Annotated in this window: 34 protein-coding genes and 1 pseudogene; 24 read left to right on the top strand and 11 right to left on the bottom strand. The window is 36.9% G+C overall.

The annotated features are described in order from the left end of the window. Positions 1 to 506: 506 nt before the first annotated feature. Complete coding sequence (locus J3U57_RS12870) at positions 507 to 677, top strand: DUF4184 family protein (protein ID WP_416379686.1); 171 nt, start codon at positions 507 to 509, stop codon at positions 675 to 677. Between the two features lie 101 nt (positions 678 to 778). Continuing rightward, a pseudogene (locus tag J3U57_RS12865) lies at positions 779 to 955 on the top strand (DUF4184 family protein); the annotation flags it as partial. 294 nt (positions 956 to 1,249) lie between these two features. Here J3U57_RS12865 and gmhB read toward each other — a convergent pair. Beyond that, complete coding sequence (gene gmhB, locus J3U57_RS12030; protein WP_267344876.1) at positions 1,250 to 1,786, bottom strand: D-glycero-beta-D-manno-heptose 1,7-bisphosphate 7-phosphatase; 537 nt, start codon at positions 1,784 to 1,786, stop codon at positions 1,250 to 1,252. A 115-nt stretch (positions 1,787 to 1,901) separates the two neighbouring features. On the opposite strand from gmhB, the gene metN reads away from it, so the two are divergent. From metN to tsaA, 4 genes are all read left to right on the top strand, one after another. After that, positions 1,902 to 2,933 (top strand): methionine ABC transporter ATP-binding protein MetN, encoded by a 1,032-nt coding sequence (metN, locus tag J3U57_RS12025; protein WP_065798371.1) that lies wholly within the window; start codon positions 1,902 to 1,904, stop codon positions 2,931 to 2,933. A 112-nt stretch (positions 2,934 to 3,045) separates the two neighbouring features. Beyond that, positions 3,046 to 3,687, top strand: coding sequence for a methionine ABC transporter permease (locus J3U57_RS12020; protein ID WP_065633293.1), 642 nt, complete (start codon positions 3,046 to 3,048; stop codon positions 3,685 to 3,687). 14 nt (positions 3,688 to 3,701) lie between these two features. Then, positions 3,702 to 4,601, top strand: a complete 900-nt coding sequence (locus tag J3U57_RS12015) for a MetQ/NlpA family lipoprotein (RefSeq protein ID WP_065798370.1) — start codon at positions 3,702 to 3,704, stop codon at positions 4,599 to 4,601. Positions 4,602 to 4,724: 123 nt separating this feature from the next. Then, positions 4,725 to 5,444 (top strand): tRNA (N6-threonylcarbamoyladenosine(37)-N6)-methyltransferase TrmO, encoded by a 720-nt coding sequence (gene tsaA / locus J3U57_RS12010; RefSeq protein WP_065633287.1) that lies wholly within the window; start codon positions 4,725 to 4,727, stop codon positions 5,442 to 5,444. A gap of 294 nt (positions 5,445 to 5,738) precedes the next feature. Here the strand turns inward: tsaA and hslO are convergent, their stop codons facing one another. The 3 genes from hslO to J3U57_RS11995 all read right to left on the bottom strand — a co-directional run bounded on the left by hslO (position 5,739) and on the right by J3U57_RS11995 (position 8,697). Continuing rightward, complete coding sequence (hslO, locus tag J3U57_RS12005) at positions 5,739 to 6,611, bottom strand: Hsp33 family molecular chaperone HslO (protein WP_267344877.1); 873 nt, start codon at positions 6,609 to 6,611, stop codon at positions 5,739 to 5,741. Next, positions 6,604 to 7,002: a ribosome-associated heat shock protein Hsp15 gene (gene hslR, locus J3U57_RS12000; RefSeq protein WP_267344875.1), complete on the bottom strand. Its 399-nt coding sequence runs from the start codon at positions 7,000 to 7,002 to the stop codon at positions 6,604 to 6,606. The genes hslO and hslR overlap by 8 nt, the downstream gene beginning before the upstream one ends. Before the next feature lie 105 nt (positions 7,003 to 7,107). Continuing rightward, on the bottom strand, positions 7,108 to 8,697 hold the full coding sequence (locus tag J3U57_RS11995; RefSeq protein WP_267344874.1) for a hypothetical protein: 1,590 nt from the start codon (positions 8,695 to 8,697) through the stop codon (positions 7,108 to 7,110). Between the two features lie 248 nt (positions 8,698 to 8,945). Between J3U57_RS11995 and greA the strand changes: the two genes are divergently transcribed. Next, positions 8,946 to 9,422 carry a transcription elongation factor GreA gene (gene greA / locus J3U57_RS11990; protein WP_065559646.1) on the top strand — a complete coding sequence of 159 codons (477 nt, stop codon included), beginning with the start codon at positions 8,946 to 8,948 and terminating at the stop codon, positions 9,420 to 9,422. A 57-nt stretch (positions 9,423 to 9,479) separates the two neighbouring features. Here the strand turns inward: greA and yhbY are convergent, their stop codons facing one another. After that, positions 9,480 to 9,773 (bottom strand): ribosome assembly RNA-binding protein YhbY, encoded by a 294-nt coding sequence (yhbY, locus tag J3U57_RS11985; protein WP_065633283.1) that lies wholly within the window; start codon positions 9,771 to 9,773, stop codon positions 9,480 to 9,482. Between the two features lie 98 nt (positions 9,774 to 9,871). On the opposite strand from yhbY, the gene rlmE reads away from it, so the two are divergent. The 3 genes from rlmE to folP all read left to right on the top strand — a co-directional run bounded on the left by rlmE (position 9,872) and on the right by folP (position 13,475). Further along, positions 9,872 to 10,498, top strand: a complete 627-nt coding sequence (rlmE, locus tag J3U57_RS11980; RefSeq protein ID WP_065633282.1) for a 23S rRNA (uridine(2552)-2'-O)-methyltransferase RlmE — start codon at positions 9,872 to 9,874, stop codon at positions 10,496 to 10,498. A gap of 77 nt (positions 10,499 to 10,575) precedes the next feature. Further along, entirely contained in the window at positions 10,576 to 12,456 is a 1,881-nt protein-coding gene (ftsH, locus tag J3U57_RS11975; protein WP_416379619.1) for an ATP-dependent zinc metalloprotease FtsH, read from the top strand. A 182-nt stretch (positions 12,457 to 12,638) separates the two neighbouring features. After that, positions 12,639 to 13,475, top strand: coding sequence for a dihydropteroate synthase (folP, locus tag J3U57_RS11970; protein ID WP_267344872.1), 837 nt, complete (start codon positions 12,639 to 12,641; stop codon positions 13,473 to 13,475). A 202-nt stretch (positions 13,476 to 13,677) separates the two neighbouring features. Here folP and ubiA read toward each other — a convergent pair whose 3' ends face one another. The 5 genes from ubiA to J3U57_RS11945 form a co-directional block, all read right to left on the bottom strand. Then, positions 13,678 to 14,517, bottom strand: coding sequence for a 4-hydroxybenzoate octaprenyltransferase (gene ubiA / locus J3U57_RS11965; protein WP_267334543.1), 840 nt, complete (start codon positions 14,515 to 14,517; stop codon positions 13,678 to 13,680). 121 nt (positions 14,518 to 14,638) lie between these two features. Continuing rightward, on the bottom strand, positions 14,639 to 15,205 hold the full coding sequence (locus J3U57_RS11960; RefSeq protein ID WP_267334541.1) for a molecular chaperone TorD family protein: 567 nt from the start codon (positions 15,203 to 15,205) through the stop codon (positions 14,639 to 14,641). A gap of 68 nt (positions 15,206 to 15,273) precedes the next feature. Next, positions 15,274 to 16,113, bottom strand: a complete 840-nt coding sequence (locus J3U57_RS11955; protein ID WP_267344871.1) for a dimethyl sulfoxide reductase anchor subunit family protein — start codon at positions 16,111 to 16,113, stop codon at positions 15,274 to 15,276. Between the two features lies 1 nt (position 16,114). After that, positions 16,115 to 16,729 (bottom strand): DMSO/selenate family reductase complex B subunit, encoded by a 615-nt coding sequence (locus tag J3U57_RS11950; RefSeq protein WP_416379621.1) that lies wholly within the window; start codon positions 16,727 to 16,729, stop codon positions 16,115 to 16,117. Positions 16,730 to 16,749: 20 nt separating this feature from the next. Further along, positions 16,750 to 19,200, bottom strand: coding sequence for a DMSO/selenate family reductase complex A subunit (locus tag J3U57_RS11945; RefSeq protein WP_267344870.1), 2,451 nt, complete (start codon positions 19,198 to 19,200; stop codon positions 16,750 to 16,752). A 234-nt stretch (positions 19,201 to 19,434) separates the two neighbouring features. Here J3U57_RS11945 and parE point away from each other — a divergent pair, with 234 nt between their 5' ends. The 10 genes from parE to J3U57_RS12720 all read left to right on the top strand — a co-directional run bounded on the left by parE (position 19,435) and on the right by J3U57_RS12720 (position 35,889). Further along, on the top strand, positions 19,435 to 21,324 hold the full coding sequence (gene parE, locus J3U57_RS11940; RefSeq protein ID WP_267344869.1) for a DNA topoisomerase IV subunit B: 1,890 nt from the start codon (positions 19,435 to 19,437) through the stop codon (positions 21,322 to 21,324). Between the two features lie 27 nt (positions 21,325 to 21,351). Beyond that, positions 21,352 to 23,580, top strand: coding sequence for a DNA topoisomerase IV subunit A (gene parC, locus J3U57_RS11935; RefSeq protein WP_267344868.1), 2,229 nt, complete (start codon positions 21,352 to 21,354; stop codon positions 23,578 to 23,580). Position 23,581: 1 nt separating this feature from the next. After that, on the top strand, positions 23,582 to 24,436 hold the full coding sequence (gene djlA, locus J3U57_RS11930; protein ID WP_267334530.1) for a co-chaperone DjlA: 855 nt from the start codon (positions 23,582 to 23,584) through the stop codon (positions 24,434 to 24,436). A gap of 14 nt (positions 24,437 to 24,450) precedes the next feature. Continuing rightward, the gene (locus J3U57_RS11925; RefSeq protein WP_267334564.1) at positions 24,451 to 25,896 is read left to right on the top strand and encodes a TrkH family potassium uptake protein; all 1,446 of its coding nucleotides are present in this window, start codon (positions 24,451 to 24,453) and stop codon (positions 25,894 to 25,896) included. A gap of 787 nt (positions 25,897 to 26,683) precedes the next feature. Further along, on the top strand, positions 26,684 to 28,246 hold the full coding sequence (locus J3U57_RS11920; RefSeq protein ID WP_416379618.1) for a TerC family protein: 1,563 nt from the start codon (positions 26,684 to 26,686) through the stop codon (positions 28,244 to 28,246). A 537-nt stretch (positions 28,247 to 28,783) separates the two neighbouring features. Next, a complete protein-coding gene (gene ybaL / locus J3U57_RS11915) occupies positions 28,784 to 30,583 on the top strand; it encodes a YbaL family putative K(+) efflux transporter (protein ID WP_416379617.1) in 1,800 nt (599 codons plus the stop codon). A gap of 178 nt (positions 30,584 to 30,761) precedes the next feature. Continuing rightward, positions 30,762 to 32,072, top strand: coding sequence for an NCS2 family permease (locus J3U57_RS11910; RefSeq protein WP_065633271.1), 1,311 nt, complete (start codon positions 30,762 to 30,764; stop codon positions 32,070 to 32,072). Between the two features lie 317 nt (positions 32,073 to 32,389). Beyond that, positions 32,390 to 33,709 (top strand): xylose isomerase, encoded by a 1,320-nt coding sequence (gene xylA / locus J3U57_RS11905; protein ID WP_267344867.1) that lies wholly within the window; start codon positions 32,390 to 32,392, stop codon positions 33,707 to 33,709. Positions 33,710 to 33,779: 70 nt separating this feature from the next. Then, positions 33,780 to 35,237 (top strand): xylulokinase, encoded by a 1,458-nt coding sequence (xylB, locus tag J3U57_RS11900; protein ID WP_267344866.1) that lies wholly within the window; start codon positions 33,780 to 33,782, stop codon positions 35,235 to 35,237. Between the two features lie 277 nt (positions 35,238 to 35,514). Further along, entirely contained in the window at positions 35,515 to 35,889 is a 375-nt protein-coding gene (locus J3U57_RS12720) for an MFS transporter (RefSeq protein ID WP_323849475.1), read from the top strand. An 87-nt stretch (positions 35,890 to 35,976) separates the two neighbouring features. On the opposite strand, the gene J3U57_RS11890 is transcribed toward J3U57_RS12720, so the two are convergent. Further along, a complete protein-coding gene (locus tag J3U57_RS11890; protein WP_267344864.1) occupies positions 35,977 to 37,161 on the bottom strand; it encodes a XylR family transcriptional regulator in 1,185 nt (394 codons plus the stop codon). A gap of 432 nt (positions 37,162 to 37,593) precedes the next feature. On the opposite strand from J3U57_RS11890, the gene rpsL reads away from it, so the two are divergent. The 4 genes from rpsL to J3U57_RS11870 form a co-directional block, all read left to right on the top strand. Next, a complete protein-coding gene (gene rpsL / locus J3U57_RS11885) occupies positions 37,594 to 37,968 on the top strand; it encodes a 30S ribosomal protein S12 (RefSeq protein ID WP_034883792.1) in 375 nt (124 codons plus the stop codon). A gap of 99 nt (positions 37,969 to 38,067) precedes the next feature. After that, a complete protein-coding gene (gene rpsG, locus J3U57_RS11880; protein WP_065633265.1) occupies positions 38,068 to 38,538 on the top strand; it encodes a 30S ribosomal protein S7 in 471 nt (156 codons plus the stop codon). A 108-nt stretch (positions 38,539 to 38,646) separates the two neighbouring features. Then, positions 38,647 to 40,749 (top strand): elongation factor G, encoded by a 2,103-nt coding sequence (gene fusA, locus J3U57_RS11875; protein ID WP_065633264.1) that lies wholly within the window; start codon positions 38,647 to 38,649, stop codon positions 40,747 to 40,749. A gap of 68 nt (positions 40,750 to 40,817) precedes the next feature. Next, a partial coding sequence (locus J3U57_RS11870; RefSeq protein ID WP_010312103.1) for a GTP-binding protein occupies positions 40,818 to 40,902 on the top strand: 85 nt, incomplete at its 3' end.

Here is a 40,902-nt window from a genome sequence, read left to right as displayed (position 1 = left end):
CTCAATAACTGTCTCTGACATATTCAAATGAATCTTCAGTGTCACTTATCAAGACTTAATTTTTTCAGTCCGTAGACTTTTAATTTTTCGTCTCGCAAGTGCCCACACAGATTGTCTGTTTCTTCTTTTTAAAGAGCTGACAGCGTTAAATTTAACTAAACATTTTGTTGTTTCAGTTTGCTGTCTCAAGGGCTGCGTATACTACGCTACACCTTTTTATTCGTCAAGATCTTTTTTCAATATTTTTGATCTTGCTCTCTAACACGTTCTTCGTTTGTTTTTCACTAACGCCGTGTCAGTGGATGCGCATTATAGGCACTTAAAAAATTCCTGCAAGTGTTTATTGCTATTTTTTTTCTGTTTGTGTTTTTTTTACTCATGGCGCTGTGAAAATAAACTAATTCTATACAAATTTTACAAACTTTCTTTATTTACTATTGATTATATAATTATAATTTTTCTATTTCAGTCTAACTTTTCAAGCATATTTTATATGCCTTTTACTTTTGCACATCCTGCAATTGTTTTATCTTTTTACAAAAAACCTCAATTTTTCTATGACAGCCATAATTATAGGTAGTATGTCACCTGATTTTGAATATTTTCTTAGAATGAAAATAAAAAGTGATATGAGCCTTACTTTAATTATGGTATTTTTTATTTTGATCTACCAATAACAATAATTGTTGCTTTTATCTTTCACTTCATTATTCGTAATGAATTAATCAAAAATTTGCCGCATTTTCTATATAAATGATTTACTCATTATCTAAATTTTAATTGGCGTGAATATTGCTACCATCATTGGTTTATTGTCTTAACTTCTGTATTAATAGGTGCACTATCTCATGTAGGTTGGGATAGTTTTACTCACTTGACTGGCTTTTTTGTGAAACACTTTCCTTTTTTACAACAGATAATTTCACTAAAAAATACAGATATTCCAATCTATTAATTATTGCAACATAAAAGTGCTCTGATCGGATTAAGCTTAATATGCCTCTTTATTCTTAGGTTATCTGTCTTGATTGATAAGAAAAATAAAATTAGCTTCCTATATTTAGGTTCAGTATTTTTGATTTTTTTAAGTTGTTTTTCTCTTTTTTCCATCAATACTATTCATTGCTTTGCTCAAAGTGCGGTGAATTTTATCAATGCGCTATTTTTGGGATTAATTTTATCACCGCTTATCGTGAAAATTATACGGCATTAATTTTAAACACCGTATTAGGATAGTATTTTTAGATAATTATGATTCTGCTTTTATTTTATTGGGTAAATCAGCCAAGCTGTTAATTACCCAATCAGCTTGTGCTAATGCTTCTTCAGTAATGGCATCACCGGTCTTGACTAAAACTGTTTTTTTAACACCTGCCTTTTTACCCGACAATAAATCCGATACTCTGTCACCAACCATATATGAACTTGCAATATCGATATTTAATTCCTTAGCTGCAGTTTGAATCATACCAGGACTCGGCTTACGACATTCGCATTTATCAGTCAATGGATCGTGAGGACAATAATAGATTCCATCCAAATCTACACCGCGATCTTGTAATGACCAATCCATCCATTCTGTTAATGTATTAAACTGTTCTTCAGTAAAGATATTTCTAGCTATACCTGACTGATTGGTCGTAATCACCAACAAAAAACCCATTTTTTTGAGTTCTTGCATAGCTTCTATAACCCCATCAATAAAATCAAATTTATCAATGGTATGAACATAATTATAATCGACATTAATGGTACCATCTCGATCCAAAAAAATAGCAGGTTTCATGTTTACTTTTTTCCTTTTACTTAGGCATTACACCAATTCGTATAGCATATTATTGATTGACTTAGATGTCTAGACGTCTTAATATTCAGCTATCTACCCTTTGTCTATATATATTATGATACAATTACAGCATATTTCGAAAATATTTGAGCATAATAAGACCCCAATTCATGCTTTAAACGATATTTCCCTTCATGTTCCAAAAGGGAAAATCTATGGCGTTATTGGCAAATCAGGAGCGGGAAAAAGTACACTTATTCGATGCGTAAACCTACTTGAAAAACCAACCAGTGGCAAAATACTTTTTGATAACCAAGATATTACCCATTTATCTAATCGAAAATTAATTGAAGTACGCCGAAAGATTAGCATGATTTTTCAGCATTTTAATTTGTTATCATCTAGAACTGTATTCGATAACATTGCTTTTCCACTCGAACTAAATAAAACGCCTAAAAAGGTAATCAAGCAAAAAGTAAATGAGCTTATTGAACTTGTAGGTTTAAGTGAAAAGGCTGATGTCTATCCAGCTAATTTATCTGGTGGGCAAAAACAACGCGTCGCTATTGCTAGAGCGTTAGCCAGTGAACCTAAAGTATTATTATGTGATGAAGCAACTAGCGCATTAGATCCAGAAACAACACGCTCTATTTTAGCTTTATTAAAAGATATCAACCAAAAACTCGGTTTAACCATTTTATTAATCACTCATGAAATGGATGTGGTAAAACAAATTTGTGATCAAGTTGCCGTTATCAGTAATGGTAAATTAGTAGAACAATCATCGGTTGGCGAAATGTTTTCACACGCCAAAACTGATATTGCAAGGCAATTTATACAATCGACTTTACACTTAACTATCCCTGAGGATTATTTAGCAAGGCTATCACCTGAATATAAAGAAGGTTTAAATCCATTAGTAAGATTGGAATTTACGGGTGTTTCAGTTGATTTACCACTGTTATCACAAATTGCTAAAGAGTTTGATATTGATAGTAACATTATCAGTGCTCAAATGGATTATGCTGGCGGTGTTAAGTTTGGATTAATGTTGACAGAAATGAAAGGCAAACCAAAAAGCACAGCATCAGCAATACAATTTTTAGAGAACAATAACACCAAAGTAGAGGTGCTAGGTTATGTTTAATTTTCTTCCTTCGTTTAAACCTTTTGAGTCATTATTTCGATTTTTAGCTGAACACGATTTTTGGGCAAACTTTGTGACTTTTTGCTCTTCTTTTAATGGCTTTAATGAAGCCATGTTATTCAAAATGGCACAAGCGACCGATGAAACCCTATACATGGTTATTTTGTCAGGTTTTTGGGGAACAGTTATTGGCTTACCGATAGGCATACTACTTTATACCACACGCAAAGGACAAATTTTAGATTGTTACTTAGCAAATAACGCTATTTCATTTATTACTAATGTATTTCGTTCCATACCATTTATTATTTTGATTGTCTGGATTATTCCTTTCACGACATTTCTTATGGGAACTTTTATTGGTAAACAAGCAGCAGTGGTACCACTGAGTATTGGTGTGTCACCTCTAATTGCACGAATGATCGAAAATGCCTTATTAGATGTACCAAAAGGATTAATCGAAGCAGCACGTTCAATGGGAGCAACACCACTACAAATAATTTATAAAGTTTTATTACCCGAATCATTACCTGTCATTGTTAACAGTATGACAATTACATTAATTACCCTAACTGGCTATATTGCTATGGCTGGTGCTGTTGGTGCAGGGGGACTTGGTCAATTAGCAATACAATATGGTTACAATGGTTATAAGCCTGCTATAATGAATACGGTTTTGATAATATTAATTATTATCGTATTTATTATTCAATTTATTGGCAATGCTATTGTAAAACGTGTTACTCATCATTAATTTTGGAGAAAATTATGTCTATTAAAAAGCTAGCACTTATCACTACTTTGGTGAGTGCATTTTTTTTAACGGGTTGTGATAATAAACAATCAAAAACAGAAGAAAATAAACCGGTAGAGCCTGTAAAAACTAACACGATTAAAGTTGGTGTGATTTCAGGCCCAGAACAAGAAGTTGCAGAAGTTGCTAAACAACAAGCTAAAGATCTTTATAACTTGGATGTAGAACTGGTTATTTTTAATGACTATGTCACGCCAAACCAAGCACTAAATGATGGCTTAATTGATGTTAACGCATTCCAACATAAACCTTATTTAGATGAACAAATGAAAGAACGTGGTTATAAATTAGCAGTAGTCGGCAACTCATTTGTTTATCCAATTGCTAGCTATTCACATAAATTAAAACCAATTGATAAATCAGCTGAAACTGGTGCCGGCGTGAAAGTAACCTCACCACGTGACGAAACCTTCTTTATTCCAGCTAGCTCAACGATAGCCATTCCTAACGATCCAACTAATTTAGGCCGTTCATTACTTTTATTACAACATGAAGGCATGATTACGGTGGATAAATCAAAAGGATTACTACCGACAGTACTTGATATAACCAGCAACCCGTATAATTATAAAATTGTTGAACTTGAAGCACCAATGTTACCGCGTTCATTAAAGGACGCACAAGTTGACCTTGCCATTATTAATAACGCTTTTGCAGGACAAGCTAATTTAACACCAAGCAAGGATGGTATTTTTGTTGAAGATAAAGAATCACCTTATGTAAACATTATCGTATCACGTGAAGTAGATAAAGATAATGACAATGTCAAAAACTTTGTTAAAGCTTACCAGACAGATGCCGTAGCCCAAAAAGCAAATCAAGTGTTTAATGGCGGCGCAATTCGTGGTTGGTAAAATCATAGCTAAAATATTATGATGTTTTCCACCGACTTAACGTCGGTGGATGTTTTTAATATGTCGTAATAACTATTATAAAATGTATTTTACTCATGAGTTGTACCTGTTAACTCAATTAATATGAAACAAATAATCAACCCAATAGGCATTATCCATTCACCTTATAGTGAAAAATTTGCTGTGCCTCGACAACCTAATTTAGTGACTGAAGGTCAAGGTGAACTGCATTTGTTACCACCTTACAATAACCCTGATGCAATTAAAGGATTAGAACAGTTTTCTCATCTTTGGCTTCTATTTCAATTTCATCAAATTGAATTAGACAAATGGCGTTTAACAGTGCGCCCACCTCGTTTAGGCGGAAATAAAACGTTAGGGGTATTTGCAACCCGTTCTCCATTTAGACCCAACCATATTGGTTTATCAGCAGTAGCGTTGAAAGATATCGTTATAAAAAACAAACAAGTCATTTTAAAATTAGGTAGTGTTGATTTAGTAGATGGAACACCGGTTATCGATATCAAACCCTACTTACCCTATTGTGATAGTTATCCCGAGGCAATTGCCGGTTATGCTCAAGCGATGCCAGATAAAACCTTAACCGTTGAATTTTCAAAACAAGCACAGCAATCACTAAAATTATATCAACTGACATACCCTAATTTAGCGACATTAATTACTCAAGTTATTGCTCAAGATCCAAGGCCTGCATATAAACAAAAAAGTTTGAAAGAGCAGGATTATGGATTTAGACTTTATCACTTTAATATTAAGTGTAGAATTTCTGATAAACATGCCATAGTTGAAGATATTGATATAGAAAAAAACAACAAAACATAAATCGCATTACTGCCGTTATTATCATAAATTCTATACTAGAAACACGTTTAGTTTATTAAGTAAAAAGTAAACTACCTAACTTATTGATATTAAAAACAATTAATAAGATATTTTTAGGTGTTATTGTCATAAAGAGTTTTGTAAAGATTCTTTACAAAAATATCTATCAAAACCGATAAAAGAAACTGACATAATTATACGAGTCTGGTAAATTAGAACTGGGTTTAATTTCCCTATATTTCACCTTACCACTAAAATTTTAACAAATTTTAGTGGTCCTTTTAGAAAGAAAAATCAATGATAATTGGTATGCTGTTTAGCTCTGATTTGAGCAATATCAATCGTATCAAATATGTAATGTTTCCCACAATAATCACAATGAATATCAATTTTGCCACCATCTTCTTTTAACATCTGATCTATTTCATTGGCAGGCAAAGTCATTAAGCTATCTTCACAACGTTCACGAGAACAACCACATTTAAATGTCACGTTATGAGTCTCAAATAATCGAACTTGCTCTTGATTATATAAACGATATAAAATTTCTTCAGTGGACAGTTCAAATAACTCATCACTAGTAATCGTTTGAGTTAAGGTACATAGATGCTCGAAAGAATCAGATGTATTTTCATTTCCTGGCAATATCTGCAATAAAATACCAGCAGCAACAGGTTTATTATTATAAACGCCTGTTTTGACAAATAAACGTGTTGGTAACTGCTCAGACTGCATGAAATAGTTTTCAATACAACCAATAAGCGTATCGCTTTCTAATCCTACAATACCTTGATAACGTTCACCATTTTTGGGTGTAATTGTAATAACAATATAACCATTACCAACCATTTCTTTAAGTGTTGCATTATTGGCAATATCCGACTTTACACGCGCAACTCCTCGAAGTTGTTGCTGATCATTACCATTTACAACCGCTAAAGATAAAGGACCATCACCTTGTAATTGTACAGCGATATCACCCTCAAATTTTAGTGTAGCTGTTAACAAACTGGTTATCACCAGTAATTCACCTAAGACTTTTTGTACAGCAACGGGATAAGTGTGATTATCTAAAATTGCCTGGTATGTCTGTTCAAGATTGGTGATTTCACCTCGAATAGCGTGATTATCAAATAAAAATCGATTAAGAGTATCCATATTAGTTATTTTCGCCTAGTTGTCTATCATATTTAAATTTAATCAAGTTACGTCGCTCTTTTTTATCCGGTTTCCGATCCGGATGTGGCATAGTTAATGCGTTAAGTTTACGTGCTTGTGCTATGGTTTCGCGTTTAGTAATACTTTCTTGCGTTTCTTGATAAAGTAATTGTGCCTCTGTAGCAGATCTACGCTGTTCAGTAATGGCTAATACTTGGATGGTCTTTTGATCAGAACCTTGTCGAAGAGTTAAAATTGCACCCACTTCAATAATTTTACTTGGTTTAGTGCGCTGTCCATTATAATGAACTTTACCACCCTCAACCATTTCTCGAGCTAATGAACGAGTTTTATAAAACCTTGCAGCCCACAACCATTTATCTAATCTAACTGGATTCATTACATCCTCATATACATTTTTCATCAAGTCAATCTGATACTAAACACTAGTCAGATATCAAATATCTTTACAGGGTATATAAGGATGTTTTTACTTAAATCAATATTATGGATTAATAATAAACTCGTTTTCATTAGACAATAAAGTGCCAGATAATTTAAATGGTGAAATACTACCGTGTAAATCTGCACTATAATTAATGGATTTAGGTGGTTCTTCTATTAATTTCCACTCTTTTAATAGTGAACTGGAGATATTATAGGCAGTTAAATGTAACGAGACAAATTCAGTTTGCGTTGGATCTATTGTCGCTATTGCTTCAACCATACCGCCACTCACTAACGAACTAAAACTGACTAAAGTTTGATTTTGAGCATCAAATTTAACAACAAGATCGGGATATTTAATATCAATTTCATTAATAGAGCCCAGTTCAGCTTTACAAAATAAGGTTCCAGCATAAATACCTAATTTTCTATCTTGAACTAAGACTACATTAGAGCCTGACATTTCAAAATTGATAAAAACAAATGGAAAATCTGAATTTTTATCAATGAACATACCAGGTAAAATGGTTAATTGATCCACTTCTACTCGGCTAAATAGATCGGGTAATAAAAATCCGTCTGATTTTGGTGGTACTTGGTAATTGACACCAGCTAATAATAATTTTTCTAAATGTAAAGCGTTATTACTCCAACTACCAGTAAAATCAAGATTACCTTCATTCCAATTTGCCATCGCTTTTTGAATTTCAACTTGATTATTTTTAAACTGTAATTGTAACAATGCCGATGAAAATACCTCATCATGCCAAACTACACTCTCTGCACTCAAAGTAACATCACTATCATCTACTATCCATTGTTGATCATAGCGTAGGTTAGTTGCATCAATATTCCCTTTATCAATAGTTAACCCTGGAAGTTGAATACTACTATCGAACATAGTAAATTGGCGAATAACTAACTTAGGCAGTATTGCAGAATAGCGGTCATCGATCGATTGAAAATGAATCTTATTAATCTTCAACTGTTCAATATCCCAGCTATTATCCGCCATTATTTTCAATTTACTAACAAAAAAACCGTTATCAACATTACCACCTAAATTGGTAACAGTAATAATGTTATTTCGATGAAAACCTTGAATAAGTACCTTATCCATTGTCTGTTGATTTAACATAACTTGCTGTGCCGTCAAATCAAACTGATAGTCTCCCTCACCTTGCGAATTAAATGATTTAATGCCACCATTTAACTGGTTTAATGATAATTTATCTTGGTTATTATTAAGGGGAATATTGATTTTGGTATCCACTAATTTTAGCGTGTTTGCTGTAAAATTATAATCTTTAGCTGTTTGTGAATAATCAATCACACCTTCAAAAACAGTAATATAATTGAAATGATTTAACTGCCATAGGTTATCTTTATCAAATCCAACAACTAATTTTGGAACATTGACCAATTGCTGCTTTTCATTACTAATCACAACATCATCAAAAGACAGCTCATAAAAATTTGAAAATGAATGACTTACCTTGCCAATAGAAATAGTATAAGGACTTAATTTAGATAATTGTTGCCCAATTAAATTCGCACCAAAAGAAGTCTGCATTAAGAAATAAGGTAATAACAACACAAACCAAATAATAGACAAGACAATAATTATAGATAATCTTAATCGTCGCATAACATAAATAAACTAAATGGTTAAATTAAAATATTAATAATTACATTACGATAACCGATTTTAGCCAAAATAGCACCTGATTTCGATATAAATGATTTGTGGTCAGATCGGTTTTACAGTTAATATATAGCGATAGACATTGGTGTCTTTTAAAATAACATATACAACTACAATCACCACCTGCCACGCTTTTGATTAAGCGTTGGGCTTGTTATTTTTTTTATTATCAGTAAAACGGGAGAGCAAAGATGAAACAAATCCCAATGACGGTAAAGGGAGCCGAATTATTACGCGCGGAATTGGAAGAGCTGAAAAATGTTAAACGACCACAAATTACAGCAGCTATAGCCGAAGCAAGAGCGCACGGGGATTTAAAAGAAAACGCCGAATACCATGCAGCCAGAGAACAACAAGGCTTTTGTGAAGGACGTATTCAAGAAATTGAAGGCAAGTTATCACAAGCACAAATTATTGATATTACCAAAGTGAAAAACACCGGACGTATAATTTTTGGTGCCACAGTAACAGTAATCAATGTTGATACCGACGAAGAAACAACTTATCGCATTGTCGGTGATGATGAAGCTGACTATAGGCAAAATCTGATTTCGGTCAACTCACCTATTGCCAGAGGTTTAATTGGCAAAGAAGATGGTGACACAGTCCAAATTAAAACACCAGGCGGTGATGTAGAATTTGATATAGTAAAAGTTGAATATATCTAATATCAAAAAAACATAAAAGTTAACAATAAAAACAGGGCTTACTGCCCTGTTTTTATTTTATTTAGGTAAAGTGATTTTCTTTTCATCACTTGGTCTAAAAATGGTAAAAATAGACCCGACTTGTTGTACAGCTAGTGCTTTGGTTTCACGAATAATTGCATCGCAAATTAATTTTTTACTGTCACGATCTTCAGCTGATACTTTAATCTTAATTAATTCATGAAAATTTAAAGCGCTTTCAATTTCAGCAAGAACACCTTCGGTAAACCCATTAGCACCAATCATCACAACAGGTTTTAAATGATGGGATTCACTTTTTAAGTACTGTTTTTGTTTATTTGATAAATTCATTAATTTTTTATCACATTAAGTTGTAATTTTGCTATTCTACCCTTATATATATGAGTAATCAATTGAAGAAACCTTCTTACACTAAGGATTTATTAGCGGTGAGTAATAAAAAACGCTCGGCAAGTTCGACACGCTGGCTTAATGAACATTTCAAAGATCGCTTTGTACAACAAGCCCAAAAAAAGGGATTACGATCTCGGGCATGGTTCAAATTAGAAGAAATTCAAAAAAGTGACAAACTATTTAAACCCGGGATAACCGTTGTTGATTTAGGTGCAGCACCTGGTGGTTGGTCACAATACGTAGCATCTTTAATTGGTAATAAAGGTCGCATTATTGCATGTGATTTATTACCCATGGATCCGATTGTTGGCGTTGATTTTTTGCAAGGTGATTTTCGTGATGAAGCAGTATTAAAAGCACTGCTTGAACGCGTTGGTGATCAAAAAGTTCAAGTTGTGATGTCAGATATGGCCCCCAATATGAGTGGTCAACCCGCTGTTGATATTCCTAGAGCTATGTATTTAGTTGAACTCGCGCTTGATATGTGTCGAGACGTGCTTGCACCTAATGGTAATTTTATTGTCAAAGTATTCCAAGGTGAAGGTTTTGAAGAGTACCTAAAACAGGTACGCTCAATGTTTAAAACAGTCAAAATCCGTAAACCTGAAGCTTCACGGGCAAGATCCCGAGAAGTTTATATCGTTGCAATGGGTATGAAGTAGCCAGTTGTATAATTTTGTAGTACCATTGCTAAGTTAATTTTAGTCGTAACTGTTAATTTTTATGAGAGGTTTTTCTTTTGAACGACATGGTAAAGAATTTGCTGATCTGGGGAGTCATTGCGGTAGTATTGATTGCTGTATTTAATCAATTCAGCTCAATATCCAATAGTGGTCCTCAAGTCAATTATACCCAATTCAACTCAGACATCACCAGTGGCAAACTTCAAGAGGTGCATATTAACGGGCGTGAAATTGTTGCCACCACTAAAGGTAACGGCAGTTATGTCACCTATATCCCTTATTTTGATGAAAAATTAATGGATGATTTGGTATTAAACAAAGTTGCTGTTTATGGTAGCCCTGATGAAAAACCGAGTTTATTAGTTAATATTTTAATCTCTTGGTTTCCAATTATTCTATTAATTGGCTTCTGGATTTTTATCATGCGCCAAATGCAGGGTGGCGGCAAAGGCGGGCCAATGTCTGTTGGCAAAAGTAAAGCCAAAATGCTCACTCCAGATCAAGTCAAAACTAAGTTTACCGATGTTGCGGGTAGTGAAGAAGCGAAGCAAGAAGTCACCGAAGTCGTGGATTTTTTACGCGATCCTGGCAAATATCAAAAACTAGGTGGACGCATCCCAAAAGGGATTTTGATGGTTGGACCACCAGGTACCGGTAAAACGCTACTTGCCAAAGCTATCGCGGGTGAAGCCAATGTACCTTTCTTTAGTATATCGGGTTCTGACTTTGTCGAAATGTTTGTTGGTGTCGGTGCATCTCGTGTCCGCGATCTATTCGAACAAGCTCGTAAACATTCGCCTTGTATCATTTTTATTGACGAAATTGATGCTGTCGGACGTAAACGTGGCGCAGGGTCAATGGGTGGGCATGACGAACGTGAACAAACCCTTAACCAAATGTTAGTTGAAATGGATGGTTTCGAAGCGAATAGTGGCATCATCATTATTGCGGCAACCAACCGTGTTGATATTTTAGATCCAGCATTACTTCGCCCAGGTCGTTTTGACCGCCAAGTACAAATTGGTTTACCGGACATGAAAGGCCGTGAACAAATTTTAGCCGTTCATGTACGTAAAGTTCCACTTGGTTCTGATGTCAATTTATCCGTTCTTGCACGTGGTACACCTGGTTATTCTGGCGCTGAACTAGCAAACCTTGTAAACGAAGCCGCACTATTTGCCGCTCGTCGTAATAAGCGCTTAGTCACCATGGACGAGTTTGAAGAGGCTAAAGATAAAATTAACATGGGTACTGAACGACGTTCATTAACCATGACCAAAGAACAGCTTATTTCTACTGCTTATCACGAAGCTGGTCATGCAATTATTGGTTATTTAATGCCTGATCATGATCCGATTCACAAAGTGACCATTATTCCACGTGGACGCGCATTAGGGGTTACGTTCTTTTTACCTGAAGGTGATCGCGTTAGTGAAAGCCGTGAAAAATTAGAGGGTGACATTGCAACACTTTATGGTGGTCGGCTTGCTGAAGAACTTATTTACGGTGTTGATAAAGTATCAACCGGTGCATCTAATGATATAAAAGTCGCGACGCAATACGCCAGAGCGATGGTTACTCAGTGGGGCTTTTCTGATCGCTTAGGTCCATTATTTTATGAAATGGATGATAACTCATCTTATGGTCGTCCTAAAGATATTTCAGATGAAACAGCACGTATCATTGATGAAGAAGTCAAAAAAATTATCGACCGTAATTTTGAACGGGCACGTAAAATACTGACTGAAAATATGGATGTACTTCACGCCATGAAAGATGCATTAATGAAGTACGAAACTATTGGTGCTAAACAAGTTGCAGATTTAATTGCTCGTCGACCTATCACTGCGCCTGATGATTGGACAGAAAGTGACGAAAAAGCAGCAAATCAAATTCCAAATGAAGGAAGCGATATACCACCTCAATCAGAAAGTTAATTGACTTTAATAAAATATAACGCGCTACGGCGCGTTTTTTATCGATAATATTAAAATAACTATCTCATAAATAGGGCAACAATAACATCATAATCTGCATAAAATACATGCAACAATTGTGCTCAAGCGTTTTTAATATCGCATAAAAACATTATCAATAAAAATCGAATAAGGCTATAACCATGGAAATACGTTTTCAAAATCAAGTAATGGAGCTCTCTTATCCACAAGTGATGGGTATTGTAAATATGACACCAGATTCGTTTTCTGATGGCGGCAATTACAACAATCTTGATGATGCAATGCGTCGTGTCGATAACATGATCCAAGCCGGTGCCACATTCATTGATATTGGTGGAGAATCAACTCGACCAGGGGCGGCTGAAGTCTCGGTTGAAGAAGAACTCGATAGAGTGATTCCTTTAGTTGAAAAAGTTGCCCGTTATTTTGATGTTTGGATTTCGGTTGATACCTCAAAACCACAAGTCATAACAGAATCGGCAAAAGCAGGTGCACGCTTAATCAATGATATCCGTGCACTAACCGAACCTGGCGCAATTGAAGCTGCGTCCCAAACAGGATTACCCGTTTGTATTATGCACATGCAAGGCGATCCAAAAACTATGCAAAATGCACCACATTATGAACAAGATATCTATCAAGTAGTGGATGACTTTTTTGCTCAACATATTGATCGTTGCATACAAGCAGGAATTGATCGACAAAAAATCATTCTCGATCCTGGCTTTGGTTTTGGTAAAACCTTGGCTCATAATTATCGACTCTTAGCAACATTAGAAAAATTCCACCATTTTGACCTCCCTTTATTGGTAGGCATGTCACGGAAATCCATGATTGGACAAGTATTAAATGTACCACCACAACAGCGTATGCAAGGTAGTGTAACTTGTGCTGTCATTGCTGCAATGAAAGGTGCACACATTATTCGTGTCCATGATGTTAAAGAGACATTTGATGCATTACGAATTGTACAAGCGACATTAGCGGAACAAAAATGAAAATGTTTATTTTGTAGTAGATGTAAAATGTAAAATCAAGAGATTTTGGGGGGATGCAAAAACGCATCCATTTCCTTAAAATTTTTAATCACGGTTTAACTTCTTTTAAGAAGTTAAGAAATTTCAGAAACAAATTTGATTGATAAATAAAAACAATTCCCGACCAGAAGTTTATGGGAATATCCATATTTATGGATAAAAATCAAACAAACCACTCACTGCAAAAAATCCCGACAAAAACCAACAACCCTACAGAATTATTATTCATAAATGCTTTAAAACAGTTATTGCGTTGGCGTTGCTTGATTAATGTTTGTTGATAAATAAATAACATCGAGGCTAATGCTAACGCGCTATAGTATATAAACGATAAATGATTGATTAACCCAACAATCAATAAACAGATTATGGCGATCATTTGTAACACACCAATCATTAATTTGTCATAACAACCAAATAGAATTGCCGTTGATTTAATACCAATTTTTATATCATCATTTCGATCGACCATAGCATACTCAGTATCATAAGCGACCGTCCAGCTAATATTCGCTAAACAAAGTAACCAGCAAGTTAATGGAAATTGCTCAATGGTTGCCGCGTACACCATTGGAATGCTCCAACTAAATGCTAGCCCCAAAATAACTTGAGGAAGATGAGTATAACGCTTCATGAAAGGGTAAATCATGGCGGTTAATAAAGCAAAACAGGCAATTAACCAAGTCAATTTGTTTAAAGTTAGCAATAAACCAAGTGCTATTGCTAAAAGTAACACTAGTGTCCATAATGCATTTTTAGCAGTTAATGCACCCCGTGCCAATGGGCGATTTTGGGTTCGTTCGACATGTGCATCAAAGTTACGATCGGCATAATCATTTACCACACAGCCAGCCGCACGCATAACAATTACCCCTAAAACAAACACTAATGAGGTATAAGTATAAGGCTGACCAGTCAGCCAAATTGCCCAAAGCGTGGGCCATAGTAATAATAAGGTACCAATTGGTCGGTCTAACCGCATCAGTTGTAAATAAGCTAACATAATTTGGGGTTTATCTGAAAAGTAATAGCAGGATTATACCGTTTCCCTTAAAAGCTGCAAAGTTGCGACAACGTCTATAAAACTTAAGCAAAGTAAAAAGTTAAAAGGAATTCAAAGCCTACTATAACGTCGATAGCATTAACAAATATTGCTGAGCAATGACGGCTAACGATTGATAAAATTGGCTAATGTCATTATTTTTCAAGCATTCTAAATAGTTTGATGACCAGGTCAGTAAATGTTCATTAATTAATTGCTTGGCAATTGATATTTGATTTTTTTCGAGTAATAACGCAAATGCCATTAACATTAATCCAAACTGATCTTCCGGCTCATTCATACCGGTATTAAGAGTTATCCCGTGTTGCTGTAAAAACTGACGATAACGCTCTTGTGATTCGCCCATTAATAACTGTTCTTGATCTAAATAAACGGATCCCCAAGGGGGCGCAGGCATATCACCCTGCCCTTCAAATAACAACGAAAATTGATAATCAAGATCTGTATTACTTATCTCTGTCATTAATGTTTGGCATTGCTGACTAATTAATGATGGATTTTGCCAATCAATAAGTTTATCAATATGTAATAAAGGATTAATTAGTGGCTGTACAATCTGGCTATTTGGCGAATAATAAAAAAAAGCACCTAACACTTTTGCCACCGTTGCGCATGCTAACTTATCCAAGTTATTCTATCCCTTAATTATCATTAGACGATTTTTTCATCTTGATGAGTAAAACTGTTTGTTACTTATTATAATGGAATTACCCATAAATTATAAAATACAATGCGCCCACAAATTTCAGCAACAAAAACACAAGTAAAAGCGATAATCGATAAGATCATTGCATAGTTTGCTCGCCAAATATTGATAATCACTAACAACAAAGCAACTAAGATTAAAGCACATTCACCAATCATCCAACCACTTTGCTGAGCGGTGAGTTCTGGCGTAATAGTTGCCATTAAATTAGCATAAGGTATTTTTAACAATACGATTAACAATCCAGCCATCAAAAAAACAACGCTACCCAACCGTTTTAAACCTAACATAGCGCTTGCAATCCCACCTAAAGCAAACATAGCGGTATACATTTGCAAGGCAGTATAATACGTATCCCATGTTTTAACTGTTGGTAACATATAGGTTAAAACAATGGTCCAAACAAACACTAAGCTCAATAAAATCAAAACGGCTGATAGTAAGCCATTGACATAAGGAATCTTATTTACCTTCCAGCAAATAACTCTAAAGAATTTGAACTTATCGTCAGTTGGATAACACGAAAAATAATTTAATACTACTGAAGCAAAGGTGACACCAAATAATATGCCAAAGGTAAAAATTTCGTTACTCATCGGCGAGCGACCAATCCCAAAAATCACATTTAATGCGCGTAAAGGATGCCCTAAGTGGAAAGAAGCAATGATCATGCCTATCGCCATAAAAATCAGGCTGACAACATTAATTTTTTGAATAATAGATATTTTATCTTTTGTATGATTAACCAGATAATATAAGCTACTTAAAAACACCATGCCAGCGGATAGTTGCCCAAACACCGTAAAAAATACTAGCGGTAATTCATGCATATTACACCTCCTCTGGATTGAGTATTTTACCCAATGTATCACCCGATGCTTTAGCTTGAGCATGTGGTTTAATCACGATATTAGGTTTTGTTAACTGAGCATCAGGTAATGGTGCAATATTACGTTCTTCACCATAGCGCTCACGTAATTTATCGATTTGGTCAAAATCTAATGCACGTTGTGGACAAGACTCTACACAGACTGGTTTTAGCCCCTCAGCCACGCGCTCATAACAACCATCACATTTTGACATCACCCGTTTTTGGTGATCATACTGAGGCGCCCCATATGGACAGCGCATTTCACAATAGCGGCACCCTATGCACACATCTTGATTAACCACAACTAAACCATCTTCCTTGCGTTTATGCATCGCACCGGTTGGGCAACCTTGCACGCAAGTTGGTTGCTCACAATGATTACATGAGATGGATAAATAATAGGTAAAAGTATCATTTTGCCAAATACCATCAACTTGCTGCCATGAACCACCGCCATATTCATATACGCGGCGATAATGAACACCGAGCGCATTATCTTTTTCATCTTTACAACTTAATTGGCAAGTTTTACAACCAGTACATTTGGCCGAGTTAATATAAAATCCAAATTGCATTTTGCTCATCCCCCTATTACCTATGATGTCGATGACATCACCGACAATGGTTTAATCTCAACCAAATTGGTGTGCTGTGGATTAGATTTAGCCAGAACTGAAGGCCGCATAGAAGTTAAGCGATTCACACAACCACCAATATCAATGCCGGCTGCATTAGTTTTAGCCCATAATCCTTGCGGAATAGCAATCACGCCAGGTAATATTCTTGGTGTAACTTTAGCGGGAATATAAAGTCGTCCTCGATCATTGAAAACTTCTACAAGTTGACCGTGCTTAATTTGCCGTTGCTCTGCATCTAGTGGATTAATCCATATACTGCTTGCTACAGCTTCGCGTAATTGAGGTAAATTACTATAACTAGAGTGACAATGGCCTTTAATATGAAATCCTATCATTTGTAACGGATATTTTTGCCGCATTGCTATATCTTCACTCCCCTCAATAGCGGGTAGATAAGCTGGAATGGGGTAAAGCATATCCTGCTCATCAAACTCCCATTCACCGGCTATCTTAGCTAATGCTTCGGAATAGATTTCGATTTTACCGGACGGCGTATTTAATGGCTGATTAATCGGATCGTCTCGAAAATCTTTTAACGCGATTTGTGCATCACTATCAGCTAATTTACGGTCAATCACGCCCATCCCATCAGTGTCAGCAAAGGAGGGTAAATCAGGATTTTGCTTGCGCATTCTTTCATAGCTATAAGCTATCCACTCATCTTGAGTTCGCCCTTGCGTAAATTTCTCTTTAACACCCATTTTTTCAGCCAATTCAGTCAAAACCTCATATGCAGGGCGATTTTCCCATAATGGCTTAATAGCCCGCTGCATTCGAATAAAATAGTGATAAGCACCCGTTGCATAAGAATTATTAATAAGATCATTGCTTTCAACCGATGATACATCCGGTAGCAATAAATCAGCATATCGTGCCGATGCAGTCATATGGGTATCCCACACTAAAATGAATTCACATTTTGATTCATCTTGTAAAATTTGATGGGTTTGATTGAGATCAGCATGCTGATTGCCAATAACGTTACTGGCATAACTCCATAAGAATTTGATACCTACATCGAGTTTATCTTTACCCAGTATGTAGGCATTTTTAGCTGTCATGCTATCTGGATCTGCAATAGCTTTCGTCCATAAAAAGAAAGGAATACTGGTTTTAATCGGATTTAAAAGGTTTAAACCTGGAACAGGATAAGTCACACTCCCTCCCCATGTTCCAATATTAGTACCACGTTTACCAAATTGACCCGTAATAATTGGTAATAACATAATTGCACGAGCTGTATGCTCGCCATTTTGCCAGCGTTGAGCCCCCCAACCTTGAGAGATCCAAGCTGCTTTAGCATTGATAATATCAAGCGCCAGTTGCCGAATTTTTGCAGCTGGAATACCGGTCTTTTTCGCTGCCCATTCAGGGGTTTTAGCGGTTCTATCATCCCCCAAACCTAAAATATACGATTTATAATCACTAAAAGGCGGTGCAGAATCAGGCAAAGTGTCAGCATTCCAACCCACACAATATCGATTAAGCATTGCCTCATCAATTTTATCTTCCTCTAATAGTGCATAAATAATTGCAGCGACTAACGCGGCATCAGTACCGGGAATAATCGGGATCCACTCCGCATTATAACCAACCACACTTTCACTACGCCTTGGATCGATAATAATTACTCGAGCGTTGCTTTGCGCTAATGCATTAAACAGCTCTGTAACTTGCCCACCGCCCGACATTCGCGTTTCGGCAACATTATGACCAAACATCACAACTACATCAGAATGCTTTATTTGATCCAATAATGAATCTTTAGCATTACCATAAATATAAGGTTGAATGGCGGTTATCTGCCCACTTGAGTAATCACCATGATAATTAAGAAAGCCGCCAATACTGCTTAAAAATCGCTTACAGACATTACGCCCAGAAAGATTGGCGCCCGTCGTGCCTGTGCCATATTGATAATAGATAGCCTCATTACCATATTGGTTGATGGTATATTTAAGCTTATCTGCAAGAAGATTAATGGCTTCGTCCCATGAAATGCGTTTAAATTTACCTTCACCTCGTTTACCAATACGGAGCATGGGATATTTTAAACGCTCAGGATCGTAGGTTCGCCAACGAACAGCCCGACCTCGCAAGCAAGGACGAATTTGATGCAATCCAAAGGCAGGTTCGTCAATACCGTCTTCCGACGAAATTTTAGTAATAATATCATTTTTTACATGGACTTTTAATGGACATCGGCTACCACAATTAACTAAACAAGCACTATAAAAAATCTTCTCATCATTAGTAGGATTTGGTGCTAGACTATTTTGAGTTGTCGGATTAGGTTCGGCATAGGCAAATGGTAATTGAAAACTATTTGCGAGCGCAGTAACGCTCCCGACAGCGAGCGATTTTTGCAAAAAATCACGCCGAGTAATCTTGTTTTCTGACTTGCTCATCTTATTCCCTTAATTTTTGTGTGGGATTTATCTATCATAATACTAAAAGTACAATAAAAAAACTGAGAAATAGAAAAATAACTAATTAACTTCAAATAAATTAATATAATAAGAATTATTATCAAATAACGCAGCTTTAAAAAACCTATTTTCAAGTAAGCATAAATTTAATTTCATACATCTTAATGAAAGATTGGTATAATACTCCCATTTATCCGGATAAATAGAAAAATTATGTCACAATCCACATATAATGCCGTTGATATAGAAGTCCTAAAAGGACTTGATCCTGTCCGTCACCGACCAGGGATGTACACGGATACTACTCGCCCAAACCATTTAGGGCAAGAGGTCATTGATAACAGTGTTGATGAAGCAATAGCGGGGCATGCCAAACAAGTTAAAGTCACACTTTATGAAGATAACTCTTTAGAAGTGATTGATGATGGACGAGGAATGCCGGTTGATATTCACCCAGAAGAAGGCGTTCCGGCGATTGAACTATTACTGTGCCGCTTACATGCAGGGGGAAAATTCTCTAATAAAAATTACCAATTTTCTGGTGGTTTACATGGGGTAGGTATTTCGGTAGTTAATGCTTTATCAAAGCGTGTAGAAGTTACCGTTAACCGTGATGGGCAAGTGTATCAAATCGCGTTTGAAAATGGCAATAAAGTTGAAGATTTACATGTTATTGGTACATGTGGTCGTCGTAATACGGGAACCAAAGTTCATTTTTGGCCTGACGAAAAATATTTCGACTCACCAAGATTTTCAGTCCCACGTTTAACGCACCTATTGAAGGCCAAAGCTGTACTTTGCCCCGGTCTTGAAATCATTTTTAAAGATAAGATCAACAATACCGAACAACGCTGGTGCTATCAAGACGGTTTAAAAGATTACCTAATGGAATCAGTTAGTGGTTACACGCTTTTACCAGAAGAACCCTTTACTGGTAGCCATAATGGTGAAACCGAAGCAGTTGAATGGGCACTACTTTGGATGCCTGAAGGCGGTGAACTGTTAACAGAAAGTTACGTTAACTTAATTCCAACGGTACAAGGCGGTACCCATGTAAATGGTTTACGCCAAGGTCTGCTCGATGCGATGCGTGAATTTTGTGAATTCCGCAATTTATTACCGCGAGGAATAAAACTCACAGCCGATGATATTTGGGAACGCTGCGCTTATGTACTGTCGGTCAAAATGCAAGAGCCCCAGTTTGCCGGTCAAACCAAAGAGCGGTTGTCATCACGACAAAGTGCGGCGTTTGTTTCAGCGATTGTTAAAGATGCCTTTAGCCTTTGGTTAAATCAGCATGTACAAGTCGCTGAATTACTGGCTGAAATGGTCATTTCAAGTGCGCAAAAACGCCTACGAGCATCAAAAAAAGTTATCCGTAAAAAGCTGACCAGTGGTCCAGCCCTTCCAGGCAAATTAGCGGACTGCTCGTCACAAGACTTAAGCCGAACCGAACTCTTTTTAGTGGAAGGGGATTCTGCGGGCGGTTCAGCAAAACAGGCTCGCGATCGTGAGTATCAAGCGATAATGCCGTTAAAAGGTAAAATATTAAATACTTGGGAAGTCTCATCAGATGAAGTGCTTGGCTCTCAAGAAATCCATGATATCTCGGTCGCTATTGGTATTGATCCTGACAGTGATGATTTAAGTCAATTGCGCTACGGTAAAATCTGTATTTTAGCTGATGCAGACTCAGATGGATTACATATTGCCACTTTGTTTTGTGCGTTATTTGTTCGTCATTTTCGGGCGATGGTTGAACATGGGCATATCTTTGTTGCTATGCCTCCGCTTTATCGTATTGATTTGGGTAAAGAAGTGCATTATGCCCTTGATGAAGAAGAAAAAGAAGGGATTTTAGATCAGCTTAAACGTAAAAAGGGTAAACCGAATGTACAACGTTTTAAAGGTTTAGGCGAAATGAATCCATTACAACTCCGTGAAACAACGATGGATCCTAATACTCGTAGATTAGTTCAGTTATCACTAGATAATGCAGAGGAAACCATGGCATTAATGGATATGCTGCTGGCTAAGAAACGAGCAGAAGATCGCCGAGAATGGTTACAAGAAAAAGGTGACCAAGTTGAACTTGATGTCTAATATACAGAATAATTTAGAGGAACAATAATGAGTGAGATAACTCATGACGGAGTAGAAGTTCAGTCGCTACGTACTTTTACAGAGAGCGCATATTTAAACTACTCAATGTATGTCATTATGGATCGTGCACTACCGTTTATTGGTGACGGTTTAAAACCTGTGCAACGCCGTATTGTTTATGCCATGTCAGAATTAGGGCTTAATGCTCAGGCTAAATTTAAAAAATCAGCTCGTACTGTAGGTGACGTGTTAGGTAAATACCATCCTCATGGTGATAGGGCCTGTTATGAAGCAATGGTGTTAATGGCACAACCATTCTCTTACCGTTACCCATTAGTAGATGGTCAAGGAAACTGGGGAGCTCCAGATGATCCTAAATCATTTGCAGCTATGCGTTATACCGAATCTCGTCTATCAAAATATGCAGAATTATTATTAGGCGAATTAGGGCAAGGCACTGTTGATTATACGCCAAACTTCGATGGCACCTTACAAGAACCTAAAATGTTACCAGCTAGATTACCCAATATTTTATTGAATGGTACAACCGGCATTGCTGTTGGTATGGCAACTGATATTCCACCACATAATATTCGTGAAGTAGCAAATGCTGCTATTATGTTAGCAGATAACCCAAAAGCAACACTTAGTGAAGTGATGGCTCACATACAAGGCCCTGACTTTCCAACAGAAGCCGAGATTATTACTGCGCCAGAAGATATTGCAAAGATTTATCAAACTGGACGCGGATCAATTCGCATGCGTGCCGTTTGGAAAAAAGAGGACGGTGATATTGTTATTACTGATCTACCACACCAAGTTTCAGGTGCAAAAATATTAGAACAAATCGCCGCACAAATGCGAGCAAAAAAACTGCCGTTAATTGAAGATTTACGTGATGAGTCAGATCATGAAAATCCAACGCGTCTAGTGATTGTACCGCGCTCCAATCGCGTTGATTTAGAACAAGTGATGAATCATCTATTTGCGACAACCGATCTGGAAAAAAGTTATCGTGTTAATATGAACATGATTGGGCTTGATAACCGCCCAGCAGTGAAAGGCTTAGTTGAAATTCTTACTGAATGGCTAGAGTATCGCCGTAATACCGTAACCAGACGTTTAAACTATCGTTTAGACAAGGTTTTAAAACGCCTTCATATCTTAGATGGTTTATTAATAGCTTTTTTAAATATTGATGAAGTTATTGAAATTATTCGGCATGAAGACGATCCAAAAGAAGAATTGATTAAACGATTTGCCTTAAGTGAAACACAAGCAGAAGCGATTTTAGAGTTAAAACTGCGTCATTTAGCAAAATTAGAAGAGATGCGCATCAAAGGCGAACAAGCTGATCTAGCTAAAGAACGCGATCAACTACAAGCTCTACTTGACTCACCAAGAAAACTCAGTAATTTAATCAAAAAAGAGTTACAGCAAGATGCTGAAAAGTATGGCGACGATCGCCGTTCGCCAATTGTTGAACGTAGCGAAGCGAAAGCGATTACCGAACAAGAATTAACACCGTCCGAACCCGTTACTATTGTGCTGTCCGAAATGGGCTGGGTAAGAGCGGCAAAAGGTCATGATATCGATCCCGTTGGGCTAAGTTATAAAGCGGGAGACAGCTTCAAAGCGGCAGCCAAAGGTAAAAGTAATCAACCGGTTGTCTTTATTGATTCTACTGGTCGCAGCTACGCCATTGAACCCAATACATTACCATCTGCTCGAGGTCAAGGCGAACCGCTTACCGGAAAATTGGCTCTCCCTGCTGGGGCAATAGTTGAACATGTCCTTATGTCAGCTAATGAAAATCAAAAATTATTACTAGCATCAAGTGCAGGTTATGGTTTTATTTGTCAATTTAGTGATTTAGTTGCGCGCAATCGTAATGGTAAAGCTATCATTAATTTATCTAATCAGGCTCAGGTATTACCACCTATTGAAATTACTGATGAAGCAAGCTTACTGTTATCCATCACAAAAGCAGGACGCATGCTAATTTTTCCTGTTAAAGACTTACCCGAATTAGCCAAAGGTAAAGGTAATAAAATTATTTCACTTGCCGGTAGTGATGATAGTTTAGCGTATATGATGTTAATCACACCAACAACATCAATAACCTTACATGTTGGTAAACGCAAACTAACGCTTTATCCTGCTGATTTACAAAAATTTACCGCAGAACGCGCGCGTAAAGGTAGTGCTTTACCTCGCGGGCTACAAAAAATAGATCGAATTGAGGTGAACGAATAATATGTCTTTTATTTGGGCGATTATTACAGGCTTTGTGTTAAGCATTGTCTTAAAAACAAGTTGGGGTTTTATACTGGGTCTTTTTATTGGCCCAATGCTTTATCAAGCATTTTGCAATAAATTAACCAATCAACGAACCCAAGCAAATCCAACGCTCTATTTAACCGTTGTTTTTGAAGTATTGGGACATTTAAGTAAAGCTAAAGGTGTGGTGACCCAAGATGATATCAATCTAGCTCGCCAATTTATGGATAGATTACAACTTGATAATAACAGCCGCCAGTTAGCTCAAGAATCATTCAATCGCGGTAAAGCTAGTGATTACCCACTACGTTCACGTTTGGCTGAACTCTATGCACAATATCGTTACCGACGTAATGTGTTAAATATTTTTTGTGAACAACTCATTCAAGCCGCGCTGGTTGACGGTCAATTGGATGATAAAGAGTTAGACATTCTTTTTATTGTAGCAGATGAATTCAATATACCTCGTCAGCAAATGGCAGCGTATATCAAAATGATGATGGCGAGCTATCATTTTGGTCAAAATAGTTATAGTTATTCTCAAAATCAGTACAACCAACATAGTCAATATAATCAGAACAATAATTATGGTGGTTACCAAGGTCGCTCGACTCAATCAGATTTGCAAAATGCTTACAAAATTTTGGGCGTTGAGCCAACAGCTGAGATCTCAGAAATTAAACGCGCTTATCGTAAATTAATGAATGAGCATCATCCAGATAAACTAGTATCAAAAGGTTTACCGAAAGAGATGTTAGAAGCGGCTAAAAAACGTGCGCAAGAAATTCAAGCCGCTTATGATCTTATTAAAGCATCCCGAGGATTTAAGTAGAGACTATCATTATGATGCATTGGCGTTCAATTATCAGAATCGTTGGATTGTTAATAGCCTTATTATCGATATTTATGCTTTTACCAGCATTAGTCGCGTTGATTTATCGTGATGGTGCGGGAGCGATTTTTGTCCGTTCATTTTTCGCATCATTAGTTTTAGGTTGTGTTTTATGGCTTCCTAATCGAAATCATCGCCATGAACTTACTACGCGTGAAGGTTTTTTTATTGTTGTACTATTTTGGTTAGTATTAGGGACTATCGGCGCTTTTCCCTTTATTTTTGACAACCATATCAACCTTAACTTAACCACAGCTTTTTTTGAATCGTTTTCTAGCTTGACCACAACGGGCGCAACCACTATTGTGCATCTTGACCATCTACCTAAAGCACTACTTTTTTACCGTCAGTTGCTACAATGGCTCGGCGGGATGGGTATCATCGTATTAGCCGTAGCCATTTTACCATTATTAGGGGTTGGGGGCATGCAGCTTTATCGGGCCGAAATTCCTGGCCCACAAAAAGATAGTAAAATGCGACCACGTATTGCCGAAACAGCAAAAACACTGTGGTCAATTTACATTTTGCTCACCACCTTATGTGCTGTTTGCTTATGGCTTGCTGGCATGAATGTATTTGATGCCATTTCACACAGTTTCTCGACGATTTCGATGGGCGGATTTTCAACTCATGATAATAATCTAGCTTATTTTAATAGCCCGGCCATTAATTATATTGTGACCATTTTTCTAATTTTATCGGGTTGTAATTTTGCACTACATTTTGCGGCACTAAATGGGTTTTCTATCAGTGTTTATTGGCGAGATCAAGAGTTTAGAACCTTCCTTTTTATTCTTATAATTTTAATTATTATCTGTGCTTTTGTTATTTATGTCTATCAACCACAACGCCATCTAAGTATTGATAAAATTATATTACAAGTAGTCTCAATAGCCGCAACCGTTGGCTTTACGGTTGATGATATTAATACTTGGCCGTCTTCATTACCTATTTTCTTACTCTCTGCATCATTTATCGGTGGCTGCGCTGGTTCTACCGGTGGTGGATTAAAGGTAGTGCGTGTATTGTTACTTTTTATGCAAGGATCGCGTGAATTAAAGCGTTTAATTCACCCTAACGCAATTTATACCTTAAAACTCAATAACCGCGTCGTACCCGAACGTATCATCGAAGCGGTTTGGGGATTCTTTTCTGCCTATGCATTAGTCTTTTTAATCAGTCTATTTATAATTATGGGCACAGGCGTTGATGCAACTGATTCTTTTTACATTGTCTCCTCATCCCTAAATAACTTAGGTGTTGGGTTAGGTAGTGTTAGCGATAACTTTGCAACTGTTAGTGATTTAGTTAAATGGGTAATGGTTGTCGATATGTTATTTGGCCGATTAGAAATCTTCACCTTGTTAGTATTATTTACGCCAACGTTCTGGCGCAGCTAAGGATTGGTGATTTTTGTCAGGAATCATTTCTACTTATCCATCAAATTTGTTTTTTAAATTTCTTAATTTCTTAAAAGAGATTTTTTTGTTTGGTTTGAGTTTCGGACGTTAGTCGTTTTGCTGATTTTTCTTATCTGTAAACACGTCCGAGTTAGGGGATTTTTTGCGAAATCCCCTAACAACCCCTCGCAGCACAAGGACAAAGTGGTCTGCGACTTCCCTCCGCCTTCGTGCGGTCTTACGCACCGCCGCTGATTTGTTCCTGACAAAACAGCGCCTTGCCAAACATCCCTGTTTGGCATGCTAACCGCGCTCAGTTGTCGGCACGTTGTAATTACGCGGATATGAGCTTTAATAAGCGTCTTAGCTTATTGATGCAGAATTTTCGAGATTTAGAGTTCTATACTAAAACCCCGATTTTCCTTAGATTTTTTTGTTTGGTTTGGGTTTCGGAAGTTAGTCGTTTTGCTGATTTTTCTTTTTTAGTGAACACGTCCGAGTTAGGGGATTTTTTGCGAAATCCCCTAACACTCCCCTCTTTACTCAGACCCCATTATCGTTATAAAAAAATCACTGAACCAAAAACCTCACCCTACCCCAAAATCACCCAATCTCGTTCAAAACTTCAAAGAAACACCTACATTAAAGTAAAAAACCGCCCCACTCTTAATCACAAAACCACTAAATTTTGACAAAAATTATAAATATTTTATTGATTATTTAGTCAATTACAGACAGAATTACTAGGCAGCATGTGCTGTATTTATTAGAGGTAATCACCTGACATATGGAATGGATCATGGATCCTACAATCTGGATTGGTTTATCTACTCTGGTTGTACTTGAAATCGTCCTTGGTATTGATAACATTGTTTTCATTGCCATTCTTGCCGAGAAACTTCCTCCCCAACAACGAGATAAAGCACGCGTCACGGGACTTGCTTTTGCATTAATTACACGCATTATTTTACTAATGTTTGCCGGCTGGTTAGTCACCCTTACAACGCCATTATTTTCAATCTCAGGAATAAGTTTTAATGCACGCCAATTAATTATGTTAATTGGAGGGATATTTTTACTATTTAAAGCCACCATGGAGCTCAATGAACGACTTGAAGGTGCTTCACAGGAAGATGGCAAACCGAAAAAAACATCTCATTTTTGGACCGTTGTTGCACAAATTGTCGTACTTGATGCGGTATTTTCGCTCGATTCGGTGATTACTGCTGTTGGGATGGTAGAACATATTCCAGTCATGATAATTGCAGTATGTATAGCAATTGGAATCATGATGGTCGCCAGTAAACCGCTTGCCAATTTTGTTAATTCACATCCAACAATCGTTATCCTCTGTTTAAGTTTTCTATTGATGATTGGGTTTAGTTTAGTTGCTGAAGGGTTTGGTTTTGCAATACCTAAAGGTTACTTATACGCCGCAATTGGCTTCTCGATTATGATTGAATTTTTCAATCAATTAGCGATCTTTAATCGCCGTAAAGCGTTAAACAAAAAACCATTACGTGAACGCACTGCCGAAGCCATATTACATTTACTTAAAGGCGATGCCGAAGAAGATCCAGACACGCATACCGTTGATGTTGTATCTGATGCCAATAAAAAAGTATCAGTATTTAATCATCAAGAACTGAGTATGGTTGAACGAGTACTCGGACTTGCACAGCGTTCGGTAAGCAGTATTATGACCTCGAGATTAAATGTTGATATGATCAACATTAATGAAAATCGTGAAGTTATTTTAAAAGAAATTTTCGATAATCCACATTCTCGATTAGTGGTGACTGATACAGCTTCAATTGATGAACCATTAGGTATTATTCAGGTTAATGATCTTTTAAAAGATGTGCTACAAAACAAAGAGCCGATTGATATTAATGCACTAATAAAACAACCGCTGATTTTTCCAGAAACAGTCTCGTTATTAGTTGCGTTAGAGCAATTTAAAAAAGCTAAAACCCATTTTGCCTTTGTAGTTGATGAATTTGGTTCAATGCAAGGTGTTGTGACTGTCACAGATATTATTGAAACCATCGCGGGGGACTTTCCAACCGAAGAAGAGGAAATCGACGCCAAACATGATATTCAATGCTTAGAGGATAATAGTTGGATAGCCAATGGTTATATTCCTGTTGAAGAATTGATCCGATTTGTCCCAATCCCTATTGATGATAAAAGAGAATATCATACATTAGCGGGACTTTTAATGGAAAAAGCGCAGCATTTGCTTAATGTTGGCGATACCATCCAAATTGGCGATTATCAATTTGAAATTGCCGAGGTAGAAAGTCACCGTATTCTTAAAGTCAAAATTACACTGAACAAACCGGCATAACACAATTAGCATAAAATGAGTTAGCCCACCTAAGTGGGCTAAAACTAAGTTAACTCCTCATGAAAGTGCACTTGTTACCTATCGAACCAATCACAAATGGTTTGGTCCCCTACCAAAGCAAGACTCAATCCCCCTTTTTTAAAGCGATTGAAACGACCAAAGTAGACAGTCACCGTATTCTTAAGGTTAAAATGACACTGAACAAACCGGCATAACACAGTTAGCATAAAATGCATTAGCCCACCTAAGTGGGCTAAAACTAAGTTAACTCTTGATTAAAAAGCGCCGTTTGTTTATCCAATCAAAGCTACATCGTTTAACTGTCCGACTTAAAGCATAAAATAGTTAAATTGCCGATTTTATTTGAGAGCAAGTATTCCTATCAAAGAACAGTAAATAAAGCTTAAACCAAACTATTTACCTGTTACAGTGATTGGTGAATAACTGTATCTATTAATTCAAAAAATCATCATGTTATGTTAACATTAACACACTCCATACTTTCAAACTCACCCTTTACAAAGCTAGGAGGTATACATGCATGACACCGGGCCTTTACTCATTGCCATCATCGGCGGCATTGTACTTGCCACCCTACTTGGATTACTCGCTAATCGTTTACGTATTTCCCCGCTAGTCGGTTATCTTATTGCCGGTATTATTGTTGGCCCCACAACACCTGGATTTGTTGCAGATACATCAATTGTGCAAGAACTAGCAGAAATTGGCATTATTTTATTAATGTTTGGTGTAGGGTTACACTTTTCATTAAAAGATCTTATGCAAGTAAAAAACATTGCTATTCCCGGTGCAATTGTTCAAATTACCGTTGCCACATTACTTGGAATGGGCATGTCTAGCTTGATTGGATGGCCGATTTTAACGGGATTAGTGTTTGGGCTGTGCTTATCTACTGCAAGTACAGTTGTATTACTCAGAGCCCTAGAAGATCGAAATCTGATAGAGAGTCGTCGCGGTAAAATTGCAGTGGGATGGCTAATTGTGGAAGATTTGGTCATGGTGTTAACGTTAGTATTGCTACCGGCGATTGCTACCATGTTTAGTGATAGCGATAACTATAATACAATCGATATTGTCAAAGAAGTCGCCAAAACTATAGGTCTTGTAATTCTTTTTATCGCTATCATGATTGTAATTGGTCGACGAACAATTCCTTGGCTATTAGCCAAAAGTGCCGCAACAGGTTCTGAAGAGCTGTTCACACTAACCGTACTTGCTATTGCTTTAGGTATTGCTTTAGCAGCAGTACAACTGTTTGGCGCTTCATTTGCATTGGGCGCTTTTTTTGCCGGAATGGTATTAACTGAATCAGATCTCAGCCATCGGGCCGCTAAAAATATCTTGCCATTAAAAGATGCCTTTGCCGTACTATTTTTTGTTTCAGTTGGAATGTTATTCAAACCCCAAATATTACTGATTCATCCTATTGCCGTATTGTCGGTTATTGTAATAATCATTTTAGGCAAATCACTTGCTGCATATTTGATAGTCAGATTATTTGGTTATTCTAAACGCACCGCTTTAACTATTTCAGCAAGTCTGGCGCAAATTGGTGAGTTTGCTTATATTCTTGCGGCATTAGGTATCACTTTACAGATCTTTCCTGATGAAGCGCATAGCCTAATTTTAGCTGGTTCTATCATATCTATTGTGCTAAATCCCTTCATATTTAATTTGCTCGAATACTACTTATCACGCACTGAAAACATTGTTGATAGAATGATTGATCCCATTATTGAAATTAACCAACAAATACCCGAGGTTAAAAACCATGCTATTTTAATTGGCTATGATAGATTAGGTAGTATGATTGCCGAAAAATTAATTGCCCATCACGTGCCGTTTATTGTGATCGAGCCGTCATTAACTTTAGTTGAAAAAATTCGCCATGATGGATTAATTGCGGTATTTGGTAATGCAATAAAGCCGGGGATCCTCAATTTTGCTCATATCAAATCAGCCAAATGGTTAATTATTACCTCGCCAAATGGCTATAAATCAGCAGAAATATCGCAACAGGCAAAAACGGTGAATCCTGATTTAGAAATTTATGTACGAGCATTTTACGAAGATGAAATCGAATATATTGAAGAACATGGTGCAACCAAAGTTGTTACCGGTGAAGAAGAGATTGCAAATCACCTTTTACAGTTTCTTAATATTGATAAAGAACATGAAACAAATAATCACTATCAAGTTAGTCAAACCATGTCGATTGATATGGAAACTTCAAATACTAACAATAATTTAAAAGTTAAAATAGATATTCCGGTAAATGCTAATCTTGCTGCAGGAAATGGTAGTCCGATAGAATAACACTTGACCTAAATAAATAACTGGCAATAATAACGCAGTAAAAACTCTGTTTATTGTAAGATGTGGAGCGAATACTTCGCATCTTTTCTATTTTTGGCTTACAAAAATTTTAGATAAACACAGCAAAGACACACTAAATGCACATTGACTATTATCAATCAAAATTAGGCCTTAACTTATGAATTCAATATTCGAAAAAGTATTTCAATTGAAAGAGAAAAAAACCACCATTGGCACCGAAATCATTGCTGGTTGTACCACCTTTCTTACTATGGTTTATATCATCTTTGTTAACCCGTCTATCTTATCTGCAACCGGCATGGATACTTCTGCGGTATTTGTTCTCACCTGTGTGGTGACAGCTGTTGCCACTATTTTAATGGGTTTATTTGCCAATTTACCAATCGCATTAGCCCCCGCGATGGGACTTAACGTTTTTTTTGCTTATGGGATTTGCGGCGCAATGGGCTATTCCTGGCAAATTGGCATGGGCGCGATATTTTGGGGTTCTTTAGTCTTTTTTGCTTTATCACTGTTTAAAGTACGTCATTGGTTAATTGAGCATATTCCACAATGTTTACGAGTAGGAATTAGCGCAGGTATTGGACTATTTATTGCCTTTATGGGCTTCCAAAATATGGGCATAGTCGTGAGTTCACCGGCAACACTCTTAACCATGGGCAATATCTTATCACTCAAAGTCTTATTAGGCTCTCTTGGTTTTTTTATTATTATTATTTTAGCAGCGCGCAATTTTCATGCAGCGGTTTTAATTTCAATATTTGTAGTCACCCTACTGGCGTTATGGCTTGATCCTAATATTACGTATCAAGGTGTCGCGGCAGTGCCACCGAGTGTCGCACCAGTTGTTGGTCATGTCGATCTTGCTGGCTCATTCAACATTGGTATTATGGGTGTGATTTTTTCAGTGATGATTGTTAGCTTATTTGATTCATCAGGCACAATTTTAGCCTTAACCGACAAAGCAGGCATTTCGGACGAAAAAGGACGCTTTCCTAAAATGCGTCAAGCACTATTAATCGATAGCTTTAGCTCATCACTAGGCGGATTATTTGGTACATCATCTGTATTAACTTATATTGAAAGTTCTGCGGGTATTTCAGTTGGTGGACGGACTGGCTTAACAGCTGTTGTGGTTGGAATCTTATTCTTACTGATGACCTTTTTATCACCGCTTGCACATTTAGTACCAAGTTATGCCACATCTGGCGCACTCATATTTGTCGGTATTTTAATGGTTTCAAGTTTAGTCAAAGTTAACTGGTCTGATTTAACCGATGCAACGCCTGCATTTATTACCGCTTTGATGATGCCTTTTGCCTTTGCAATTACTGAAGGTGTTGCGCTTGGTTTTATCTCCTATGTGGTATTAAAAACCTGTACAGGTAAATTTAAAGAACTCAATCTTTGTGTAATTATTTTTGCATTATTGTTCGCATTAAAATTTATCTTTATTGATCATCACTAATTTAAACAGCTATTGCTACGATTAACACCGTAGTAATAGCTTAGTTACTTACCAACCAGCTAATCTTCAAAAATCCGCATTATTCAGTCAAAAAAATTATTCATTACCAAACATGTCACTAGACGTGCTTATAGAGTTTGATCTGCATCACAAAAATAAAAAAACATAAAATAATTACAAAATTTAATAATTGTCGTTAGTTTCAAATTTAATGCATATTGATTACAACGTATTAACACAACTGTGCTTAACACTAAATTAAAACAAGCAAAGATAACTTTCTCATTAACTTATTAGGCATCATTTAGAGGAATAGTATGAATCAATATTACGACAAAATAGATAGAATCAACTATGAAGGAACACAATCAGATAATCCTTTTGCATTTCGACATTATGATCCAAACCAGATAATTTTAGGTAAAACAATGGCTGAACATTTACGTTTTTCAATCTGCTATTGGCATACATTTTGTTGGGCAGGTACCGATATGTTTGGTTCTGGTTCGTTTGATTATCCTTGGCAAAAAAGTAGTGATCCTTTAATCAATGCTAAAGCAAAAGCCGAGATTGCTTTTGAGTTTTTCTACAAAATGAATGTTCCTTTTTATGCTTTTCATGACGTGGATGTTTCACCTGAGGGGAGTTCAATTCAAGAATACATCAATAATTTATCCACGATGACTGACATTTTGCTAGAAAAACAACAACAAACGGGCATTAACCTACTTTGGGGTACAGCAAATTGTTTCACTAATCCGAAATATGCAGCGGGTGCAGCAACTAATCCTGATCCAGAAGTTTTTGCTTGTGCTGCAACACAAGTTGTCTATGCGATGAATGCCACACATAAACTTGGTGGACAAAATTATGTGCTATGGGGAGGTCGTGAAGGCTATGAAACACTTTTAAATACCGATCTGCGTAAAGAAAGACAACAACTGGGTAAATTTATGCAATTGGTTGTTGAAAACAAACATAAAATTGGTTTCAAAGGTGCGTTACTAATCGAACCTAAACCTCAAGAACCCACCAAACATCAGTATGATTATGATGTTGCCACTATTTATGGCTTCTTAAAACAATTTGGACTAGAAAACGAGATAAAAGTTAACATCGAAGCTAATCATGCCACTCTTGCTGGTCACTCTTTTCAACATGAAGTTGCCTCAGCTATCTCTCTTGATATTTTTGGTTCGCTTGATGCCAATCGAGGCGATCCGCAATTAGGTTGGGATACCGATCAATTTCCAAATAGTGTCGAAGAAAATACTCTTGTCATGTATGAAATCCTAAAAAGCGGTGGCTTTAAAACAGGTGGGCTAAATTTTGACGCCAAAATTCGTCGTCAAAGCGTTGATAAGTACGATGTCTTTTATGGTCATATTGGTGCCATTGATACTATGGCGTTATCATTAAAAAATGCGGCAAAAATGCTCGAAAGCCAAATATTAAACCAATGTGTTACCAATCGTTATGCCGGTTGGGATAAACAACTGGGTAACGATATATTACAGGGAAAAATGTCATTACAACAAATTGCAGAGTATAGTCTAAAACATAAATTACAACCAAAAACACGTAGTGGTGAGCAAGAAAAACTTGAAAACTTAGTCAATAAGTTCATTTTTGGCTAATCGTTAGGCAACATAAGTTTATTAGGGCTACAAACCCGTAGCCTTAATAAACATTGTAGTGGAGAAATATATGTATATTGGTATTGATTTAGGTACTTCCGGTATAAAAGTCATTCTTATGGATGAACAGCAAAACATTATCGCATCGACAACACAACCTCTTAGCGTGTCTCGCCCTTTTCCGCTTTGGTCAGAACAAGATCCAAATCAATGGTGGCAAGCGACTAATATAGCAATGCATGAGCTTGGTTCACTGCATGATTTACAACACGTTAAAGCGATTGGTTTAAGTGGGCAAATGCATGGCGCAGTATTATTAGATAAACAATTGCAAATTTTAAGACCAGCCATCTTATGGAATGATGGCCGCTGCGATGCCGAGTGTCATCAATTAGAACAGCAAGTCCCGAATTCAAGAAAAATTACCGGTAATTTAATGATGGCTGGCTTTACTGCGCCTAAAATCAAATGGGTTAAAAATCATGAGCCAGACATTTTTGCCAAAATCGATAAAGTACTCCTGCCTAAAGATTATTTACGTCTTAACATTACCGGACAATTGGCATCAGACATGTCAGATTCAGCCGGTACCATGTGGTTAGATGTTGAAAAACGTGATTGGAATGATGATCTATTAGCCGCTTGCGGACTAAGCAGGCATCATATGCCGACGCTATTTGAAGGTAATCAAATCACCGGTTATGTCAACGATGAAGTTGCAAAAAGCTGGGGAATTAATACCATTCCGGTGGTTGCTGGTGGCGGTGATAATGCAGCTGGCGCAATTGGTGTTGGGCTCTATCAACCTGGGCAAGCGATGTTATCACTTGGCACCTCGGGCGTCTACTTTGCTGTCACAGATCATTTTGTTAGTCAACCAGAACAGGCCATTCACAGTTTTTGTCATGCATTACCAGATCGTTGGCATCTTATGTCCGTAATGTTAAGCTGTGCATCTTGCCTTGATTGGGGCTGCCAATTATTATCAATCAAAGATGTACCTACGCTAATTTCATTAATTCAAACCGATCAAACTGATGCTAAATCTCCCATCCAATTTTTACCTTATTTATCTGGCGAAAGAACGCCACATAATAATCCTGAAGCGAAAGGCGTATTTTTTGGCTTAACTAATCAGCACAACAAAGTAGACTTAGCTAAAGCCATATTGTTAGGTGTCAGTTACGCACTGGCTGACGGTATCGATGTCGTTGCGAAAACCGGCATTTCGCCCGATAAAATAATGGTAATTGGTGGCGGGGCAAAAAGTGCCTACTGGCGACAATTAATCTGTGATATTTCTGGTTATCCTATTGAATATTGTGAAGGCGGTGAAGTCGGCCCAGCATTAGGGGCAGCTAAACTAGCCCAAATTGCTTGCCATCCAGATACCCCTATAAAAACTTTATTACCTTCACCTAAAGTAATTCAACTGCATCAACCGAATCGTGACAATTATCAGTTATATCAACAACAACGCGCTATTTTTAGACAGATTTATCAGCAACTAAAACCACTCATGTGTTAATGATTCATCAAAGGGGAAAGAATCACGTTATCTTCCCCCTTTATTTTCACTATCGAAAACCAATCATATCAATACCTAAGTAAATCGCTCTTCCCAATAAAAAGGCGTTAACATAACATTATTGTGTCAATAAACTACCGCTAGCTTGATTGGCGATTGTTACACACCACCTGTGCTAAACAAATCTTTTTTAGAATTAAAAATCCAAAATTCAATTCAGCTAATTAATTTGATTATGCTTATATTAGGCATTTTAATGGGGTTCATTGCATGACCAATCTCCGATAAATTAAAAATTCTAAAACTACCTGTTGGACTGTCCACCATCTTTTTAGGTATTGGTGCAATAAGCTTATTTATTTATCCAAACCTAAATGGTGTCCTTATTTATGCCTTCACTGCTGGTATTGGTATGGGGATCTGGAATTCACTCGACAATTTATTAAATTTAAAAGTGATTCCCGATAAAAATCGCATAGCATTCTTTTTAGGTATTTACAATCTAGGCAATACTATTACCCAAGCACTAGCGCCAATTATTGCTGCTTTTGTTATTTCAGTATTTGGCTTTTCTGCAATTTTTATCGTTTCATTGATATTTGCAACAATGGGGGGTATAGCTATATTATCGATTGGTTCAGTTAAAAAATAGTCTATTCACACCAGAAAAATTTTGTCAGTAACAAGCAATTTTTTTCTGGTGATAAAGTGATACAACCTAATTTTTATTAACGCGATATCATGATGAAGTTTTATTGACAGCATACTTATTTCTATAATCTTTAGGTGTTATTCCATAAAGCTTTTTGAATAAAAAATAAAAGTATTGTACAGAGGGGTAACCACACTGCTCAGAAATCATTTGAATCGACAGTGAAGATTCAATTAATAGGTATTTGGCTCGATTAAACTTTTCTTCATGAATGACACAATGAATTGTTTTACCTAATGACGCTTTGAAACGAAGTTCTAAGTTTGATCGAGATATTTGCATTTCAGAAATAACTTGCTCAACTTTAATTCCTTTACAAGCATAATCGCGGATATAGTGCATAGCTTGAATTACATATGGATCTTGTATTGATCGGTAATCAGTTGAGCGCCGAGCAATAATTTTTTTAGGTGCTATAAGGAGTGGTTCTGTTGAAATTTTGCCTTTTGCGAACTGTTTATTTAATAAACTTGCCGCATTAAATCCCATCTCTTCAGTCCCTTGCTTGACAGTCGATAACGACACCATCGACAAATTATTGATCACCTCTTCATTATCAATCCCAATCAAACATAACTGTTCAGGTATTTTTATTCCCACCCTATCACAAGCTTGCAAAATATGATGCGCCCTGGCGTCATTGACTGCAATAATGCCTGTATTAATCGGTAAAGTGAGTAACCATTTAGACAGTTTATCTAGGCTTTCTTGCCAATTATCCAGCGAGGTGGTCATACCTTGATATATAACCCCTTGGTAGCCTTTTTGCGCTAAGATCTGCTCAAATATTTTTTCTCTTACTGCTGCCCAGCGGCAATATCGCGTTGTTGGTATACTATAAAAAGCAAATTGATAGATGCCTTTTTCGCATAGATGATTAAACGCACTTTCGATAATGGCATAATTATCAGCTGCCACATAAGGTACGTTTGGATAGCTTACGTGATCATGGTAAGAGCTGCCAACACCAATAATAGGAATGGTTTCTTTAGCCAGCAAATCTTCAATATCCGGATCATCAAAATTGGCAATAATCCCATCACAATCAAAATGAAAAGCGGCTTTTGCATCATAACGCAGGGTTTCTGAAATATAAATATTCCAATGAATATTATGCAATTTCAAATAATCGCCTATGCCTTTTAATATTTGGCGGTCATAAATATTGTTTGCATTAAAGAGTAAAACAACTTTGTAAGATTCGCTTTTCATCGATGTTATTTGATACAGGGTAAATTCAAGATCCAGTATAATATTACCATTTTTTAATGCAAAAATTTGATTAATATAATTTTAATCTTTATCGATAAAACTATGTTAATAATTACACATAAAATACAAGTGTACCTAAACTCAAACTATCAATTACAACTAACTGTATAATAAAGACTATTTTAGTGGCTAAAAATCTTACTAAGATAAAAATAATTCGCCTACCGATGATACTCAACTATACCTAGCTAATATTGATATTAAATATGTGTTAAACCCGACAAACAACTTGTGGTAATACTTGACATTATGCCTGTTGGGGTCTAGAATCTTGCGACCCAAAACTTATATACATAGGTTTTGGTCTACAGTTATTAATTACGTATCTAAAATGCAATTTTAAATTTATTTTAATTAATCAGGAGCTTATTAATGGCAACAATTAATCAGCTGGTACGCAAACCAAGAGCCCTAAAGGAAGCGAAAAGTAACGTTCCTGCCCTTGAAGCATGCCCGCAAAAACGCGGTGTTTGTACACGTGTTTACACAACTACACCGAAAAAACCTAACTCAGCATTACGTAAAGTATGCCGTGTACGTTTAACCAACGGTTTTGAAGTGACTTCTTACATCGGTGGTGAAGGTCATAACTTACAAGAACATAGCGTGATTTTAATCCGCGGTGGTCGTGTTAAAGATTTACCTGGTGTTCGTTATCATACTGTTCGCGGTGCATTAGACTGCGCAGGTGTTAAAGATCGCAAACAAAGCCGTTCTAAATACGGTGTAAAACGACCTAAAGCTTAATGGTACTCCGTTAAGTAAGGCCAAACTATAAAATTCCATTTAACTCATTTGAGTTTTGGGTAAACCTGAAAATTTATAACATATAAACGGAGTATTCCAATGCCACGTCGTCATGTTGTCGGTCAAAGAAAAATTTTACCTGATCCGAAATTCGGTTCAGATTTACTGGCAAAATTTGTCAATATTTTAATGGTAGATGGTAAAAAATCTATCGCAGAATCAATCGTATATTCAGCTCTTGATAAATTAGCTGAGCGTAGTGGAAAAGACCACTTAGCAGCTTTCGAAGTTGCACTAGATAACGTAAGACCAACTGTAGAAGTTAAGTCTCGTCGCGTTGGTGGTTCTACATACCAAGTTCCTGTTGAAGTGCGTCCTGTTCGTCGAAATGCACTTGCAATGCGTTGGATTGTAGATGCTGCACGTAAACGTGGCGATAAATCAATGGCTTTACGCCTAGCGAATGAACTTATGGATGCTTTTGAAAACAAAGGTACCGCTGTGAAAAAACGTGAAGATGTTCATCGTATGGCTGAGGCTAATAGAGCGTTTGCACACTATCGTTGGTAATCAACCACTTATATTAAGTGGCTTGAAAATAGACTGACAGCACATATCTACTGTCAGTCCACCTAAATGATATTTTATTAAGCAAACGATTCTAAATAGAGGATTAATATGGCTCGTACAACCCCTATAGCACGCTACCGCAATATCGGTATCAGTGCACACATTGACGCAGGTAAAACGACAACAACTGAACGTATTTTGTTTTACACTGGTGTAAGTCATAAAATTGGTGAAGTTCATGATGGCGCAGCTACCATGGACTGGATGGAACAAGAACAAGAACGTGGTATTACTATCACGTCAGCGGCGACCACTGCATTCTGGTCTGGTATGGGACAACAATTTGAACCACACCGTATCAATATCATCGACACCCCGGGACACGTTGACTTCACAATCGAAGTTGAACGTTCTATGCGTGTACTTGATGGTGCAGTTATGGTTTACTGTGCGGTTGGTGGTGTGCAACCTCAATCAGAAACAGTATGGCGCCAAGCAAACAAATATAAAGTTCCACGTATCGCATTTGTAAACAAAATGGACCGTATGGGTGCTAACTTCTTACGTGTTGTAGAACAAATCAAAACACGTTTAGCAGCAGTACCTGTTCCATTAGTATTACCAATCGGTGCTGAAGAAGGATTTACTGGTGTAGTTGATTTACTTAAACGTAAAGCAATTAACTGGAACGATGCTGATCAAGGCGTAACATTTACTTATGAAGATGTGCCTGCTGACATGGTTGAGCAAGTCGAAGAATGGCGTGCTAACTTAATGGAAGCCGCAGCTGAAGCAAACGAAGAGTTAATGGAAAAATACCTTGGTGGTGAAGAGTTAACTGAAGAAGAAGTGAAAAAAGCATTACGTGAACGCGTACTTGCTAATGAAATCATCTTAGTAACTTGTGGTAGTGCCTTTAAAAATAAAGGTGTTCAATTCATGCTTGATGCAGTTGTTGAATATTTACCAGCACCGACTGATGTTCCAGCGATTAAAGGTGAATTACCAGATGGTGAACCAGCAGAACGTCATTCAAGTGATGATGAACCATTCTCATCATTAGCATTTAAAATTGCAACTGACCCATTTGTTGGTAACTTAACATTCTTCCGTGTTTACTCTGGTGTGGTTAACTCTGGTGATACTGTTCTTAACTCTGTTAAAGATAAAAAAGAACGCTTTGGTCGTATCGTTCAGATGCACGCTAACAAACGTGAAGAAATCAAAGAAGTTCGCGCTGGCGACATCGCTGCAGCAATCGGTCTTAAAGATGTAACAACAGGTGATACACTATGTGCTGAAAGCGCACCTATCATTCTTGAAAGAATGGAGTTCCCTGAACCCGTTATTTCTGTTGCAGTAGAACCAAAAACTAAAGCTGACCAAGAAAAAATGGGTCTTGCTTTAGGTCGACTAGCACAAGAAGATCCTTCATTCCGTGTACACACTGATGAAGAATCAGGTCAAACCATTATTTCTGGTATGGGTGAACTACACTTAGAAATCATCGTTGACCGTATGAAACGTGAATTTAAAGTGGAAGCAAATGTTGGTAAACCACAAGTTGCTTACCGTGAAACAATTCGCAATGAAGTTGAACAAGAAGGTAAATTTGTTCGTCAGTCTGGTGGTCGTGGTCAATATGGTCATGTATGGTTAAAAATCAAACCATTGGAAGCGGGTGGCGAAGGCTACAAATTCAACAACGAAATTGTTGGTGGTGTGGTTCCTAAAGAATACATCCCAGCAGTTGATAAAGGCTGTCAAGAACAAATGAAAAACGGTGTTCTTGCTGGTTACCCAATTGTTGATGTTGAAGTCACTATCTTTGATGGTTCTTACCATGATGTCGACTCATCAGAAATGGCATTTAAAATTGCCGGTTCAATGGCATTTAAAGAAGGCTTCATGAAAGCTAAACCTGTGCTTTTAGAACCGATTATGAAAGTAGAAGTTGAAACCCCTGAAGATTATATGGGTGACGTTATCGGTGACTTAAACCGTCGTCGTGGTATGATCGAAGGTATGGAAGATACTGCAACTGGTAAAACAGTTAAAGCACAAGTTCCACTTTCAGAAATGTTTGGTTATGCAACAGACCTTCGTTCACAAACACAAGGTCGTGCTTCTTACTCAATGGAGTTCTTGAAGTACAATGAAGCACCAACAAATATTGCAACCGCAATTATTGAAGCTCGTAAAGCGAAATAATTATTTATATAAATAAAGTAACACTTCCCTATTGAATTAGGGAAGTGGTTAAATAAAGGAACATTAAGATGTCTAAAGAAAAATTTGAACGTACAAAACCCCACGTTAACGTTGGTACAATCGGCCACGTTGACCATGGTAAAACAACTTTAA

Source organism: Gilliamella sp. B3464, assembly GCF_026536145.1.
In the GTDB taxonomy this organism is placed as follows: Bacteria; Pseudomonadota; Gammaproteobacteria; order Enterobacterales; family Orbaceae; genus Gilliamella.
This window is presented reverse-complemented; position numbering and strand designations above follow the sequence as displayed.

Excerpts from the sequence above, each read along its gene's own strand:
- J3U57_RS11920 (WP_416379618.1), top strand. The coding sequence starts at position 26,684 with ATGGAATGGATCATGGATCCTACAATCTGGATTGGTTTATCTACTCTG.
- J3U57_RS11925 (WP_267334564.1), top strand. The coding sequence starts at position 24,451 with ATGCATTGGCGTTCAATTATCAGAATCGTTGGATTGTTAATAGCCTTA.
- J3U57_RS11950 (WP_416379621.1), bottom strand. The coding sequence starts at position 16,729 with ATGCAATTTGGATTTTATATTAACTCGGCCAAATGTACTGGTTGTAAA.
- yhbY (WP_065633283.1), bottom strand. The coding sequence starts at position 9,773 with ATGAATTTATCAAATAAACAAAAACAGTACTTAAAAAGTGAATCCCAT.
- ubiA (WP_267334543.1), bottom strand. The coding sequence starts at position 14,517 with ATGTTAGCTTATTTACAACTGATGCGGTTAGACCGACCAATTGGTACC.
- J3U57_RS12015 (WP_065798370.1), top strand. The coding sequence starts at position 3,702 with ATGTCTATTAAAAAGCTAGCACTTATCACTACTTTGGTGAGTGCATTT.
- J3U57_RS12020 (WP_065633293.1), top strand. The coding sequence starts at position 3,046 with ATGTTATTCAAAATGGCACAAGCGACCGATGAAACCCTATACATGGTT.
- tsaA (WP_065633287.1), top strand. The coding sequence starts at position 4,725 with ATGAAACAAATAATCAACCCAATAGGCATTATCCATTCACCTTATAGT.
- rpsG (WP_065633265.1), top strand. The coding sequence starts at position 38,068 with ATGCCACGTCGTCATGTTGTCGGTCAAAGAAAAATTTTACCTGATCCG.
- J3U57_RS11945 (WP_267344870.1), bottom strand. The coding sequence starts at position 19,200 with ATGAGCAAGTCAGAAAACAAGATTACTCGGCGTGATTTTTTGCAAAAA.
- parE (WP_267344869.1), top strand. The coding sequence starts at position 19,435 with ATGTCACAATCCACATATAATGCCGTTGATATAGAAGTCCTAAAAGGA.
- djlA (WP_267334530.1), top strand. The coding sequence starts at position 23,582 with ATGTCTTTTATTTGGGCGATTATTACAGGCTTTGTGTTAAGCATTGTC.
- parC (WP_267344868.1), top strand. The coding sequence starts at position 21,352 with ATGAGTGAGATAACTCATGACGGAGTAGAAGTTCAGTCGCTACGTACT.
- fusA (WP_065633264.1), top strand. The coding sequence starts at position 38,647 with ATGGCTCGTACAACCCCTATAGCACGCTACCGCAATATCGGTATCAGT.
- J3U57_RS11995 (WP_267344874.1), bottom strand. The coding sequence starts at position 8,697 with ATGCGACGATTAAGATTATCTATAATTATTGTCTTGTCTATTATTTGG.
- metN (WP_065798371.1), top strand. The coding sequence starts at position 1,902 with ATGATACAATTACAGCATATTTCGAAAATATTTGAGCATAATAAGACC.
- xylA (WP_267344867.1), top strand. The coding sequence starts at position 32,390 with ATGAATCAATATTACGACAAAATAGATAGAATCAACTATGAAGGAACA.
- folP (WP_267344872.1), top strand. The coding sequence starts at position 12,639 with ATGGAAATACGTTTTCAAAATCAAGTAATGGAGCTCTCTTATCCACAA.
- ybaL (WP_416379617.1), top strand. The coding sequence starts at position 28,784 with ATGCATGACACCGGGCCTTTACTCATTGCCATCATCGGCGGCATTGTA.
- J3U57_RS11955 (WP_267344871.1), bottom strand. The coding sequence starts at position 16,113 with ATGCATGAATTACCGCTAGTATTTTTTACGGTGTTTGGGCAACTATCC.
- xylB (WP_267344866.1), top strand. The coding sequence starts at position 33,780 with ATGTATATTGGTATTGATTTAGGTACTTCCGGTATAAAAGTCATTCTT.
- rpsL (WP_034883792.1), top strand. The coding sequence starts at position 37,594 with ATGGCAACAATTAATCAGCTGGTACGCAAACCAAGAGCCCTAAAGGAA.
- hslR (WP_267344875.1), bottom strand. The coding sequence starts at position 7,002 with ATGAATCCAGTTAGATTAGATAAATGGTTGTGGGCTGCAAGGTTTTAT.
- J3U57_RS11910 (WP_065633271.1), top strand. The coding sequence starts at position 30,762 with ATGAATTCAATATTCGAAAAAGTATTTCAATTGAAAGAGAAAAAAACC.
- greA (WP_065559646.1), top strand. The coding sequence starts at position 8,946 with ATGAAACAAATCCCAATGACGGTAAAGGGAGCCGAATTATTACGCGCG.
- J3U57_RS11890 (WP_267344864.1), bottom strand. The coding sequence starts at position 37,161 with ATGAAAAGCGAATCTTACAAAGTTGTTTTACTCTTTAATGCAAACAAT.
- gmhB (WP_267344876.1), bottom strand. The coding sequence starts at position 1,786 with ATGAAACCTGCTATTTTTTTGGATCGAGATGGTACCATTAATGTCGAT.